Source organism: Pasteurella sp. WM03 (assembly GCF_004570945.1).
Lineage (GTDB): Bacteria > Pseudomonadota > Gammaproteobacteria > Enterobacterales > Pasteurellaceae > Rodentibacter.
On record NZ_SPPO01000008.1, the window covers coordinates 1 to 57671 of the forward strand.

53 protein-coding genes, 1 rRNA gene, 1 pseudogene, 1 riboswitch and 1 other annotated feature (1 of these 57 running past the window's edge) are annotated in these 57671 nt (G+C 40.2%); of the genes and pseudogenes, 39 read left to right on the forward strand and 16 right to left on the reverse strand.

What is annotated here, in order from left to right; genetic code table 11:
• The first annotated feature begins 12 nt into the window (after positions 1-12).
• The 5 genes from rrf (at position 13) to mfd (ending at position 7894) form a co-directional block, all read left to right on the forward strand.
• Positions 13-128 (forward strand): 5S ribosomal RNA (rrf, locus tag E4T92_RS08405).
• Positions 129-398: 270 nt separating this feature from the next.
• Entirely contained in the window at positions 399-2231 is a 1833-nt protein-coding gene (locus E4T92_RS08410; protein WP_135094249.1) for an ATP-binding protein, read from the forward strand.
• Positions 2232-2333: 102 nt separating this feature from the next.
• Positions 2334-4187 (forward strand): GNAT family N-acetyltransferase, encoded by a 1854-nt coding sequence (locus E4T92_RS08415; RefSeq protein WP_135094250.1) that lies wholly within the window; start codon positions 2334-2336, stop codon positions 4185-4187.
• Positions 4184-4363, forward strand: coding sequence for a DUF5363 family protein (locus E4T92_RS08420; RefSeq protein WP_077541780.1), 180 nt, complete (start codon positions 4184-4186; stop codon positions 4361-4363). The genes E4T92_RS08415 and E4T92_RS08420 overlap by 4 nt, the downstream gene beginning before the upstream one ends.
• A 90-nt stretch (positions 4364-4453) precedes the next feature.
• On the forward strand, positions 4454-7894 hold the full coding sequence (gene mfd, locus E4T92_RS08425) for a transcription-repair coupling factor (RefSeq protein WP_135094251.1): 3441 nt from the start codon (positions 4454-4456) through the stop codon (positions 7892-7894).
• A gap of 200 nt (positions 7895-8094) precedes the next feature.
• Here the strand turns inward: mfd and mnmC are convergent, their stop codons facing one another.
• A complete protein-coding gene (mnmC, locus tag E4T92_RS08430; RefSeq protein WP_135094252.1) occupies positions 8095-10104 on the reverse strand; it encodes a bifunctional tRNA (5-methylaminomethyl-2-thiouridine)(34)-methyltransferase MnmD/FAD-dependent 5-carboxymethylaminomethyl-2-thiouridine(34) oxidoreductase MnmC in 2010 nt (669 codons plus the stop codon).
• A 189-nt stretch (positions 10105-10293) separates the two neighbouring features.
• Between mnmC and fabB the strand changes: the two genes are divergently transcribed.
• A complete protein-coding gene (fabB, locus tag E4T92_RS08435; RefSeq protein WP_135094253.1) occupies positions 10294-11514 on the forward strand; it encodes a beta-ketoacyl-ACP synthase I in 1221 nt (406 codons plus the stop codon).
• Between the two features lie 128 nt (positions 11515-11642).
• On the opposite strand, the gene prlC is transcribed toward fabB, so the two are convergent.
• The gene (gene prlC / locus E4T92_RS08440; protein WP_135094254.1) at positions 11643-13682 is read right to left on the reverse strand and encodes an oligopeptidase A; all 2040 of its coding nucleotides are present in this window, start codon (positions 13680-13682) and stop codon (positions 11643-11645) included.
• 115 nt (positions 13683-13797) lie between these two features.
• Here prlC and E4T92_RS08445 point away from each other — a divergent pair, with 115 nt between their 5' ends.
• Together E4T92_RS08445 and E4T92_RS08450 are read left to right on the forward strand one after the other, a co-directional pair.
• Positions 13798-14202: a DUF454 family protein gene (locus E4T92_RS08445; RefSeq protein ID WP_077541878.1), complete on the forward strand. Its 405-nt coding sequence runs from the start codon at positions 13798-13800 to the stop codon at positions 14200-14202.
• Positions 14195-15760: a peptide ABC transporter substrate-binding protein gene (locus E4T92_RS08450; protein ID WP_135094255.1), complete on the forward strand. Its 1566-nt coding sequence runs from the start codon at positions 14195-14197 to the stop codon at positions 15758-15760. The genes E4T92_RS08445 and E4T92_RS08450 overlap by 8 nt, the downstream gene beginning before the upstream one ends.
• A gap of 41 nt (positions 15761-15801) precedes the next feature.
• Here the strand turns inward: E4T92_RS08450 and fur are convergent, their stop codons facing one another.
• The 3 genes from fur to E4T92_RS08465 form a co-directional block, all read right to left on the reverse strand.
• Positions 15802-16254 carry a ferric iron uptake transcriptional regulator gene (fur, locus tag E4T92_RS08455; protein ID WP_077541881.1) on the reverse strand — a complete coding sequence of 151 codons (453 nt, stop codon included), beginning with the start codon at positions 16252-16254 and terminating at the stop codon, positions 15802-15804.
• Positions 16255-16274: 20 nt separating this feature from the next.
• A complete protein-coding gene (gene fldA, locus E4T92_RS08460; RefSeq protein WP_135094256.1) occupies positions 16275-16799 on the reverse strand; it encodes a flavodoxin FldA in 525 nt (174 codons plus the stop codon).
• Positions 16800-16900: 101 nt separating this feature from the next.
• On the reverse strand, positions 16901-17686 hold the full coding sequence (locus E4T92_RS08465) for an alpha/beta fold hydrolase (RefSeq protein WP_135094257.1): 786 nt from the start codon (positions 17684-17686) through the stop codon (positions 16901-16903).
• A gap of 69 nt (positions 17687-17755) precedes the next feature.
• On the opposite strand from E4T92_RS08465, the gene seqA reads away from it, so the two are divergent.
• From seqA to lpxM, 7 genes are read left to right on the forward strand one after another with little or no spacing between them, the layout of a single operon-like run.
• Positions 17756-18406, forward strand: a complete 651-nt coding sequence (seqA, locus tag E4T92_RS08470) for a replication initiation negative regulator SeqA (RefSeq protein ID WP_135094258.1) — start codon at positions 17756-17758, stop codon at positions 18404-18406.
• Positions 18375-19769, forward strand: coding sequence for an o-succinylbenzoate--CoA ligase (menE, locus tag E4T92_RS08475; protein ID WP_135094259.1), 1395 nt, complete (start codon positions 18375-18377; stop codon positions 19767-19769). Before seqA ends, menE begins: the two co-directional genes overlap by 32 nt.
• A 14-nt stretch (positions 19770-19783) precedes the next feature.
• Positions 19784-23128, forward strand: coding sequence for a mechanosensitive channel MscK (mscK, locus tag E4T92_RS08480; protein WP_135094260.1), 3345 nt, complete (start codon positions 19784-19786; stop codon positions 23126-23128).
• A gap of 17 nt (positions 23129-23145) precedes the next feature.
• Positions 23146-24219, forward strand: a complete 1074-nt coding sequence (aroC, locus tag E4T92_RS08485; protein ID WP_135094261.1) for a chorismate synthase — start codon at positions 23146-23148, stop codon at positions 24217-24219.
• Positions 24220-24232: 13 nt separating this feature from the next.
• Positions 24233-25093 carry a penicillin-insensitive murein endopeptidase gene (gene mepA, locus E4T92_RS08490; RefSeq protein WP_135094262.1) on the forward strand — a complete coding sequence of 287 codons (861 nt, stop codon included), beginning with the start codon at positions 24233-24235 and terminating at the stop codon, positions 25091-25093.
• A 29-nt stretch (positions 25094-25122) separates the two neighbouring features.
• The gene (locus E4T92_RS08495) at positions 25123-25890 is read left to right on the forward strand and encodes a TSUP family transporter (RefSeq protein ID WP_135094263.1); all 768 of its coding nucleotides are present in this window, start codon (positions 25123-25125) and stop codon (positions 25888-25890) included.
• 30 nt (positions 25891-25920) lie between these two features.
• Complete coding sequence (gene lpxM / locus E4T92_RS08500; protein WP_077541900.1) at positions 25921-26877, forward strand: lauroyl-Kdo(2)-lipid IV(A) myristoyltransferase; 957 nt, start codon at positions 25921-25923, stop codon at positions 26875-26877.
• A 100-nt stretch (positions 26878-26977) separates the two neighbouring features.
• On the opposite strand, the gene E4T92_RS08505 is transcribed toward lpxM, so the two are convergent.
• Positions 26978-27424, reverse strand: a complete 447-nt coding sequence (locus E4T92_RS08505) for a S24 family peptidase (protein WP_135094264.1) — start codon at positions 27422-27424, stop codon at positions 26978-26980.
• 262 nt (positions 27425-27686) lie between these two features.
• Here E4T92_RS08505 and sstT point away from each other — a divergent pair, with 262 nt between their 5' ends.
• The 8 genes from sstT to E4T92_RS08545 all read left to right on the forward strand — a co-directional run bounded on the left by sstT (position 27687) and on the right by E4T92_RS08545 (position 33816).
• Complete coding sequence (gene sstT / locus E4T92_RS08510; RefSeq protein ID WP_135094265.1) at positions 27687-28931, forward strand: serine/threonine transporter SstT; 1245 nt, start codon at positions 27687-27689, stop codon at positions 28929-28931.
• Between the two features lie 119 nt (positions 28932-29050).
• Entirely contained in the window at positions 29051-29965 is a 915-nt protein-coding gene (locus E4T92_RS08515) for an SPFH domain-containing protein (protein ID WP_135094266.1), read from the forward strand.
• A 228-nt stretch (positions 29966-30193) separates the two neighbouring features.
• Positions 30194-30649 (forward strand): NfeD family protein, encoded by a 456-nt coding sequence (locus E4T92_RS08520; protein ID WP_135094267.1) that lies wholly within the window; start codon positions 30194-30196, stop codon positions 30647-30649.
• Positions 30646-31257 carry an NAD(P)H-dependent oxidoreductase gene (locus E4T92_RS08525; protein WP_135094268.1) on the forward strand — a complete coding sequence of 204 codons (612 nt, stop codon included), beginning with the start codon at positions 30646-30648 and terminating at the stop codon, positions 31255-31257. The genes E4T92_RS08520 and E4T92_RS08525 overlap by 4 nt, the downstream gene beginning before the upstream one ends.
• Positions 31254-31808 (forward strand): molecular chaperone, encoded by a 555-nt coding sequence (locus E4T92_RS08530; protein ID WP_135094269.1) that lies wholly within the window; start codon positions 31254-31256, stop codon positions 31806-31808. Before E4T92_RS08525 ends, E4T92_RS08530 begins: the two co-directional genes overlap by 4 nt.
• Positions 31809-31818: 10 nt before the next feature.
• Positions 31819-32250, forward strand: coding sequence for a hypothetical protein (locus E4T92_RS08535; RefSeq protein WP_135094270.1), 432 nt, complete (start codon positions 31819-31821; stop codon positions 32248-32250).
• Positions 32251-32336: 86 nt separating this feature from the next.
• On the forward strand, positions 32337-32663 hold the full coding sequence (locus E4T92_RS08540; protein WP_135094271.1) for a hypothetical protein: 327 nt from the start codon (positions 32337-32339) through the stop codon (positions 32661-32663).
• Between the two features lie 214 nt (positions 32664-32877).
• Entirely contained in the window at positions 32878-33816 is a 939-nt protein-coding gene (locus E4T92_RS08545; protein ID WP_167754035.1) for a DUF1266 domain-containing protein, read from the forward strand.
• Between the two features lie 43 nt (positions 33817-33859).
• Here the strand turns inward: E4T92_RS08545 and E4T92_RS08550 are convergent, their stop codons facing one another.
• Positions 33860-34627 carry a TOBE domain-containing protein gene (locus tag E4T92_RS08550; RefSeq protein WP_135094273.1) on the reverse strand — a complete coding sequence of 256 codons (768 nt, stop codon included), beginning with the start codon at positions 34625-34627 and terminating at the stop codon, positions 33860-33862.
• 124 nt (positions 34628-34751) lie between these two features.
• Between E4T92_RS08550 and modA the strand changes: the two genes are divergently transcribed.
• From modA to E4T92_RS08570, 4 genes are all read left to right on the forward strand, one after another.
• Positions 34752-35516, forward strand: coding sequence for a molybdate ABC transporter substrate-binding protein (gene modA, locus E4T92_RS08555; protein WP_135094334.1), 765 nt, complete (start codon positions 34752-34754; stop codon positions 35514-35516).
• 91 nt (positions 35517-35607) lie between these two features.
• Entirely contained in the window at positions 35608-36336 is a 729-nt protein-coding gene (gene modB, locus E4T92_RS08560) for a molybdate ABC transporter permease subunit (RefSeq protein WP_135094274.1), read from the forward strand.
• Positions 36323-37378: a molybdenum ABC transporter ATP-binding protein ModC gene (gene modC, locus E4T92_RS08565; RefSeq protein ID WP_135094275.1), complete on the forward strand. Its 1056-nt coding sequence runs from the start codon at positions 36323-36325 to the stop codon at positions 37376-37378. Before modB ends, modC begins: the two co-directional genes overlap by 14 nt.
• Before the next feature lie 101 nt (positions 37379-37479).
• Positions 37480-38808, forward strand: a complete 1329-nt coding sequence (locus E4T92_RS08570; RefSeq protein ID WP_135094335.1) for an L-cystine transporter — start codon at positions 37480-37482, stop codon at positions 38806-38808.
• Between the two features lie 169 nt (positions 38809-38977).
• Here E4T92_RS08570 and rnb read toward each other — a convergent pair whose 3' ends face one another.
• From rnb to queC, 6 genes are all read right to left on the reverse strand, one after another.
• Positions 38978-40957, reverse strand: a complete 1980-nt coding sequence (gene rnb, locus E4T92_RS08575; protein ID WP_135094276.1) for an exoribonuclease II — start codon at positions 40955-40957, stop codon at positions 38978-38980.
• A 63-nt stretch (positions 40958-41020) separates the two neighbouring features.
• Positions 41021-41809, reverse strand: a complete 789-nt coding sequence (locus tag E4T92_RS08580) for an SDR family oxidoreductase (protein ID WP_077541924.1) — start codon at positions 41807-41809, stop codon at positions 41021-41023.
• 92 nt (positions 41810-41901) lie between these two features.
• Complete coding sequence (locus tag E4T92_RS08585) at positions 41902-42657, reverse strand: Nif3-like dinuclear metal center hexameric protein (RefSeq protein WP_135094277.1); 756 nt, start codon at positions 42655-42657, stop codon at positions 41902-41904.
• 113 nt (positions 42658-42770) lie between these two features.
• Positions 42771-43400, reverse strand: a complete 630-nt coding sequence (locus E4T92_RS08590; RefSeq protein ID WP_135094278.1) for a 7-carboxy-7-deazaguanine synthase QueE — start codon at positions 43398-43400, stop codon at positions 42771-42773.
• A gap of 5 nt (positions 43401-43405) precedes the next feature.
• Positions 43406-43831, reverse strand: a complete 426-nt coding sequence (queD, locus tag E4T92_RS08595) for a 6-carboxytetrahydropterin synthase QueD (protein ID WP_077550215.1) — start codon at positions 43829-43831, stop codon at positions 43406-43408.
• On the reverse strand, positions 43824-44510 hold the full coding sequence (gene queC, locus E4T92_RS08600) for a 7-cyano-7-deazaguanine synthase QueC (RefSeq protein WP_135094279.1): 687 nt from the start codon (positions 44508-44510) through the stop codon (positions 43824-43826). The genes queD and queC overlap by 8 nt, the downstream gene beginning before the upstream one ends.
• Before the next feature lie 4 nt (positions 44511-44514).
• Positions 44515-44559: riboswitch (PreQ1 riboswitch) on the reverse strand.
• Between the two features lie 168 nt (positions 44560-44727).
• Positions 44728-44856, forward strand: a sequence feature (His leader region).
• Between the two features lie 32 nt (positions 44857-44888).
• Between queC and hisG the strand changes: the two genes are divergently transcribed.
• From hisG to E4T92_RS08660, 12 genes and pseudogenes are all read left to right on the forward strand, one after another.
• On the forward strand, positions 44889-45800 hold the full coding sequence (hisG, locus tag E4T92_RS08605) for an ATP phosphoribosyltransferase (protein WP_135094280.1): 912 nt from the start codon (positions 44889-44891) through the stop codon (positions 45798-45800).
• A 95-nt stretch (positions 45801-45895) separates the two neighbouring features.
• Positions 45896-47182, forward strand: a complete 1287-nt coding sequence (hisD, locus tag E4T92_RS08610; protein WP_135094281.1) for a histidinol dehydrogenase — start codon at positions 45896-45898, stop codon at positions 47180-47182.
• A 111-nt stretch (positions 47183-47293) separates the two neighbouring features.
• A complete protein-coding gene (gene hisC, locus E4T92_RS08615; protein WP_135094282.1) occupies positions 47294-48349 on the forward strand; it encodes a histidinol-phosphate transaminase in 1056 nt (351 codons plus the stop codon).
• Between the two features lie 204 nt (positions 48350-48553).
• Positions 48554-49642: a bifunctional histidinol-phosphatase/imidazoleglycerol-phosphate dehydratase HisB gene (gene hisB, locus E4T92_RS08620; protein ID WP_077541940.1), complete on the forward strand. Its 1089-nt coding sequence runs from the start codon at positions 48554-48556 to the stop codon at positions 49640-49642.
• A gap of 24 nt (positions 49643-49666) precedes the next feature.
• Positions 49667-50512 (forward strand): DUF817 domain-containing protein, encoded by an 846-nt coding sequence (locus E4T92_RS08625; protein ID WP_135094283.1) that lies wholly within the window; start codon positions 49667-49669, stop codon positions 50510-50512.
• 34 nt (positions 50513-50546) lie between these two features.
• Positions 50547-51140, forward strand: a complete 594-nt coding sequence (gene hisH, locus E4T92_RS08630; RefSeq protein ID WP_135094284.1) for an imidazole glycerol phosphate synthase subunit HisH — start codon at positions 50547-50549, stop codon at positions 51138-51140.
• 121 nt (positions 51141-51261) lie between these two features.
• A pseudogene (locus E4T92_RS08635) lies at positions 51262-51704 on the forward strand (transposase).
• Positions 51705-51775: 71 nt separating this feature from the next.
• Complete coding sequence (gene hisA, locus E4T92_RS08640) at positions 51776-52525, forward strand: 1-(5-phosphoribosyl)-5-[(5-phosphoribosylamino)methylideneamino]imidazole-4-carboxamide isomerase (RefSeq protein WP_135094285.1); 750 nt, start codon at positions 51776-51778, stop codon at positions 52523-52525.
• Positions 52507-53280 (forward strand): imidazole glycerol phosphate synthase subunit HisF, encoded by a 774-nt coding sequence (hisF, locus tag E4T92_RS08645; protein WP_135094286.1) that lies wholly within the window; start codon positions 52507-52509, stop codon positions 53278-53280. The genes hisA and hisF overlap by 19 nt, the downstream gene beginning before the upstream one ends.
• A gap of 28 nt (positions 53281-53308) precedes the next feature.
• Positions 53309-53944 (forward strand): EcsC family protein, encoded by a 636-nt coding sequence (locus E4T92_RS08650; RefSeq protein ID WP_135094287.1) that lies wholly within the window; start codon positions 53309-53311, stop codon positions 53942-53944.
• Between the two features lie 5 nt (positions 53945-53949).
• Positions 53950-54594 carry a bifunctional phosphoribosyl-AMP cyclohydrolase/phosphoribosyl-ATP diphosphatase HisIE gene (gene hisIE, locus E4T92_RS08655; RefSeq protein WP_135094288.1) on the forward strand — a complete coding sequence of 215 codons (645 nt, stop codon included), beginning with the start codon at positions 53950-53952 and terminating at the stop codon, positions 54592-54594.
• Between the two features lie 67 nt (positions 54595-54661).
• Complete coding sequence (locus tag E4T92_RS08660; protein ID WP_135094289.1) at positions 54662-54805, forward strand: hypothetical protein; 144 nt, start codon at positions 54662-54664, stop codon at positions 54803-54805.
• A 118-nt stretch (positions 54806-54923) separates the two neighbouring features.
• Here E4T92_RS08660 and E4T92_RS08665 read toward each other — a convergent pair whose 3' ends face one another.
• The 3 genes from E4T92_RS08665 to E4T92_RS08675 form a co-directional block, all read right to left on the reverse strand.
• Positions 54924-56378: a glycoside hydrolase family 32 protein gene (locus tag E4T92_RS08665; protein ID WP_135094290.1), complete on the reverse strand. Its 1455-nt coding sequence runs from the start codon at positions 56376-56378 to the stop codon at positions 54924-54926.
• A gap of 7 nt (positions 56379-56385) precedes the next feature.
• Positions 56386-56997: a glutathione S-transferase N-terminal domain-containing protein gene (locus E4T92_RS08670; protein ID WP_077543986.1), complete on the reverse strand. Its 612-nt coding sequence runs from the start codon at positions 56995-56997 to the stop codon at positions 56386-56388.
• Between the two features lie 65 nt (positions 56998-57062).
• Positions 57063-57671: the 3' portion of an aminoimidazole riboside kinase gene (locus E4T92_RS08675; RefSeq protein WP_077541956.1), read on the reverse strand. Its footprint extends 318 nt past the window's final position; only the last 609 of its 927 coding nucleotides appear in the window; its start codon lies off the right edge, out of view; its stop codon occupies positions 57063-57065.

Genomic DNA, 57671 nt, shown 5'->3' on the forward strand with positions numbered 1-57671 from the left:
TCAAAGAATTATCCTGGCGGCGAGAGTGCGGTGGTCCCACCTGAATCCATACCGAACTCAGAAGTGAAACGCTGTAATGCCGATGGTAGTGTGGGGTATCCCCATGTGAGAGTAGGGCACCGCCAGGTATTTATTCTCCATAAATCCCCGAGTTGATGAGCTTGGGGATTTTTATTTATATGATATTCCCAAAAATGTCCTGTTTGTCGACAAGATTCTCAGAAGAGAAGGCTAACCTAGATTTTAACTCAGTCTTATAAACAGCGATTTTAATCAATCTTAAAAACCTCATTGAAATCGACCGCACTTTAATCTCCAATAGACATTGAATATTCGGTGATTTCTTATCCCCTCACCTATGTTAGAATACGACCACTTTTACCTTGTGAATAAATTTTATGAGACATTTAAAATCCCTTGCTCAACGCTATATTGACTGGCTTATCCGTCTTGGACGGGTTAAATTTTCCTTACTTGGTGTTTTTTTATTAGCTGTTTTTGCTCTTTCTTTGCAAGTATTATTGAGTCTATTTATTATTGGAGATATCTACTGGATTGATATTGCTCGTTCAATTATTTTTGGATTAATGTCAGCTCCTTTTGTCATTTATTTTTTTGCAGTATTGGTTGAACGCCTTGAAACTTCCCGTAGTCAGCTTTCTCGTAGTGTTACTGAGCTTAAAAAAGAAGTTTCGGAACGTAAACAAACAGAGAATAAACTTTCTATTGCACTTGATAATTTGGAAGAAATTCATCGGGATAAAAGTAACTTAATGGCGACAATAAGCCATGAATTACGAACACCTTTAAATGGTATTATTGGGTTAAGTCGGATTCTGTTGGACGGAGATTTAACGCCAGAACAACAAAGTTATCTCAAAACAATTAATGTGAGTGCCGTCAATTTAGGGCATATTTTTAGTGATATTATTGATCTAAATAAACTGGATACTAAACGATTAGAATTAAACCTGCAACCTACCAATCTCAATGCTCTTTTGAATGATATTCAAAATTTCGCTGTGTTAATGGCAGAACCTAAAAATCTCAAATTTTCTTTAGAAATCTCATCAAATTTACCTGATTTACTTTATTTAGATAGTGCAAGATTAAGCCAAATTCTTTGGAATTTGATTGCTAACGCGGTGAAATTTACAGAAAAAGGAGAAATTAGACTGCACGTTTCTGCTTCAGAAAATGATACATATCATTTTAGTGTTTCTGATACAGGGAGCGGTATTGCTCAATCTGAATGGGATAACATTTTTAAAATGTATTATCAGGTGAAAGAAAATAAGAACCGTTCTTCAGGGAGTGGAATTGGACTTGCCATATCAAAAAACCTTGCATTATTAATGAAAGGGGATTTATGGGTTGAAAGCCAAATCGGAAAAGGGTCAACGTTTTACCTGAATATACAGGCTAAGGAAGCACATTCGGTAGATAATCATACCTTTTCTCAACCATTGAATTTATCCGTTTTATTGGTTGAAGATATTGAGTTGAATGTTATCGTAGCGAAAAATGTGCTAGAAAAATTAGGACATTATGTTGATGTTGCCATGAATGGGAAAGAGGCGATTCAATTATTTGAACGAAATTTCTATGACATTGTTTTGCTTGATATTAAGTTACCGGATATGTCCGGTTTTGATATTGCGACACACTTACGCCAAAAATATGAAGAAGGTATTTATGATTTTCTCCCACCGCTTGTCGCATTTACAGCAAATGTAATGCAAAACGAAAAAGAGTATCAAGCGAGAGGAATGGATGGAGTACTGCGTAAACCGCTTGCACTGAATGAATTACAACAATGTTTTTATCATTTTTTTGGTGAGGACAATACAATTCATGCTTCTAGTGAGGATAAAAAAACAGAATTTCATCAATCATTAAATATGGAGTTAATTGGGTTATTAGGTAAAACACAAGTAGAGCAGAATTTAAGATTATTTAAACAGATGATGCCTATTTATCTACAAGAATTGAATAGGGCATTCACGACTTGTTTATCTGATTCTTCTATACAAAAAGACTTTGTAGATATTGCACACAAAATTAAAGGCGCCGCAGGCTCTGTTGGCTTAGTCACATTACAGCAACTTGCGGAGAAAATGCAATGTAGTCAGGAAGCAAACTGGAAAGATAAAATTGAAACTTGGCTCAATGAACTCAATACCCACTGGCGGACGAATGTAAAAGAGTTAGAAGATTATTTAAAGCTATAGAAAACGACCGCACTTTGAATTGAAAGTGCGGTCAAAATTTATCATATTTTGTCAGCCTTAAAATTTCGCTAAAATGCCCCGAAATAATGATAAGGATTGCTTATGCTAAATCGCCAATGCCAAGTGCTTATTTCTGATATGTTACCTGATTCTTTACCGCCACAAGTGCTAATTGTAGGGGAGCAGGGCGTTCACTTTTCTAAAGTAACAAATTTACTTGGGCAAGAATTTGAACATATTTTATTTGATGCCAGACATGGTATTCACTTAGAAGCTCTGGCTATTGCAGTCGGCACGCTAAAAATGGGGGGGACGTTCTGTTTAGTGCTTTCGGCGTGGGAAGATTTAGAAAAACGCCCTGATTTTGATAGCCTTCGTTGGAATAGTGGCACTTCTGTCATTAGCACGGCAAATTTTATTCATCATTTTAAACAATGTGTGGAACACCACCATTTTCCTATTTTGAGACAAGAAAGTGCGGTTAGTTTTCCGTCCGTTTTTCATTGTGAAGAAAAGGGCAAATCAGCCACGGTCGAACAGCAACAGATCCTTGAGCAAATCTTGCAACGGAAATGTGATCTGTATTTTCTTACGGCAAAACGCGGACGTGGAAAATCCGCCTTATTAGGGCTGCTTGTTAATCACATTGATACCCCGATTTATCTCACCGCGCCTAACAAAAATGCGGTCAATTCCTTGTATGATTTTGCAAAAGAAAGCGTTGAATTTATTGCACCGGATGAATTAAGCCAACGACTGCGACAAAATGCCGCATTTGCTGAAAATGCTTGGCTTTTGGTTGATGAGGCGGCGATGATTCCGTTGTCTTTGCTACAACAGTTTTCCCAATATTTTCGCCACATTGTTTTTAGTACAACTATTCATAGTTATGAGGGAACAGGGCGCGGTTTTGAATTAAAATTCAAACAAAAAATGCACCGTACTTTTCAACAATTTGAACTTTATCAACCTCTACGTTGGCAAAAAAATGATGTTCTTGAAGATTTCATTGAAGATCTTCTATTGCTGGAGGTTGAAGATAAATTTGAGCAAATTGCGTATAACCCGCAGGAAGAGGTTCAGATTGATGAAATCGCACAATCTCAACTTATCCGAGCACCTGAATTTTTTTATGGCTTGATGACCTTGGCACATTATCGCACTTCACCTATTGATTTACGCCGTTTGTTTGATGGTACAGGCCAACGTTTTTATTTGGCAAAATATCAACGACAGCTTATTGGTGCTATTTGGGCATTGGAAGAGGGTGGAATGGAAGATGAAACTCTGATTGAACAAATCCGACAAGGAACACGCCGTCCCAAAGGAAATCTTGTGCCACAATCTTTGTGTTTTCACGGCAATTTTCCCCAGGCTTGTAGTTTGAAATCTTTACGAATTTCCCGTATTGCCGTACAACCTCATTGGCAACAAAAAGGGATCGGGCAAAGACTGATTAGCTCAATAGATAATGCCAAGGTTGATTTTCTTTCCGTGAGTTTTGGTTATACGGAAGAATTAGCACATTTCTGGCAAAAGTGCGGTTTTATTTTGGTTCATTTAGGGGAGCATCAAGAAGCCAGTAGTGGTTGTTATTCAGCTATTGCTGTGAAAGGAATATCGGAAGAAGGTATAGCCTTTGTAAAAATTGCGCAGCGACAATTTCAACGTAATGTAGCGTTATCAACTCATCCTTTAGTTGAAACAATGTTACAGGGGGAAATTGATTGGATGCTTAATGAAGAAGATTGGCAAAGTTTAAAAAACTTTGCCTATTTTAACCGCACTCTATTTTCTTCAATGCCCGCCATTCAGCGTTTGTTAAGGGCGCAAAATAAAATCAATTTTCCACAACTTTCAAGCTATTTAACGAAAAAACAATTACCCTTTGACAAGAAAAAAAGCGTAGAATGTTTTCGTTTAGAAATTAAACAATACTTAGAGGAACTTTTATGACAACAGAAAAAACAGAGAAACCAAAAGGCTGGTTTAAACGGACATTGGAAAAGTACGATCATTTTCTAAAAACCTACGATCTTGATTCCCCTAGCTGCTGTGGTGTCCCCAAAATGCGCGAAGATGAAAACGGAAATTTATGTAAAGAAGACTCGCTCTTTAAAAATAAAAAATAACCTGTTTTTTTATACAGATTCCAGCTTGAATCCCCTTTTTTAATTCAGTAAACTATGCGTCAATTTTTATCATAAATTGACGCATTATTCATGAAAACCTCTTTTTTCCAACTCGATATTCCTTCCACTCCGAATGACCATAAAATTTTAGGTAATGTCTTGCAAGGCGCTGATGCCCTTGCGATTAGCGAGATTGCCGAACAACACCAACATTTAACTGTCGTAGTCACACCCGATACCAGAAGTGCGGTTCGTTTATCCGGTATTTTATCGGAATTAAGCGAACAGGAAGTGAAACTATTTCCTGATTGGGAAACGCTACCTTATGATACTTTTTCACCTCATCAAGATATTATTTCTTCCCGTCTAAGCGCGCTTTTTCATCTCCAAAATGCAAAAAAAGGCATTTTTTTGTTGCCGGTTTCTACCTTAATGCAGCGCCTTTGCCCGCCGCAGTATTTACAACATAATGTTTTATTGATTAAAAAAGGTGATCGCATTGTTATTGATAAAATGCGCTTACAACTGGAATCAGCCGGTTATCGTGCCGTAGAGCAAGTGCTGGAGCATGGGGAATATGCCGTGCGGGGCTCATTACTTGATCTTTTTCCGATGGGAAGTGCTGTGCCTTTTCGATTAGATTTTTTTGATGATGAAATTGATTCTATCCGCACTTTTGATGTGGATACGCAACGCACGCTGGATGAAATTCAATCCATTAATCTTCTGCCGGCACAGGAATTTCCAACGGATGACAAAGGGATTGAATTTTTTCGCACACAATTTAGAGAAACCTTTGGCGAAATTCGTCGTGATCCTGAACATATTTATCAACAAATCAGTAAAGGTACGTTAATTTCCGGTATTGAATATTGGCAGCCGTTGTTTTTTGCAGAAATGGCAACCTTATTTGACTATCTTCCCCCCCAAACCTTGTTTGTGGATATGGAGGCAAATCAAGCACAAGGGGAGCGTTTTTATCAAGATGCAAAACAGCGTTATGAACAACGCAAAGTGGATCCAATGCGTCCTTTATTGTCACCGGAACGTTTGTGGTTAAATATTGATGAAGTAAATCGCCAATTGAAAGACTACCCGCGTATTACATTGAAAAATGAAAAAGTGCGGTCATCAGTGCGTCAGAAAAATTTACCGCTTACTTCATTGCCGACTATCACGATTCAATCACAACAAAAAGAACCTCTCGGGCAACTTCGTCAATTTATTGAACATTTTAACGGCAATATATTGTTTTCCGTGGAAACGGAAGGACGTCGGGAAACCTTGCTAGATCTGCTTCAACCGTTAAAAATTAAACCTAAACAAATTCAGTCCCTCACTCACGCTGAGCAAGAAAAATTTAGTTTATTGGTCAGTTCCTTTGAGCAAGGCTTTATTATCGAGGAATCTTCCCCCTTAGCTATTATTGGTGAAGCGAATTTACTGGGCGAAAGGGTACAACAGCGTCAGCGTGATAAGCGTAAAACCATCAATCCGGATACGCTTGTGCGGAATTTGGCAGAACTTAAAATCGGGCAACCGGTGGTACATTTGGATCATGGGGTCGGGCGTTATGGTGGTTTGGTAACACTTGATGCCGGGGGAATTCAAGCAGAATATTTACTCCTGAATTATGCTAATGAATCCAAACTTTACGTGCCGGTAACTTCATTACATTTGATTAGCCGTTATGTAGGTGGATCTGATGAAAGTGCGCCATTACATAAACTGGGTAACGAGGCTTGGGCGAAATCTCGTCATAAAGCCGCAGAAAAAATTCGCGATGTGGCGGCAGATCTATTGGATGTTTATGCACAACGTGAGGCGAAAAAAGGCTTTGCCTTTAAATATGATCGTGAAGAATTTCAACAATTTGCGGCAACCTTTCCTTTTGAAGAAACTCATGATCAAGAAATGGCGATTAATGCCGTGATTTCCGATATGTGTCAGCCAAAAGCGATGGATCGTTTAGTTTGTGGCGATGTAGGCTTTGGTAAAACAGAAGTAGCGATGCGAGCAGCATTTTTGGCGGTGATGAATCATAAACAAGTGGCGGTTTTAGTGCCTACGACGTTGCTTGCCCAACAACATTATGAAAACTTTAAAGATCGTTTTGCCAATTTACCGGTGAATGTAGAAGTACTATCGCGTTTTAAAACAGCGAAAGAACAAAAACAAATTCTGCAAAATCTGGCAGAAGGTAAAGTGGATATTTTGATCGGCACCCATAAACTGATTCAATCAGATGTGAAATTTCACGATCTTGGTTTGCTGATTATTGATGAAGAACACCGTTTTGGCGTGGGGCAAAAAGAAAAAATTAAGCAACTACGTGCCAATATCGATATTCTCACACTGACGGCAACCCCGATCCCACGCACCCTTAATATGGCAATGAACGGTATTCGTGATCTCTCCATTATTTCCACACCGCCGGCTCGCCGTTTAAGCATTAAAACCTTCGTGCGTCAAAAAGATGATTTGGTCGTACGCGAAGCCATCTTGCGTGAAATTCTGCGTGGCGGACAGGTCTATTATTTACATAATGATGTGGCGAGTATTGAAAATACGGCAGAAAAATTGACCGCACTTGTGCCGGAAGCTCGAGTGATTGTGGGACATGGACAAATGCGGGAGCGTGAACTAGAACGGGTGATGAGCGATTTTTATCACCAACGTTACAATGTTTTGGTTTGCTCTACCATTATTGAAACGGGCATTGATGTTCCAACTGCCAATACTATTATCATCGAACGGGCGGATCATTTTGGTCTGGCACAATTACACCAACTGCGTGGTCGGGTAGGGCGTTCTCATCATCAAGCCTATGCCTATTTGCTGACGCCACCACCGAAAATGATGACAAAAGATGCGCAACGTCGCCTTGAAGCTTTGGAAAGTTTAGATAATCTTGGCGCGGGCTTTATTCTTGCCACTCATGATTTAGAAATTCGTGGTGCAGGGGAATTGTTGGGGAATGAACAAAGCGGACAAATTGAAACCATCGGTTTTTCCCTTTATATGGAATTGCTTGATGCGGCGGTGAAAGCCTTAAAAGAAGGACGTGAGCCGTCTTTAGAAGAATTAACCCGACAGCACGCTGAAATTGAACTGAGAGTTGCGGCATTATTACCGGATGAATATTTAGGCGATGTGAATATGCGTTTATCCTTCTACAAACGTATTGCCGCCGCCGAGACAAAACAAGAATTAGATGAATTAAAAGTCGAATTGATCGACCGTTTTGGCTTGTTACCGGAAGCAACAAAAAATTTACTGCAAATTGCCGAACTGCGTTTATTGATCGAGCCTTTAAAAGTACTTCGTATTGATGCCGGCACACAAGGGGGCTTTATTGAATTTTCACCGACAACACAAGTCGCACCAGAAAAATTTATTCAGCTTATTCAAAAAGAACCGATTGTTTATCGTTTTGACGGACCATTAAAATTTAAGTTTATGAAGGATCTTTCTGATAATAAAGTGCGGTTGGAATTTGTGGTAAATTTAATCAAGTTTTTGCTTGAGTAAGATTTTTTAACGGTTGTATTACATTGAAGAACTTAGCATTACAAAAATGACGCACTATTTTTATCGTGCGTCATTTTTTTACTTCAGTTTTTCTTTTTGAATAATAAGCCGTGATATTAAATTGAATGCTACGTTAGTATGTTTTTGTTGCATTAAGTTTTTCGTATTTTTTATAAGATAGGGTTTTTTTAAGAAAAAAGTTATTTCACCTCCGAGCCCTTTAACCACTTTCTCACCCAAGAACGGTTGGCGGACAGGTTTTGTATAATCTCTTCCCCTAAAGGTAAGGGTTCGCCATAAATTAATGATGCTAAAGTTTCGCCTAATAAAGGGGCGGAGGTTAATCCGCGTGATCCTAATGCGGCAACCAGAAAAAGGTTGGGGAAATTGACCGCACTTGGAATCACTTGCTTACGGCGGCGGAGATTAAAGAGATTGTGATAGTCTTCACGTTGTTGGGTGAAATTGGGGACATTTCCCACCATTGGGGCGAGATCACGTACGGAGCAACGAATGCCCATGCGTGCCAAATTGCCCGAGGTATCCACATCTTGCGTCCAACGTTGAGCAATATTTTGTTGCAGTTTCTGTTGGTTTTCTCGTTGTTCTTGTTCGCTAAAGCGACGATCCGTATTATCCCGTATATGACTTGCACCAAGACAATGGCTGGTTTTGGTGTGATCTGCCGGTGTGAGATAGCCATCGTAGCAAAGTACGGACTTAAGTTTTAGTAAATTTTCGGAAGTGGGAATTTGGCTCACTTGCCCTCGAATCGGGTAAAGCGGAAGTTTTTCCGTTTGAACAAAATCCGTGATTTTATAGCCGTTGGCGAGGATCACTACCTCGTGTTCCATATGTTGATTCTGTGAATTCATCAGTTTCCAACCGCATTGGGTTTGTGAAAGTGCGGTAATTTTTTGTGAGGTTTTGATTTTTACGCCGCATTTTTCAAGTAGCGAAAAGGTATTTTGCACAAATTGTTGAGGTGCAAGCCAAGCTCCTTGAGGAATAAACCCTCCGCCACAAGAAAGAGGCAAGCCGGTTTTTTCGCTCAATCCCTCCGCATCCAACATTTCAAAGATTTCATTCGGTAAACCTAATTGGGAAATTTTTTCCAATTTGACCGCACTTTTTTCGTTATAGGCACATAATGCGACACCACAAAATTCATATTCAAATTCAATACCTTGTTTTATCGCCCAATCCAGTAATTGCTTGCCGTAGGAAAAGGCATGAAGGTAAAAACGGACAGTGAGAGGATTATCATCACTCAGTTGGGGATAAAACGCGCCTTGTTTATTGCCGGAAGCATTGAGTGCGGGTTGTTCATCTTCACAATAAAGGGTGATATCGGCACCGCGTTGAAGTAATGATATAGCGGTACAGAGCGAGGCAATGCCCCCACCAATAATCGCAATGTCTTGTTTTTTCAGGCTGGCAGGTTGAGGTAAATACCAAGGCGCTGAAAGTGCGGTCGGTTTGGCTTGTGTTTTTTGTCCGCTTAGGCACTCCCGTTTTTTGCCAAAACCTTTACGTTTTTGGACTGCAAAACCTGCCGATACTAGCCCTTTTCTGACCGCACTTGCTGCGGTGAAGGTAGCAAAAGTGCCGCTCGCTTTGGTGAACCGATACATTTGGCTATATAAGTTTTCGTTCCACATATCCGGATTTTTACTGGGGGCGAATCCGTCTAAAAACCAAGCATCAATGTGATCATTCATATAATCGCCAAGTTGCGGTAAATTTTCTGTTACATCACCAAACCATAAATCAAGGGTGGTTTCATCAAAATGAATACGTTGACAGCCTTTGATCGGTGATTGCCAGTAGCATTGTAAATGTTGGCTTAATTCGGAAAATTGCGGATATGCCGAATGGGCTTGCTGAAGTGCGGTCGGTTTTAGCGGATATTTTTCAAAAGAAATAAAGTAGAGGCGTTTGAGAGGTGCATTGAGATATTTTTTGCGAAATTCTCGAAATAATTGGATAGTGGCAAAAAAATTTAACCCTGTACCAAAACCGGTTTCTGCAATGGTGAAGTGAGTATGTTGATAATCTTGCCAACGTTGCCATAATTGATTGCCCTGCAAAAATACATAATCCGTTTCTGCTAATCCATCGTGATTGGAAAAGTAAACATCATCAAATTGATTGGAGACGGGGGTATGTTGTTCATTAAAATAAATGTCTGCATACTGAACGGCGAGCATTTTTATTCCTTTCTTGCATTATTGAATTGACTTATAATAGCGAAATTTTCCGGCTTATTGAAATTTGTTGACTCTAATAGGGTGGAAAGTCCCTAACTGGTCAAACAAATGAATTATTGCTTGAAATATTTTTATTTCGTAGTAGTTTTGAGCCGTTATTTTGACATATAAAACAAAAAGGAAGAAGCAATGAAAAGAGCTGTTATTACAGGCTTTGGTATTATTTCCAGTATCGGTAACAATAAACAAGAAGTGCTTGCCTCATTAAAAGCAGGAAAATCGGGCATTGAAATTGTGCCTGAATTTGTTGAGATGAAAATGCGTAGTCATGTTGCAGGCACGATTAAATTAGATCCAAGTGAACATATTGATCGTAAAGTATATCGTTTTATGGGTGATGCGGCAGCTTATGCTTATCTTTCCATGCGTGAGGCCATTGAAGATGCGGGGTTAACGGAAGAACAGGTTTCCAATGATCGTACAGGTTTAGTCATTGGGGCAGGAACAGGATCGGCACATAATCAATTAATTGCTTGCGATGCGGCACGTGGTCCTCGTGGTGTGAAGGCAATAGGGCCTTATGCCGTAACGAAAACCATGGCATCAAGTGTTTCTGCCTGTCTTGCAACGCCTTATAAAATTCGTGGCGTAAACTATTCTATCAGCTCTGCTTGTGCGACGTCGGCACATTGTATTGGACATGCTGTTGAGTTAATTCAGTTAGGAAAACAAGATATTGTCTTTGCTGGTGGTGCGGAAGAGTTATCTTGGGAATGTGCGACCGAGTTTGATGCAATGGGAGCGGTTTCCACCAAATACAATGATACGCCGGAAAAAGCCTCCCGTGCTTACGATGCGAACCGTGATGGCTTCGTGATTGCCGGTGGTGGTGCTGTTGTGGTAGTGGAAGAATTAGAACACGCCCTTGCTCGTGGTGCAAAAATTTATGCGGAAATCGTGGGTTATGGCGCGACTTCGGATGGCTATGATATGGTTGCACCAAGCGGTGAAGGGGCAGAACGTTGTATGAAACAAGCGATGGCGACAGTGGATACCCCAATTGATTACATTAATGTTCACGGCACTTCAACACCGGTTGGGGACGTGAAAGAATTGGGGGCAATCAAAAATGTGTTTGGTGCTAATGTGCCGGCAATTTCATCGACAAAATCTATGACCGGCCACTCTTTAGGTGCAGCAGGCGCCCACGAAGCCATTTATACCTTATTAATGTTGGATAATGATTTTATTGCGCCAAGCATTAATATTGAAACCTTAGATGAAGCGGCGGAAGGTTGCAATATTGTGACCGAAACGAGAGAAAATGCCGGTTTGCAAACGGTGATGTCAAATAGCTTCGGTTTTGGTGGTACGAATGCGACGCTAATCTTTAAACGTTACAATGGTTAATTAGATGGGCTAATAAAAAGGAAAATCGCACGGTAACAATATCGTGCGATTTTTTATGGGTAAAATGCACTGAAAAATAACCGCACTTTATCCATAAAAAAGCCCTGAATATTCAGGGCTTTGTTGGATTAGTTTGCGATACCTTTATGTCTTAACAGGGCATCTAGTTGTGGTTCACGGCCTCGGAAACGTTTGAAAAGTTCCATCGGTTCTTCTGAACCGCCACGGGTTAAGATTTCGTCCAAGAAAGATTTTCCGGTAATTGGGTTAAAGATACCTTCTTCTTCAAAGCGTGAGTAGGCGTCGGCGGAGAGCACTTCTGCCCATAAGTAGCTGTAATAGCCTGCAGCATAGCCGCCTGCGAAAATATGGCTGAAGCTATGCGGTGTTCTTGCCCAATCAACCCCTTTAATGACCGCAACTTGTGATTTCACTGCTTTGAGGGTATCAAGAATTTGATTTATTTTTTCCGGATCAAACGTGTGATGTAAACGGAAATCGAAAATGCCAAATTCCAGTTGGCGTAAAACAAACATGGCAGCTTGGAAGTTTTTTGCTTTCAATAGTTGTACTAATTTTTCTTTTGGCAAAGGTTCGCCCGTTTCGTAGTGACCGGAAATAAATGCCAGTGCCTCTTCTTCCCAGCACCAATTTTCCATAAATTGGCTTGGTAATTCCACTGCATCCCAAGGCACACCGTTAATGCCTGCCACATCAGAGACATCAATTTGTGTGAGCATATGGTGAATACCATGTCCAAATTCGTGGAAAAGGGTGGTGACTTCATCGTGGGTAAATAATGCCGGTTTATCACCGATTGGGGCATTAAAGTTACAGGTTAAATAGGCCACCGGCGTTTGGATAGAACCATCAAGTTTACGTTTTCTACCGATGCAATCATCCATCCACGCACCACCACGTTTGTTTTCACGGGCATAGAGGTCGAGATAAAAACTGCCACGTAACTGATCTTTTTCATCAATCAGATCAAAGAAACGCACATCTTTGTGCCAAGTATCCACATCAAACCGTTCTACCGCACGGATGTTGAAAATACGTTTAATCAGTTCAAATAAACCGGATAGCACACGATCTTCAGGGAAATAAGGACGTAGTTCTTCATCATTGATGGTGTAGAGATGTTGTTTTTTCTTTTCGCTGTAGAAAGCGATATCCCAAGGTTCAAGTTCTGTGACATCAAATTCTTTTTCACAGTAGGCTTTGAGTTCAGCTAATTCTTTTTCACCCTGTGGTTTGGCGCGTTTCGCCAAATTATCTAAGAAATCCAGCACTTGTTGTGGATTTTCCGCCATTTTAGTTGCAAGGGAAAGTTCGGTGTAAGTATTAAAACCGAGTAATTTCGCCAATTCTACACGCAAGGTGAGAATTTCTTCCATGATTTTACTGTTATCCCATTTGCCGGCATTAGGGCCTTGCTCTGATGCACGAGTGGTGTAAGCACGGTACATTTCTTCACGTAGTGCTTGGTTTTCACAGTAAGTCATGAGCGGTAAATAGCTTGGAATTTCAAGGGTGAAGCGGTAGCCTTTCAAGCCTTTACTTTCGGCAGATTGTTTTGCCGCTTGCAATGAAGATTCAGGCAGTCCTTTTAGTTCTGTTTCATCTTCAATCACCTTTTCCCAGCCCATTGTTGCATCAAGCACATTATTACTGAATTGAGAACTGAGTTCGGATAATCTTGCTGAAATTTCACCATAGCGTTTTTGTTTTTCTTCCGATAAAGCAATACCGGAAAGATCAAAATCCCGTAAGGCATTTTCAATCGCCTTTTTTTGATCCACGGAATAAGAGGCAAATTCAGGACTGTTTTTGAGTGCTAAATACGCATTATAAAGTCCTTTGTGCTGACCCACCCAGGTGCTGTATTCAGAAAGCAGAGGCAAGCAAGCCTGATAGGCTTCGCGTAACTCAGGACTGTTTTTTACTGAATTTAAATGGGAAACCGGCGACCAAGCACGACTGAGACGATCGCTTACTTCCGTTAAAGGTAAAATGAAATTTTCCCAAGTAAAGTGCGGTTGATTTAAGACTTGTTCTATGGTGTCACGACAATCTTGGATAAGTGTTTTAACAGCAGGTTGAATGTGTTCTGGTTTGATTTGTGAGAAAGGCGGCAAGCCTTGAATGTTAAGTAATGGATTTGACATAATGATTTCCTTTTTGAAAACTGTTTCTTATGTGACGGCAGATTCTATAATATCAAGGTTGAAAAATCTAAAAAATCGGTAATAATGGCTCGCCTTTAAACAATTTAGGAACATTATGAAGTACATTTATATTTTATTAGGGCTTCTTTCCCTTGTGCTCGGTATTGTGGGGATTTTTCTTCCGATTTTACCTACTACGCCATTTCTTTTATTGACATTATTTTTCTTTGCGAAAGGTTCTAAGCGTTTGGAAACTTGGTTTCTTGGTACGTCTATCTATCAAAAACATTTGAAGTCTTTTAATGAACGCCGAGCGATGACGAAAAAAACAAAGCGTTCAATTTTAACATTTGCAACGTTAATATTACTAATCGGCTTCTATTTTACGCCTAGTCTGATAGGACGCAGTGTTATTGTTGTCTTGATTATTGTGAAATATTGGTTCTTCTTCTTTTGGGTTAAAACTGAAGAGGAAACTAAAATGAAAGATACACAGAAAGATGATATAAAAAATGAATAGTGCTTTATTAACAGGCTTAAAAAGTGCGGTTGTTTTCTCTGTTATTTTAGCTTTGAATGGCTGTGATAAGCTAAATAGTCAAAAATCTAATCAAGATCAAGCGGTCTCTTCTGTTTTAAAAGAAGAGCAATCTCTACAAAAAAATACAGAATATGATCGTGAGAAACTGACACGTGGAATGAAATATCAACCCATTTTAGATCCGTGGCAAGTGAAAGAGATGGAACAAATTTCTTTAATTCGTGATCTTTTTGAAGGATTAACGGCTTATGATGCACAAGGTCATATTGTATCGGGTGCGGCAGAAAGTTGGGAAACGAAAGATAATAAAAATTGGAAGTTTGTTTTACGTGAAGGGTTGGTATGGTCGAATGGGATGCCTCTAACTGCGCAAGATTTTGTGCTTTCTTGGCAAGCGCTTTCTCAATCTGAAAGCCCGCTGAGATTTTATTTATTGTATTTAAATTTGAAAGAGGCGAAAGCCGTATTAGAGAAAAAATTGCCATCTGAAAGTCTTGGCATTGTAGCTAAAAACGACCGCACTTTGTTGATCTCATTGGATAAACCTACGCCTTATTTACCTGAAATGTTGGCGCATATTGCCTTATTGCCACGATATCATGACTCAAATCTATGGGTATCAAACGGTGCTTATCGTCTTTCATCACATGATGAAAACGGGGTATATTTAATTAAAAATTCACAGTATTGGCAAAAAGAGCTAGTCTCATTTAAAACCGTGGATTATGTGCTTTATAACACAACCCCAATGTCGAAATTAGATGTGCTTTGGTCACCTGTTCAAACAACAGAGAATATTCAATACTTTCCTCAATTATGTGGCTATTTCTACGAATTTAACTTGCGAGAGGAAAAGTTAAAGAATCCTTTGATAAGAAAGGCGATTGTTTCATTGGTGTCTGTCACAGGTATCACGGATAATGAAATGCCTAATGCGATTCCGAGTTCTTACTTTTTACCAAAAGCAATGTTACATGGGATAGATTCTCGTTGGGAACCCGTGGTGGCGGAGCCGTTGTTAGCACAAGCTCGTATTACAGAGAAACAGCCATTGGTTTTGCAGATAAGTTATGATGATACATTCGTTCATCGAAACATTGCGAACCGTCTAGCTCGTCAGCTATCGGAATCAGATTTGTTACGTATTGAAAACCATGAGATGAGCTGGCAGGCTTTACAAGAAAAGCGTACGAAAGGTGAGTTCCAACTAATTCGTTCGGGCTGGTGTGGTGATTTTAACCATCCGGCAGCATTTTTAGGACTGTTTTATTCAAAAAGCCCCGATAATAAGAGCGGATATTCCAATCAACAATATGATCAGCTGTTTGAACAGGCATTAAAAAGTACATCAGAAAAAGAGCGGTCGGAAATTTACTTAAAATTAAGTGAAATTATTCAGCAAGAAAATTTGGTTCTTCCAATATTCCAATACACTACACCGGTTTATATTTCCTCTTCTTTAATGGGCTGGCAAAAGAATCCGGTTGGGACGATTTATAGTAAAGATTTATGGCGAAAAGTGAATATCGCTCAATAGTAAAATACCCGCTTCATATGAAAGCGGGCACTTTTTACAGACTATTTTTTATCATCTTTCTTTGTAATTTCTTCGCATTTTTCTATATCGCTACATTTTCCATAAAGATATAGGCTGTGAGCTTTTAATTTTATGCCATATTGTTCGCTAATTTCTTTTTGACGTTGCTCAATGAGATTATCGGAAAACTCAAAGACTTTACCACAGTCTTCACAAATAATGTGATCATGGTGTTCCGTCGGAGCAAGTTCAAAAACTGATTTATTTCCTTCAAAATTGTGGCGAATTAAAATATGTGCTTCATCAAATTGATTCAGTACACGATAAACGGTAGCAAGACCAATATCGCTACCTTGTTCTAATAAAATTTTATATACATCTTCTGCAGAAAAATGTTCGTTTTTGTGACTTTGCATTAAAGCTAAAATAGTCAAACGAGGCTCGGTAATTTTTAACCCGGCTTTTTTGAGCAATTTAATATTTTCTTCAGACATAAAGTTTCCTTTCATGATAGTTAAGCGAGCTCGGCTAAACACATTTCTTCATAAATTTGTTTACACCATTTTTCCACGCGTTCAGCGGTGAGTTCGGGCTGGCGATCTTCATCAATACACAAACCGATAAAGGTTCCATCTTCTAAGAGTGCCTTAGAGGCTTCAAATGTATAGTTTTCAGTCGGCCAGTTGCCCACAACGATAGCCCCTCGTGGTTCGACAATATCACGTACTGTACCAATTGCATCGCAGAAATAATCAGCGTAGTCTTCTTGGTCACCACAGCCGAAAATTGCGACTAATTTATCAGTAAAATCGATTTCTTCTAAGGTTGGGAAAAAATCATCCCAATCCGCTTGGGCTTCACCGTAGTACCAAGTTGGAATCCCGAAAAGTAAAAAATCGTAGGCTTCAATATCTTCTTTTGAGGTTTTGGCGATATCACGAATATCTACTAATTCACTGCCTAACTGTTTTTGAATCATTTTTGCGATATTTTCGGTATTGCCCGTATCGCTACCATAAAATAGACCCACTACTGCCATTTTTCTTTCCTTTAAATAAATATTTAATCACTATAAAACTTAGGGGCAAAGCCCTGCGAGTTGGGCGAACTATAGCATAAATCAATTCTCATTTGAATCAATTAATTCTTATTTAAAAATCGATTGATTGCTCGGATAACAAAGTCTGGTTTTTCAGCATGAACCCAGTGTCCACAGCCGTTTATCGTGAATGATGTCGCATGAGGAAATTGTGCCAAAATAGTGTCGGTGTTTTCCGGTTTTATATAGGCTGAGTTGCCTCCTCGAATAAATAGAGTAGGGATAGACACGTCCACATTTTGCCAATCCATTAAATGATGATATTGGTTAAAAAGCGCACTTAAGTTAAAGCGAAAAAATTCAGGTGAAGTGGGATCAAAAGATTTCAGCATAAACTGTACAACGGCAGGATCTTGAATATTTTTCTCCAAAATGGGTTTGGCTTCTTGGCGATTTTGTGGTGCAGCACTTTTTACAGCGAATAAACCTTGAAATACATCTTGATGCCCGTTATGTCCATAGATGATAGGCGCAATATCAATGACGATCAATTTTTCTACAATCTCGGCATGAAGTGCGGTCAATTTCATGGCCGTTTTTCCACCCATAGAATGGCCGATCAGAATCACTTTATCCAACTTAAGATGTTGAATAAGTGCGAATACGTCTCTTGCCATCAGTTCGTAATTCATTGAGTCTGAATGAAAACTTTGTCCGTGATTGCGGAGATCAATCCGTAAAATATTGTAATCATCACTAAAGGCTCGGGCGATAACACCAAGGTTATTCATATCACCAAATAAACCGTGGATGAACACTAAGGTAGGATGTTTACTTGCTTGTTTTGGTTGATGAAATTGATAGTTTAATAATTGAGAGCTTGGCATAATTTTCGCGTGAGAATTCGTTGAGAAATCGTTATAATGGCAAGAATTTTAGCAAAGGGAGAAATAAAAATGAAGATTATTGAAGTTGATGAAGAGTTATACCAATACATTGCAAAACAAACCCAGTCTATTGGTGAAAGTGCTTCCGATATTCTTCGCCGTTTGCTGAATTTACCTGCAAATCCAAGTCGTACCTTGGATTTTGTTTCCTTTGATGAAACAAACAAAAGTGCGGTTAAATCTGATGTTGTTTTACCCAAAGAGATGAAACAGGCTAATGTATCTCAAATCCAGGCTGAGCCGACATCGAAAGATCTAACACAGTTGAAAACAGCGAGAAAACAGTCGGAGACAGCGATTAGCCGGATCTCGGATAATGTTCGTGCTTTATTAAGTTCTTCAGAATTTAAGGAAGAAACAAAAGCTGTTGTGCGTTTTTTAGCGATTTTACGCGTGCTTTACCGTACCAATCCGGAAAGTTTTGCACAGGCGACGGAATCCTTACAAGGTCGTACCCGTGTTTACTTTGCACGTGATGAAGCAACATTGTTAATGGCGGGGAATCATACCAAGCCGAAACAAATTCCGGATACGCCCTATTGGGTTATAACTAATACGAATAGTGGTCGGAAAATGTTGATGTTAGAGGGGGCGATGCAATCCATGGATTTGCCGGAAAGCTTGATTGATGAAGTGCGAACCTATTTTGTCAGTAACTAAATTTTTTCCTTGGCAACGACTTGCCAATACACTTCAATACCGAGATAAAATCGCCTTGCGTTCATCGCAGGGTGATGTTTTTACTTGGGGAGAGATTGGGGAAAAGATCAATCAAACAGCGGTATTTTTACAATCTCGGGGGCTGACATCAGAAAGTGCAGTTGCTTTTTGTAGCAAAAATACTGAATCGATCCTTTTTCTTTATCTTGCAACAATTCAGATTGGTGCCAAAATTCTGGGGGTAAATCCTGCATTTCCAAAAGATAAAATTAATGAATTGTGCCGTGAATACGACATTGATTTATGTTTATTTGATGAGGATTTATTGGATATTCCTGATGGACATTCATCGGTAGAATTTCCTCAGGCTGATTTTTTTCGCCCGGCAACTATGACCTTGACATCAGGATCGAGTGGATTGCCTAAGGCGGTCGTGCATCATATTCAATCGCATTTGGATAATGCTCGTGGCGTGTGTCAATTAATGCACTTTGATTCATCGCAATCTTGGTTATTGTCATTACCTTTATATCACGTTTCAGGGCAGGGGATTGTTTGGCGTTGGTTACTTTGTGGTGGGGAATTACATTTTCCACAAAGCGATTTTTATCAATCATTATTACAAACAACCCATGTGTCATTAGTGCCAACACAGCTTCAACGTTTGCTTGATTATCTCGTTCAGCACCCCCAAGCCCATTTTAAAACCCGCCATATCTTATTAGGTGGGACGCATATTCCACTAATGTTGACTCAATCAATTCGTGCATATGGTATCCAAGCTTACAACGGATATGGTATGACGGAAATGGCATCAACAATTTGTGCTAAATTGTCGGATCATTTACCCGGTGTTGGGCAACCACTTTTAGGACGTGAATTTCAACTGGTGAATGAGGAAATTTGGTTGAAAGGCGCGGGGCTGGCATTAGGTTATTGGAAGAAGGGGGAAATTATTCCTCTCACGAATCAACAAGGTTGGCTACAAACAAAAGATAAGGGGATTTGGCAAAATAATGAATTAGTCGTTGTGGGGCGTTTAGATAATATGTTTATTTCCGGTGGTGAAAATATTCAGCCGGAAGAAATTGAAGGCGTGATATTGCAATCAAATTGGGTGAAACAAGTATTTGTTTTGCCAAAAAAGGATTCAGAGTTTGGCGCAAGACCGATTGCTGTCCTTGAATTTTATGAACACTTCACGGAAAGTGCGGTCGAAAAACTACGCATTTTTTTACAAGAACATTTAGCACGATTTAAGCAACCGATCGCTTATTATCCATTGCCTCAAAATTTACAATCGGGGGCAATTAAAATTTCCCGTAAGGTGCTGACCCAATGGTTTAGCACAGAAAAACTATGATGAATAGGAAGAATATGAAATTACCACGTTTTTTAACCGCACTTTCTGTAAGCCTTGTAATGGGATTGGCTTTGCCTCATTCTGTTATGGCGGAACAGACAAAATCTTCACCAACTGAGCAAAGTTTAAAATTGGATTTGGAGGCCGCACAAAAAATTGATGATGCGGAGCTTAAAAAAGCACGTATTGATCAATTGCAAACCTCTCTTGATTTGCTAGAGCAAATTCAAACACAGCAAAAAACGAATGACACACTCGATGATACGCTGAATCGAGCCGATGCGGAAATTCAAAAAAATAATACGGATTTACAGAACCTTAAGAAAAATTTAGGGCAGGAGAAACCTGATAATTATAAGGAAACCGCATTAGATAATTTACAGGAAACACTGAGTAAACTGAATGCCCAACAGCAAGATACTCAAAGCGAGTTAAATGTTGCGAATGCCTTGGTGGCGGGACAGAGTGCTGTGTCAGAACGAGCACAAACTGCATTGGCGGATAATTTAAAACGTAGCCAAACGTTAAATCAGAAACTTTCCGATAGTTCGTTAGATAGTGTATTACAACAGCAATACCAGCTGGAATTACAGCTGATTGAACTTAAAAATAATTATAGCCAAACGTTGTTAAAAAACAGTGATCAGCTTTCCTTACTTTATCAAAGCCGTTATGACTTATTGAGTGTGAAACAGCAACTTCAGCAACAGCAAATTGCGGCAGTACAAGAGGCGATTAATCAAAAAAATCTTGAACAAACGCAAGATAAAGTGGAACAGGCTCAGCAACAGCAGCAAAGTGCGGTTAAAAATGATTACATTCAGAAAGTATTGGAGCTTAATGCTCAGTTAAGTCAATTTTTATTAGAACAGACGGAAAAAACAAATACCTTAACGCAAGATGAGCTTAGAATGCGTAATGTGTTAGATAATTTGACACAAACGCAACGCACCATTAATGAGCAAATTAGTGCGTTACAAGGGACATTAGTGCTTTCTCGTATTATTCAACAACAGAAACAAAAATTACCCACTAATCTAAATATTCAAGGTTTATCAAAGCAAATAGCAGATTTACGTGTACAGATTTTTGATATTACGCAACGTCGTAATGAGCTGTATGATCTTGATACTTATATTAAAAAAGTTGAGTCGGATGAAAACCAAACTTTTACGGCAGCGGAAAAAACACAGTTAATAACTTTATTAACCGAACGCCGTAAAATGGGTTCAGATCTCATTAAGTCATTAAATAACCAACTCAATTTAGCGATTTCTTTAGAATTAACCCAGCAACAAATTACACAAATTAGTGATCAAATTGGATCAAAATTGGAGCAGCAAAGTTTTTGGGTGAAAAGTAACAATCCGATTAATTTGAGTTGGTTGGAGATGTTGCCAAAATCGTTAAGTGCACAGTTTAACGGAATGGTAAAGCATTTAGGATTTCCCACTAATTATGACAATTTACCTTCTCTATTGACTTATGCATTTATCCTTTTAGTCATTGGCGGTGCAATTTTTAAATTCAAACCAAGAATTAAACAACGCTTGGCGATGATTAACGGTGAAATCAATACGCTTCGATCCGATACACAATGGCATACGCCGATGGCGTTGATATTAACTGTTTTGTTAAATTTGTCCGGCACACTTTGGTTTTTAGCAATCTGCCAATTAATTGGATTTTTCTTCTTTCGTAATCCGCAAGAATTCTGGGATTGGTCATTCCGAATGGCCGGTTATTGGTGGTTCTTTAATGTATGGTTCGCGATTTTTCGTCCAAATGGTATTTTTGTACGTCATTTTGGTTTTGCCCAAGAGGATGCGGAAAAGTTTCGCGGTGTGGTAAAACGGATTATCATTGCCGTTGTTCTGCTATTAAATACCTCGGTATTTAGCAATGTGATGGATAACGGGTTAGCCAACGATGTTTTAGGTGAATTAAATACAATTGCAGCGCTTATTTTTTGTGTTGTGATTATTGCGCCTCGTTTTAATCGAGCGCTGCGTGCTTATGAAGAACACCAGTCACAACATAATAATGTCATTGTAAAAGTAATCCAAATCTTGTTACAGATCACGCCAATTGGATTTATTATCTTAGTGGCATTAGGCTACTACTATACGGTGTTGAATTTAATTCAACATCTTATTAGTTCCTATATTGCTTGGTGTGTTTGGTTTATTTTACGTCATGTAATTTATCGGGGAATTACAGTATCTTCGCGCCGTTTGGCTCATCGTCGCTTAATTGAAAAACAGAAACAAAAAGCAGAAGAATTTAACGATGGTTCACCTTCCGATGATGTGGTTGTGATGACTGATCAAGAGGAAGGATTAGCGTTAAATGAAGTTAGAAGCCAGTTATTACGTTTTGCCGATCTCTTTATTTGGACGGCGCTATTTGCAATTTTCTACTTTGTATGGTCGGATCTCATTACCGTAGCAAGCTACCTACGTGATATTACATTATGGAAACAGGTTTCTGTTGTTGATGGCGCAAATGTGACAGAAAGTATCACGCTCTTCAATCTACTGGTCGCGATGATCATTGTCGTGATTACTTATGTTTTGGTACGAAATATTTCCGGTATTCTGGAAGTGATGCTTTTCTCTCGTCTGAAATTATCGCAAGGTACGCCCTACACTATTACGACATTATTAACTTATACCATCATTGCGATTGGTGGGGCGTGGGCATTTGCTACGCTAGGGATGTCTTGGTCAAAATTACAATGGTTATTTGCCGCACTTTCCGTGGGACTTGGTTTTGGTATGCAGGAAATTTTTGCAAACTTTGTTTCCGGTATTATCTTATTATTTGAACGCCCGATTCGAGTCGGGGATACTGTGACAATCAACGGGGTGAGTGGAACGGTTGCAAAAATTCGTATTCGTGCGATTACTTTGATTGATTTTGATCGTAAAGAAGTGATCGTACCAAATAAATCTTTTGTGACCGGTCAGGTAATTAACTGGGCGCTTTCCAGTACGATGACCCGCTTGGTTGTGACGGTTGGAGTCGCTTACGGTTCAGATTTAGAGTTAGTGAAAAAATTACTCCTTCAAGCGGCAAATGAGCAACCGGCCGTATTAAAAGATCCTGAACCGAGAGCGCTATTTTTGTCCTTTGGTGCAAGCACATTGGATCACGAATTACGTGTTTATGTGGGGCAAATATCCGATCGAACCAATACAACGGATGGACTTAATCGCCGTATCAATGAACTCTTTGCTGAAAATAATATTGATATTGCGTTCAATCAGCTTGATGTCTTTATTAAAAATAATGATACCGGTGAAGAAATTCCGTTCGTTGATGTTAATGCAACAACATTATCTAAGAAAAAGTCGTAGAGTATGAGAGGTAAAATATGGCAGGTAATACAATAGGACAACTTTTCCGTGTAACAACTTTTGGCGAATCTCATGGTATTGCACTCGGTTGTATTGTAGATGGTGTCCCACCTAATATGACGCTGTCTGAAGCGGATATTCAGCCTGATTTAGATCGCCGTAAACCCGGTACATCTCGTTATACCACGGCACGTCGGGAAGCAGATGAAGTGCAAATTTTATCCGGTGTATTTGAAGGAAAAACCACCGGTACAAGCATTGGAATGATCATTAAAAATGCGGATCAGCGTTCTCAAGATTATGGTGAAATTAAAGATCGTTTCCGTCCCGGACACGCCGATTTTACTTATCAACAAAAATACGGCATTCGTGATTACCGTGGTGGCGGACGTTCTTCCGCACGTGAAACGGCTATGAGGGTCGCAGCCGGCGCGATTGCGAAAAAATACCTGAGGGAACAATTTGGAATTGAAGTACGGGGGTTTTTAAGTCAAATCGGCGAGGTGAAAATTGCACCACAAACGGTTGAGAAAATTAATTGGGAAACTGTGGAGAGTAATCCTTTCTTTTGCCCTGATGAAAGTGCGGTTGAAAAATTTGATGAATTAATCCGAGCGCTGAAAAAAGAAGGGGATTCCATCGGTGCGAAACTCACGGTGATTGCTGAAAATGTGCCGGTTGGTTTAGGTGAACCTGTATTTGATCGCTTGGATGCCGATTTGGCTCATGCCTTGATGGGAATTAATGCCGTGAAAGGCGTAGAAATTGGCGATGGTTTTGCGGTGGTGGGACAACGTGGTAGTCAGCATCGTGACGAAATAACACCAAATGGTTTTGAGAGTAATCACGCAGGCGGTATTTTAGGCGGGATTAGCTCCGGTCAGCCGATTATTGCCACCATTGCATTGAAACCGACTTCAAGCATTACGATCCCCGGACGTTCTGTGAACCTTGATGGCGAAGCAGTGGAGGTGGTGACAAAGGGTCGCCATGATCCTTGCGTGGGAATTCGTGCCGTACCTATTGCGGAAGCGATGGTTGCCATTGTGTTATTGGATCACTTATTACGTTTTAAGGCACAATGTAAGTAGCAAGGCGAGTGAAATGAATAAAATCGTATTAAAAACTTCGATTATTTTAACCGTACTTTTTTCTTTAAGCGTGCAGTCTTCTCCACAAGATTGGCAGCAAATTAAACGCCCTATTCCCAGTGAGAGCGGAAAGGCACAGCCAATTGGAAGTTATTCTAACGGTTGTATTATTGGGGCTGAAGCTTTACCGTCTAAGGGGGATGGCTATCAAGTTATCCGAATGAATCGTAACCGCTATTATGGCCATCCTGAGATGATTAAATATCTCAAACGTTTGGGGGAAAGAGCGAAAGTTGCAGGATTACCAACAATGCTTGTAGGGGATATTGCTATGCCGGGTGGAGGGCGTTTCCTGACCGGACACGCTAGCCATCAAATAGGATTAGATGCGGATATTTGGTTACGCATGGGCGAAATGTCCGATGCAGATGCATTAAATTCAGATGGGAAGGGCTTGTTAGTGGTTGATAGAAAAGCACAACGGGTTGATGAGCGGGTATGGAATCATCACCATGCAACATTGATTAAGCTTGCGGCTCAGGATCATGGCGTGACCCGTATTTTTGTAAATCCGGCAATTAAGCTTAAATTATGTCAAACAGCAGGTAATGATCGTAGTTGGTTACACAAAATTCGTCCTTGGTTTGGGCATGATTCACATTTTCATGTCCGTTTAAAATGTCCTGCAGAGGCTGTTCATTGTGAAGATCAAGCACCGGTTCCGTCTGGTGATGGGTGTGGTGATGAACTTTATTCTTGGTTTGAACCTGCAAAACCAAGTACGGGCTCAAATAAGCCAAAAGTTTTACCGCCTGAACCCTTTTTATGCCAACAAATATTGACTTCGCCAAATCGAAGTGAATGGTTAGAATAATTTTATAGGCAAATCATAGAGTGCATGGTATGGAATTGGGCGTTGATATTTTAGCAATATTATTTGTTGTGGCATTTGTTGCCGCATTTATTGATGCGATTGCAGGCGGAGGCGGCTTGATTACCATTCCAGCCCTGCTTATGACGGGGATGCCACCGGCTGTGGCATTGGGGACAAATAAATTACAAGCGATGGGAGGCGCATTTTCTGCCAGTCTCTATTTTTTACGTAAAAGAGCGGTCAATTTACGGGAAGTTTGGTTTATCCTACTCTGTGTTTTCATCGGATCGGCTTTAGGCACAATCTTGATTCAATTGCTTGATGTCTCAGTTTTTAAGAAAATTTTGCCATTTTTAATTTTAGCAATTGGATTGTATTTTCTCTTTACGCCTAAATTGGGAGATAAAGATCGTAAACAACGTTTAACTTATGTTGTTTTTGGTTTGGCGATTAGCCCATTTTTGGGGTTCTACGATGGCTTTTTTGGACCTGGAACCGGTTCGATTATGAGTTTGGCTTGCGTCACGTTATTAGGTTTCAATCTTGCGAAAGCGACGGCACATGCAAAGGTGATGAACTTTACCTCGAACCTTGCTTCTTTCTTGCTTTTCTTAGCCGGTGGACAAATTTTGTGGATTGTAGGAATCGTGATGATGGTGGGAGGCATGATTGGGGCAAATTTGGGCGCTAAAATGGTGATGACAAAAGGTAAAACGCTTATTCGCCCTATGGTAGTTGTTATGTCGTTTTTGATGACTGCAAAAATGGCATACGATCAAGGTTGGTTTAATATTTAAAGTGCGGTTAATTCCGCCATTGTTTTTAATATGACAGATTCTCAGCAAAATATTCGTTTAACTGCGCGAGTGGGCTATGAACCGCACTTTTCGTGGTCGTATTTAAAACCAAAATATTGGGGTATTTGGTTAGGTATTTTCCTTTTGCTTTTATTAGCATTTATACCATTTCGTTTGCGCGATAAATTTGCAGCAAAATTAGGTGTATGGATTGGGCATAAGGCAAAGAAACAGCGTAAGCGTGCTCAAATTAATTTGAGCTATTGTTTTCCGAAGTGGACAGAACAGCAGCGAGAGCACGTTATTGATGAAATGTTTGCCGTAGTCGCACAAGTGATGTTTGGCATTGGTGAAATTGCCGTTCGTTCTAAAAAACATTTGCAAAAACGCAGTGAATTTATTGGTATTGAGCATATCCGAAATGCAAAGGAAGCGGGTAATAACATTATTTTAATGGTACCGCACGGCTGGGCGATTGATGCTTCCGGTATTATTCTACATACACATGGAATGCCTATGACTTCTATGTATAACCCACATCGTAATCCTTTAGTGGATTGGTTGTGGACAATCGTCCGTCAGCGTTTTGGCGGGAAAATGCACGCCCGTCAAAATGGAATTAAGCCTTTTTTGACGAGTGTCCGTCAAGGAGAAATGGGCTATTATTTGCCCGATGAAGATTTTGGTGCAGAACAAAGTGTATTTGTTGATTTTTTTGCTACTTATAAAGCAACCCTACCGGGGCTAAATAAAATGGCAAAACTTGCTAAAGCCGTTGTGATTCCAATGTTTCCTCGCTATAACGCCAAAAGCGGTAGGTATGAAATAGAAATTCACTCTGCCATGGCGCTGAGTGATGAACCTGAAAAATCAGCTCGGGCAATGAATGAAGAAATTGAATCTTTTGTCACCCCAACCCCAGAACAATATGTTTGGATTTTACAATTATTAAGAACACGTAAAGATGGTGATGATCTTTATGATTAGTTGATGTAACAAGAGTGCGGTCAGTTTTAACCGCACTTTTTCTAGGGACTGTGTGGGGGGGTATCGGTATTAGTGACAAAAAATTGCTACATAGCTTAGATTAAGCTGAGAATTCTAGAGTATGACGTTTTGGCTGAATTTGGTGGATTGTATTTGTTACGGTTCCAATAATCGGTAGTGACGCCCAATCTTTCGTTTTGATATTTTGCATTTGAGAATCCAAAGCCATAAAAATAAATTCATCATGATGAGTAATAAACTCATAGAGATGAAATTCATTTTCACTTTCTAGTACAACAAGATCACCAACAGAAATACGATCATTTTTTTCAACAATCAGCATATCACCTTGTTCAATCCCCCAAGCAAGCATATTGGGATTCGTTACACGAATAAAGCAAGTTTGTTGTGGACGCTTGATACAATAGAGATTTAAATCAAGTTTTTTACTGAATTTTGATCTTTTTTCAATATCGTTAAAGAATGGCATTGGATGATAAGAAAACGTCATCTTATTTTGGGTAACGGTATTTGCGTAGTTCATCATCTTGTTTTTCCTTGGTTAAGTCATGTTTTTTTGTACAGGTAAAATATACTGTTGTTTTATACAGGTTGTCAACACTGGATAGAAAAAATTTTTTTATCAAGCAAAATTTTAGAAAAAATATAATGAATAGCTAGAAATGATGAACCCATGACAAAAAATGAAAGAAAAGGTTTTCTTTTAGATAGAATTTAAGCTATCTTTAGTTTGCTTAGGTGGATCAGCCATGATCTGAAGTTTAACCATACTTTTATTTAAATTTATTATGAATACATCACGTTTATTTCATTTTCTTTTTCAAGGTAGTTTAGTCAAACGAATTGCCATTGGTCTTATCCTCGGGATCCTCATTGCGTTAGTTAACCCAAGCATTGAACAAACATTTGGTTTCGATCTTGCATCAAATATTGGTGTGTTAGGGCAAATTTTTGTCAAAGCACTTCGAGCCGTTGCGCCAATTTTGATTTTCTTCCTCGTTATGGCTGCATTGGCGAATAAAAAGGTTGGCTCAAAGAGCAATATGAAAGAGATTATTGTGCTTTATCTTTTGGGGACATTCTTAGCTGCATTAGCCGCTGTGATTGCGAGTACGCTTTTCCCTTCAGAAGTGGCATTATCGGTAAAAGAAGATGTGACTTCTGCGCCACAATCTGTTGCTCAGGTATTATTAACCTTGGTGCTTAATGTGGTGGATAACCCATTAAATGCGATTTTTAAAGCCAACTTTATTGGTGTATTGGCTTGGTCAATCGGGTTGGGATTGGCACTTCGCCATGCCTCTGACACAACAAAACAAGTGGTGGCAGATTTTGCAGAGGGCATTTCTAAAATTGTCCACGTTATTATTTCGTTTGCGCCTTTTGGGGTCTTTGGTTTGGTTGCAGAAACCTTATCTGATAAGGGGTTAGCAGCTTTAGGCGGTTATATTCATTTACTAGCGGTCTTAATTGGTGCAATGCTCTTTACTGCATTTGTTCTTAATCCGATTTTAGTTTACTGGAAAATTCGCCAGAATCCGTATCCATTGGTTTGGACTTGTGTGCGTGAAAGTGGTGTAACGGCATTTTTCACCCGTAGCTCAGCAGCAAACATTCCGGTCAATATTGGTTTAGCTAAACGTTTAAATCTTGATGAAGAAACCTATTCAGTGGCAATTCCATTGGGTGCGAATATCAATATGGCGGGTGCCGCTATTACTATTACCGTATTAACGTTAGCAGCGGTGCATACGCTAGGTATAGAAGTTTCCTTTGTCAGCGCGGTGGTATTAAGTGTGGTTGCGGCACTCTGTGCTTGCGGTGCATCAGGTGTTGCTGGTGGCTCTTTACTACTTATCCCATTAGCCTGTAGCTTATTCGGTATTTCTGATGATGTAGCAGCGCAAATGATTGGTGTCGGTTTTGTAATCGGTATTTTGCAAGATTCGACTGAAACCGCATTGAATTCATCAACCGATGTTTTATTTACAGCAGCAGTATGTATGGAAGAAGAGCGTAAAAATAACGCATAATTCAATTTTTATAAGGCGGGCGAAAATCCGCCTTTATTTTTCTGGCTTAGATTTCGCTATACAAAGTGCGGTCTAGTTTGTTAGACTTTTTTCGTTTAAAACCAGATGGAGAACATCAAATGGATGGATTAACCCTAGCGACATTCGTCTTTCTTGCGCTCATTATTGTTATCTTATTTTCAACGATTAAAACTGTCCCACAGGGATATAATTGGACGATTGAACGTTTTGGGCGATATACACGTACATTAATGCCGGGTTTGAATATCGTTGTGCCTTTTGTGGATCGTGTCGGTCGAAAAATTAATATGATGGAACAAGTGTTGGATATTCCTTCACAAGAAGTCATTTCTAAAGATAATGCTAATGTTGCTATTGATGCGGTGTGCTTTGTCCAAGTCATTGATGCACGCAGTGCCGCTTATGAAGTGAATCATCTTGAACAAGCGATTATTAATTTAACCATGACAAATATTCGTACCGTACTAGGATCTATGGAATTGGACGAAATGTTATCACAACGTGATTCCATTAATGGTCGTTTGCTTGCGATTGTTGATGAAGCAACGAATCCGTGGGGGATTAAAGTGACCCGTATTGAAATTCGTGATGTTCGTCCGCCTCGTGAATTGATCGATTCCATGAATGCGCAAATGAAAGCCGAACGGAATAAACGTGCGGAAGTGTTAGAAGCCGAGGGGATTCGACAAGCGGAAATTTTACGTGCGGAAGGGGAAAAACAAGCACGTATTTTAAAAGCCGAAGGGGAACGACAAGAAGCTTTCTTGCAGGCGGAAGCCCGAGAACGTGCCGCAGAGGCGGAGGCAAAGGCTACACAAATGGTTTCTGAAGCCATCGCAAGTGGTGATACCAAAGCGATCAATTATTTCATTGCACAAAAATACACGGAAGCTTTAAAAGAAATTGGTGGTGCACAAAATAGCAAGGTGGTACTAATGCCGTTAGAAGCAGGCAACTTAATCGGTTCTGTGGCAGGTATTGCGGAATTATTAAAAGGCGATAAAAAAGTTTAAACGTTAATTTTCGATACTATGTAGAAAGTGCATTAAAATAAAAATTTCAAAGATAGGTAGGGAGACACCGAGAGTGTCAGTTATAAAATCAAATTATTCCATTCGGACACACTCAGTGTGTCCCTGCAAGCTAACCAAAAAACAGATTTGTGCAACTGCTACATAATATCGTTAACTTTTCAAAGTGCAGTTGAAATTGACCGCACTTTTTCCATCAGAGGAGGCAATATGGCAGAATGGTTGACCACATGGACATTATGGCATTGGTTGGTTTTAGGTTTTGTATTATTAATTGCTGAAGTGGTCGCTCCCGGCGTATTTTTACTTTGGTGGGGCTTGGCCGCTTTAGTCACAGCACTTGTGCAATTTCTTTTTCCTGCTTTTTCGCTAGTCGGATTAGCGATTTTTTATGGCGTTTTAGCTTGTATTTTATCGTTCGCTTGGTGGAAATATCAGCATAATAAAGATCGTCAGGATCAGGCTAAAACCTCCTTAAATCAGCGTGATCATGCGATGGTTGGTAAGCAGGGTATCGTGCAGGAAATCGCTATAAACGGTATTGGACGTGGTGCGTTTGGCGATACCACTTGGCGTATTCAAGGCGAACATCTCGTCATGAATGCTCTTGTAAAAGTTGTGCGTGTAGAAGGTATCACGCTGATTGTTGAAAAGGTAACAGAATGAATCATCTTATTATTTTTGCGCATCCGAATTCTAAAGGTAGCTTTGGGCGGGCAGTGGCGGATTGTGTGGAGAAAACCAGCCAAAGCCTTGGCGTGGAAACCCAATTTCGTGATCTCTATACCTTGGATTTTAATCCGATCATTTCTTTTGAAGAGCTAAAAGCCGTGAATACTGGCACTATTCCCGAAGAAGTGAAATATGAACATGACCTGATTCGCCAAGCGGATTTAATCACCCTTGTTTACCCCCTTTGGTGGATGGGGTTTCCAGCGATTTTAAAGGGCTATTTAGATAGGGTGTTAAGCCATGGATTTGCTTATAAAACCGAAAATGGAGAATCCGTTGGTTTGCTGAAAGGGAAGCAAATGCAACAATTCATCACGCTTGGTAGTAATGTGGAGAAGTATAAAGAATTTGGTATTGATAAATCTCTTGATCATTGCCTCGTGAACGGTTTGTTTAATTACTGTGGCATTGAAAATGTGACCTATGAGTTATTTGGCGATCTTCATTTAATTGATGATGCAGCGCGCCGTGCAATGCTTGATGTCGTTGAGCAAAAAACAAAGGAAAAATTGACCGCACTTTTAAATGGAAAAGTAGTATGAGCACAGAAAAAACACTGAATAATTTTTCTTTAGTTAGCCGTTTATTTGGCAATTTATTTTATCGTGCTCCGACCGATCCGGTACTTGCCGGTGTTTTTGATTGGTTGCAACAAAAAGGCTTAAACCAAGTGTGGGCGTTAGACGCGGATAAGGAAAGTCAAGCCGCGTTAGGTAATCTCCAGTTAAAAATTGACCTTACCTTGTTAAATGAAGCATACCAAAAATTGTTTGGATCGGAAGGTCATGTCACCACAGCAATTTCAGCTTATGATATTGATTTAGCGGATTTTATCGCTTTTCGTGACGAGCGTGCTATGCCGGAAGTAGAAAGTGCGGATCATTTTGCGTTACTTTTGCTAACAGCTTCTTGGTTAGAAGATAACGTTGATTCCATTTCTGCCCAGCGAGCGTTTTTTGAAGCTTTTTTATTGCCTTGTGCTGCGAAATTTCTCACTCAAGTAGAAACCTATGCTACCTTGCCGTTTTATCGTTCTTTAGCCTATTTAACCCGTGAAATTTTAGCGGCAATGGCGGATGAGTTGGAAGAATAATGATGACTAAGTGGAAAAAAGTCTTTGCTTTTATACCGCTCTTTCTTTGGACGGTAGTGGTTCTTTATATTTCTATATGATTATTGAAAATGGGGATAAGCATGATGGGGAAGCCTATATCGCTTATTTCCTTTTGCTTTTTTACCTGACTTTTCCCTTTGGTTCTTTTGTCTTTGTTGTTTTTTCCCTCTTCGGTTTTGGTGGCAACAGTTCCTTTAATCCGGTTGTGGCTGGGCTAATGGGCATTGTTGCTATCGGTGCTTTTTATTTCCAATGGTATGTGCTTTACCCTAAATTACGAAATGTCATTTTAAGAAAATGCTTTAAAGAAAATCATTTTATTTTTGATTTTCTTTTCTTTATTGCTATGTTTTACCTCATTTTATCTATTTTTTGGGGGAATTATATAAAAAGTCTCACATGCGAAAAAATTAATCTGTGAATAATAAATTATTCATATTACCTAAGCTTATTTTGGAATATTTAACCCGATCTCACGGCAATGATAAATGAGTTGGAAAAGTAATAATGGCTAAATGGAAAAAACTTCTTATTTTTATACCGCTCTTTCTTATGGCTTTGACGGTTTTATATTTTCATTTTATTCTTGCGGAAGAAATAGTGAATCCTGCAGAAGCCCATATTGGTTATTTTCTCGGACTTCTTTGGCTGACTTTTCCATTGGGTTATCTCGCCCTTGTTATTTTTTCTTTTCTTCTTCCAAACTTCCTTGAGCCGATTGCAATAGAATTAATGGGGATTATTGCCATTATTATTTTTTATTTTCAATGGTATGTGCTTTGCCCGAAGTTATGGCGTTATTTTTGTAAGAAATTAAAACGAAATAAAAAATGATTGTTTAATAAATATTCAATTACACTGAAAATGCTTTGCTTTGCTTTGCTTTGCTTTGCTTTGCTTTGCTTTGCTTTGCTTTGCTTTGCTTTGCTTTGTAGAATAAATATAATGTTTATTTAATGTTTAATCAAAATAAGGAAAATATGATGAGTATTGCATCAGAATTAAAATCTCAGGATTTAAAAAAGGAAGAGTTTCGCAAGCAAAAGGTGTGGTCTTAGTGTTACTTAGCGTGGCACTCATTGCTAACACGTTTTTAAATATTGTTCCGCTTTCCGGAGAAGCATGGATCTTATGGAGTGGCATTGTTTTATTAGCCCTTTTTGGCTTAGGCAAATTATTTATGGGCTGGGTGCATATTTCTGCGGTGAAGCAAAAAATCGGCGAGCCATTTTTTGGCTTATTAACCATGCTGGAACCTAAAGTACCATTACAGAATGACGAAGAAAAATATGCATTTTTAGTGTATGGTTTTTATGAAAGCTCACAGGTTTTGCAAGATGATGGCGAGGGTGTATTGAAAAAAGATCCTCTTATTCGTCCTGAAAAGGAAGTGAAGTATAGCGATGCACTTGCCCTAAATGATTTCTATGGTATTTATAATGAGGCGGAGTCAACGGTAAAATCTTCCCTTTCCACCGCTTGGGATATTAACAGCGCAGAAGAGGCTCGAGAAACCATTAGCGGATTATGGAACGGTGCGCTTGAAGGAGCGGATACGGCAATCATGGCTTATCCACACGCTGAGGATTTAATTCAATCATTGAAAGAAGTGGGCTTTGATATAAAAGGAATTGATGCGGCGAAAATTAATGTTTCCGGTTTCGATTTGGTTCGCACAATTTGGATAGCGCGTAATAGTTATGTTGCTGGTTATATTGAGGCGGATGAAGTGCGTGCCATTTCCCGTAATGTGGCAGCGTTTACCGCAGCAAATTATGCCAACTGGAATGAATTGGGCTATTCCTACCTAGTGAGCTACCTCGCATGGTTATATGATGCCAAACCGAGCTTGGCATACAACATGTTGCAAGAGCGTGTTTATGCTGTTTCTCAATATATTTCCTCGCCGCATAGTCCGCTTGCCGGCACATCGTTGGATGAATTAAGAACCTATTTTGATTCACTTCCTGATAATGAAGAAAACTAAAAAACAAACGGCTGATATTCAGCCGTTTTTTCTTGTCAAAAATTTATTCTAATGTCGCCAAAATAATTTGTTCCGGATCGATATGCAACCAAATTTGTTGATCAATTTGCCATTGATTTGGTTGAGTGATTGTTGCACAAAATTCCATTCCGCTATCATCGAAAACTAAAATGGATTCTTCCTCATTGAGTGATTTTATGCTCACGGGAAATTGATTTGTTTGATTTTCCAAAGGCTGTATCGTCATTTTCACCCAAGGTGCTTTACACATCAGCATCACTTCTTTTTCTGTCATTAATTTTAAACGTGAGGCACTTTTTGTAGTAATAGAGACTTGTAAGGGGGCGGGTAATCCCTCAACCTTTACATCTACAATACAACGAGAATCCATCATTCGTTGACGTTCCACTTTGCCGAAGAATTGATTGCGTGCGCTACTTTGTAAAGAAAAGCGTGCAGTGGCGGTAAGTAGGCTATCGAGAGGTATGGATTCATCTTGTAAAATTTTGAAGGCATGCTCTTGGGTTTTCTCTAATAAATCATAAAGTTGGAGTAAGCGCTTGGCATAATTTGTTAAAACCGTACCACCTCCATTTTTTCCCCCTGTATTGCGTTCGAGTAACGGGCTAGGGCTGAGTTTATTCATTGCCTCAAGATGATCCCATGCACTTTTGTAACTGACTTTGGCATTTTTTGCCGCTTGATTTATTGAACCGCATTGCTGAATTTCTTTGAGTAAGCTAACCCGTTTGGGATCAATAAAAAGCATTTGTTGTAGTTTTATCGTGAGTAAAATTTCAGTATTTTTCATAGGGATTCCTTTTATAACAACGGAGCGTTATATATTTTATGATAAAACCAAATTTTCACGTATCGCTATTTTTTATTTCGATATATAATTTAGTAGATAACGATGTTTAACATAGGAGAAAATGATGAAAAAATTAATCAAAATTTCAACCGCACTTTTTGTTGTTGGCTTAAGTGTTTCTTCGATGAGTTCAGCGAAAGTCACCGTATTTGCTGCTGCCTCAATGACTGATGCATTGCAGCAGGTCGCAGCAGATTATGCGAAACAAAACCCTAAAAATGAGGTTGTGTTTTCTTTTGCTTCCTCTTCAACCTTGGCAAAACAAGTAGAAGAGGGCGCTCCTGCGGATATTTTTGTTTCAGCCAGTAATAAATGGATGAAATATCTTTCTGAGAAAAATTTAACGGTGAAAGAAACGGAAAAAAACTTGGCGGGGAATGAATTAGTATTAATTGCTCCGCTGAAAAGTGCGGTCGATGCTGTGGAGATTTCCAAAGGTGAGTGGCTGGATGCCTTAAAAGATGGTTATTTATCCGTTGGCGATCCTGCACATGTGCCAGCAGGACAATATGCGGAAGAAGCTTTAACTAAACTGAATTTGTGGGATAAGGTTAAAGAGCGTTTAGCTCGAGCAAAAGATGTTCGTGGCGCGTTAGCTTTGGTGGAACGGGCTGAAACCCCCTATGGAATTGTGTATAGTACCGATGCGAAAGTGAGCCAAAAAGTGAAAACCGTGGGCGTATTTCCTGAGGAGAGTTATAAACCGGTGGTGTACCCGATGGCGATTTTAAAAGAGCATGACAATGTAGATTCACGTGATTTCTTAAAATATCTTAGCTCTGATGACGCGAAAAAAGTGTTAGAAAGTTATGGTTTCTCCGTGAAATAAATCGAATGGAAAGAAAGGGCAAGGTTTTGCCCTTTTTGTTAAAATCCTATGACTCTTTAAGAAAAATATTAGTGTGATAAGGAAACACAGTTTGCCTACTCAATTTCTTTCTCTATTTAATCTCAGTCCCTTAGAAATCGATGCCATTTGCCTGAGTTTAAGTGTGGCGTTTAATGCGATGCTTTGGAGTTTGCCCTTGGCGATCTTTGTGGCATGGCTTTTGGCTCGTAAAAATTTTTATGGTAAATCTTTGGTGAGTGGCATTATTCATTTGCCTTTAGTATTGCCGCCTGTTGTGATCGGCTATTTATTACTGGTAGCAATGGGGAGAAATGGGGTTATCGGACGGTATCTTTATCAATGGTTTGGTGTGTCTTTTGGGTTTAGTTGGAAAGGGGCGGTACTTGCCTCTGCGGTGGTGGCTTTTCCTTTAGTCGTTCGGGCGATTCGTCTTTCCCTTGAAAATATTGATGTGTGGCTTGAACAGGCAGCACAAACCTTGGGTGCCTCTCCATGGCGTGTTTTTTTTACAATTACTTTCCCTCTTTCACTCCCGGGCGTATTAGCCGGATTGATATTAGGCTTTGCCCGCTCATTAGGGGAGTTTGGTGCAACCATTACTTTTGTTTCCAATATTGCCGGTGAAACTCAAACTATTCCTCTTGCGATGTACTCTTTCATTCAAACACCGGGAGCCGAAGCGCAAACAGCACGTTTGTGTATATTTGCAATTATACTTTCATTCATTTCATTACTTGCCTCAGAATGGCTGGGTAAACGTATGCAGAAACAATTAGGGCAGGGCAATGTTGCAAATTAATATTAAGAAACAACTAGGAAAATTAGCGTTAGAGGCAAATCTGCAACTTCCTATTCAAGGGGTGACGGCTATTTTCGGTTTATCCGGTGCGGGGAAAACTGCTTTAATTAATTTAGTAAGCGGGCTAACAAAGCCTGATGAAGGGTTTATTCGATTAAATGACCGCACTTTGGTTGACACTGAAACGCAACAAAACGTGCCTATTCATTTGCGTAAAATCGGTTATGTATTTCAAGATGCCCGCTTATTTCCTCATTACACAGTGAAAGGCAATTTATGTTATGGCGTGAAAAATGTTTCAAAAGAGGAATTTGATTATATTGTCGAATTACTTGGCATTAATCATTTACTGAAACGTTACCCGCTCACCCTTTCTGGGGGGGAAAAACAGCGTGTTGCCATTGGACGTGCATTACTCACCGATCCGGAAATATTATTGATGGATGAACCTCTTTCAGCCTTGGATTTACCCCGTAAACGGGAATTAATGCACTATTTAGAACGGCTTTCTCAAGAAATTCATATTCCCATTTTATATGTCACACACAGTTTAGAGGAATTATTACGACTCGCAGATCGGGTAGTATTAATGGAAAATGGGAAAGTCAGAGCCTGTGATTCAGTGGAACGAATTTGGAACAGTACGATTTTCGCCCCTTGGAAAGGGGAAAATGAACAGAGTAGCGTTTTATCCTTACCCGTGCATTTGCATCATCCGCCTTATAAAATGACCGCACTTTCACTTGGCGAACAATCACTTTGGATTCATCAAATGAATGCGGGAGTGGGAGAGTTTGTTCGCATTTGTATTTATAGCTCCGATGTGTCAATCGCCTTGCAGAAACCGCAACAAACCAGTATTCGCAATATTTTATGTGGTCAAATTGAACAAATTGATATACAGGATTCTCGTGTGGATATTGCGGTATTAATTGAAGGGCATAAGATTTGGGCAAGTATCAGCAAATGGGCACAAAATGAATTACGCTTTAGGGTGGGTATGAATGCCTATCTACAAATTAAAGCGGTTTCCGTCGTTTAAAACGATATTCCATAAAATTATAAGCTATAACAAAAAACGATTAGATCTTTTATTCGGAAGTCTATCTAATATTGCCACCGAATTTATTGGAGAATATGAATATGTTATTTCTTACTTTAGCCATTTTTGCACTGATTCTTGTGCTGTTAGGCTATCTTTACAAAAAAACACAAAAATTGGGACAAACGGTTTTTATTGGGTTAGTTCTTGGTTTAGGTTTTGGCGCATTGCTACAAAACATTGGTGATGAAGGCACGATTAAAACCGCATTAGATTGGATTAATCTTGTAGGTGGCGGATATGTTCGTTTATTACAAATGATCGTGATGCCATTAGTCTTTGTTTCAATTTTATCGGCAATTACCCGATTAAATGAAGCTCGTTCTTTAGGGAAAATCAGTTTTAGTGTGCTTTCCGTATTACTTGTCACTACTGCAATTGCTGCGTTTATCGGCATTATTATGGTACAACTATTCGGTTTAACGGCAGAAGGCTTAGTCGCCGGTGAACGTGAGCTTGCTGCCCAAACCCGAGTATTGGGTCGTGCAGATCAAATTAATGCATTAAGTGTGCCGGCAATGCTGCTTTCCTTTATTCCCAAAAATCCTTTTGCTGAATTAACAGGAGCAAATCCAACTTCAATTATTAGTGTGGTGATCTTTTCTGCATTTCTAGGCGTAGCGGCGTTAAGTTTGCGTAAAGAAAATCAAGAATTGGGTGATCGTATTGCACAAGGTGTGGAAACACTTAATAAATTAGTGGCTCGTTTAGTGCGTTTTGTGATTCGTTTAACGCCTTATGGGGTATTTGCCTTGATGATTAAAGTGGGGGCAACTTCAAAATGGGCGGATATTTTGAATCTAGGAAGTTTTATTATCGCTTCCTATATTGCTATCTTCTTGATGTTTGTTGTTCACGGCTTATTACTTTTCTTATCCGGTATTAGCCCGATTCAGTATTATAAAAAAGTGATGCCGACATTGAGTTTTGCCTTTAGCTCTCGTTCAAGTGCTGCAACTATTCCGCTTAATATTGAAACGCAAACGGATAAACTTGGCAATAATCCAGCTATTGCAAATTTCTCGGCTACCTTTGGGGCGACAATCGGGCAAAATGGTTGTGCAGGGATTTATCCTGCGATGTTAGCTGTTATGATTGCGCCGACGGTAGGTATCGATCCTTTTAGTGTGAGTTATATTGCCACACTTGTTTTAGTGGTGGCGATTTCTTCTTTTGGTATTGCCGGTGTAGGTGGTGGGGCAACTTTTGCTGCGATCGTGGTGCTTTCAACCTTAGGCTTACCGCTTGAATTAGTCGGTTTATTGATTTCAATTGAACCGCTTATTGATATGGGACGTACCGCATTAAATGTAAACGGTGCAATGACGGCGGGAACATTAAGCAGTAAATGGTTGAAATTAAAAGAATAAATAATTTACCCGATAGGGTAACCACGACACAAAGATGGTTTACTAGTGGGGGCACACTGAGGGTCGCTATATGCTACATATTGGGACAAGCATGGTCTCCCTGAATTCCCCTTTTTGTAGTGATAAATAATGTTGTAAAAAATGGCGTTGAAAAACGCCATTTTTTATGCTAGATCACCACGGAACCAACAATACTCCGTGTAGCTTCTTTCACTTCCGTGAGTTTCACCCGAACAATATCCCCGATTTTATAGATACGTTCACCTTTAATGTAGAGGGCGAGTTCATCGGTATTTACTTGGATTTCCTCTTTATTATTATGAAGGCTAGAGGCTGGAATAAACATTGAGGCACCATTTTCTAACAATTGAACCCGTAGTCCTCCCCGCATAACATCTTGCACTTCAGCATCAAATTCTGCATTTTCAGCTACTTTATCGACAAGATAGCGACAATATAACCAATCGGCAATATCACGTTCTACTAAGCGATTTTGGCGGCGGGCTTCTTGTAAGCGTGCTAACACTTCTTCCTGTGGTTTTTCATAGGGCTGTTGTGTGAGTACGGCTTTGATTAAGCGGTGATTCACCATATCGGAATATTTGCGAATTGGAGATGTCCAGGTGGCATATCCTGCCAAACCCAGACCAAAGTGCGGTGCTAATTCAGCCTTAAATTCAGCAAAGGTTAAATAGCGACGCAGGCGTAATTCGAGATAATCGCTTTCAATCGGTTCGATATCGTGGCGCATTTGGCAATAGCCATTCAGCGTTGATAAATTTTCCGTAGAATAACGCTCATTAAGTTCTGCTTGATTTTCTTCGTTAGCCAGATTTGCTATTAAGAAATGATGGGCGTTTTCTAAGAATTTTTTATCAAAACCGCTATGAGTGTTGAAAATACCGGTTTTTGTCTGTTCATTTAAGAATTGTGCCGCACAAATATTCGCAATAATCATCGATTCTTCTACAATTTGATTTGCAATGCGGCGGTGTTCCGCTTTGATCTCTTGTACTTTACCATTTTCAGCCAGTACAAAAGAATAATCCGGTTTTTCTTTGAACAATAGAGAATGGGTTTTACGCCAGTTGATCCGTGCTAATGTAAATTGGTGTAAGCGATGAATTTGCTCGGTAATTTCAGTGGTTTCCGGTTGCCACGCATTGGGTATTTGTTCTAAATAATCAGAAACTTTGTTATAGGCAAGTTTGGCTTTTGATTGTATATAAGCGGAAACAAAATACGGTTTTGCCGTGATATTGCCCTGTAAATCCGTTTCAAGATAGCAAACAAGGGCTGGACGGGTTTCATTTGCCATTAAAGAGCAGAGCTCATCGGAAAGCTCACGTGGCAACATGGGAATATTAAAACCGGGGAGATAATTAGTGAAACAACGTTGCTTCGCATCTTTTTCGATTTGTGAATCGAGAGCGATATAGGCTGTCGGGTCGGCAATCGCAACGACTAATTTCCAACCCATTTGCTCACCATTTTGTTCAACAGGCTCGATATAGAGCGCATCATCCATATCTTGTGTGCTTTCACTGTCAATGGTAATAAAATGAAGTGCGGTCAAATCTTCACGCGTTTGTTGATCAAGCATTTCATAATGCTCGGCACCTTGTACCGGATAACGCGATTGTTCGTGACGGGCTAGTGTAACCCACCAAGGGGCAAATTCGTCATCTGCACGGCAGATAAATTGGTTAATCGTGGCATAGAAAAAGCGATCATCACGCAAGGGGTGGGTTTTCAGACTAGCAACAACCCAATCGCCTTCTTGCAATTCTTCTTTTACAGACTTGGCTTGTTGTGCGCCAATAGGCTGATTAATGCTTGGGTGATCGACCAACACTTGTAATTTCTTGTCTTTATTGAACCGCACTTTGGCAATAAAACGGGTCAGCATAGGTTCGATCAAAGATTCCGGTTCGGCTTGTTCTTTATCTCCTTGTTTTTCAATCGTGGCGGTAATTTTGTCGCCGTGCATCACTTTTTTCATTGCAGGCGGCGCAATAAAATAAGTTTTTTTATCACATTCTAAAAAGCCATAGGCTTTGTCGGTGCTTTTCACTACACCTTCTACACGCTCTTTGCTTTCGTGAATTTGTTGTTTGAGTTGTGCGAGTAATGGATTGTCTTGGAACATAGTTATATTTCAAAAAAGAGAAAAGGCAGACAATAAGTCTGCCCAAAATAAATGAGACGAAAATTATTCTTCGCCTAATTCGCCCATTGCGGTGATGCTAAAACCGGCATCAACGTGAACGATTTCACCGGTAATACCTGAGGCGAGATCAGAACATAAAAACGCAGCGGAATTACCCACATCCTGAATGGTTACTGTACGGCGTAATGCGGCAGTTTTCTCAAAAGCAGAAAGCATTTTCTTGAAGTTTTTAATGCCTGAGGCAGCTAATGTCCGAATTGGGCCGGCAGAAATCGCATTAACACGGATTCCGTCTTTGCCTAAATCCGCAGCCATTACGCGAGTTGCTGCTTCTAATGACGCTTTTGCTAAACACATGACATTGTAGTTAGGAATAGCACGTTCTGCCCCTAAATAAGAAAGGGTTAATAATGCTGCGTTTGGATTTAAATAAGGGCGCGCGGCTTGTGCCATTGCCACAAAGCTATATGCGCTGATATCGTGAGCAATACGGTAGCCTTCACGGGTTGCGGCATTGACATAATCACCGTCTAATTGATCACCCGGCGCAAAGGCAATGGCGTGCACGAAACCGTCAAATTTATCCCAGTGTTTACTTAATTCGGCAAAGCAGTTTTGGATACTTTCATCGGTTGCCACATCTAAAGGAAGCACAATATCAGAACCAAATTCTTTGGCAAATTCTTCTACACGTGGTTGTAATTTTTCGTTGAGATAAGTGAAAGCAAGCTCCGCACCTTGTTCTTTCATTGATTTTGCAATCCCGTAAGCAATAGAACGGTTGCTTGCGAGACCGGTGACTAAAATTCGTTTACCTGTTAAGAAACCCATATTTTTTCCTATTGGTTGAATAAAAAATTTTGTGAATTATACCTGTTTTGCCTATTTTGAGCAATGAAGCGGCTTTTGGTTGAACCAGTATATTACGCCGGATTATCAATATCCTTAAACTCCACATCAAAGCCATATTCTTTTGCCAGCCATTCGCCGAGAGCCTTGATACCGTAGCGTTCGGTGGCGTGGTGACCGGCGGCAAAAAAGTGAATGCCTTGCTCTCTGGCGGAATGAATGGTTTGTTCGGAAACTTCTCCTGTGATAAACGCATCACAACCTTGTGCTGCCGAGAGGTCGATATAACCCTGTCCCCCTCCTGTGCAGATACCGATTTTTCGAATAAAGTGTGGTCCGTTTTCGGTACAAATTAACGGTTTACGTTGAAGAACTTGTTCAATACGGGTGGCAAATTCTTCTGCGGTTATTGGTTTGTTTAATTCTCCCCAAACGGGAATGTTTGTCGGGGTATTTTCTAAGGGTTGTAAATTTTCGATACCAAGTAGTTTGGCAAGTTGTGCATTATTGCCAAGTTCAGGATGTACGTCTAATGGCAAATGATAGCCATATAAATTGATGTCATTGACTAACAAGGTTTTGATTCGTTTACCTTTCATCCCTCGAATGAAAGGATTTTCGCTTTTCCAAAAATAGCCATGATGGACGAGTAGGGCGTCTGCTTGTTGGCTGACGGCATAATCAATTAACGCTTGGCTTGCCGTTACTCCGGTAATGATTTTTTTGATGTTGGCTTTACCCTCGACTTGTAAGCCGTTTGGCGCATAATCGGAAATTTGGTTTGAATTGAGCGTTTGGTTGAGAAGTTGTTCAAGTTCAAGATTATTCATAAATAAAAGAGAAATGGGAAAACGATGGCGTATAGTACGAAATTTAAAAAAAAATGGCTAGTGCAAAAAATTTATTAGAAATATTGCACTAGCCCTGTTTTACTACTTATTTTTTATTCAATGCCCATTAGTTTATGAGTCTGTAAACTTAATTGCCATTTGGGTTTATTCGTGCGTTGATTGAGTTTGCCCAACTGGGTGATAGTTTCCAGTAAATTCATTTTGCCATCAATGTCACAAGGGGAGAGATAATAGTGCTTCGCACGGATTTTTTGTTCTATCAGTTCACAAAAAGGTAAGACATTTTCATCTGCTACAACGCGTACTTCATCGGCAGATTCAATGCAACGTTGCTCGTATTTGTACATATAAAGACGCTTTGGACTGGTGGCAATATAGTCGATTTGTGGCGGAATTGCTTTTAAGCCGTTGGTTTCAATGGCGAGAAAATAGCCGTCTGCTTTGAATTGATCGAGTAGCAATTCAATTTTAGGCACAATGGTGGGTTCGCCACCGGTGATGATAATATTCTTCGCTGAAAACGACCGCACTTTTGCCAGAATCTGTGAGGCAGACCAGCGTTCAAATTGGTTATAGGGCGTATCGCACCAAGGGCAGGCGAGATTACATTTACCAAAACGAACAAAAATGCTGGGCATACCCGTATTGAAGCCTTCCCCTTGCAGGCTTTCAAAAATTTCCACAATATTAAAGTGCGGGTCAAAATTTGTGAGTTTTTCCACCACACTTACTCCGAATATTCACAAAATGAGGTTGGGGTTTCCCATAAACGAATTGCTGAAACCGCGAGTTTTTCATCATATTTTAAACGGTTGAAAATGAATCGTGCCATTTCTTCAGCAGTCGTGCGAAAAGGTACGGCAAAAGTTTTTGAATTTAATTCTTGCAATAATGCGGCGATTTTACTTTCCCGTTCACTGGTTTGATCGTAAATAAAAGCGTGATCCATAGGATCTAAAATGGCTTTTTTCACGGTATTTTTTAAATCGGAAAAATCCATTACCATGGCTTTTTTCGCCCCATTTTCGTGCAAGTCGCCGGTGATTTCCACTTGTAATTTGTAAGTGTGTCCATGTAGGTTTTGGCATTTACCATCGTGATTATCTAATAAATGCGCCATATCAAAACTGAACTCTTTGGAAATTTTAAACATTTTTTTCACCGCACTTTTGTCGCAAATATTGTTGTAACCCTTTGTTGCGCAATTCACAACTCGGGCAGCCGCCACAACCGCCTTCCACACCCTCATAACAAGTATGGGAATGCTGTTGAACGTAATCTAACACACCTAATTCATCAGCAAGTTGCCAAGTTTGGGCTTTAGTAAGATACATTAAAGGCGTTTTAATATTGAATTGATAATCCATGGCAAGATTGAGCGTCACATTCATAGATTTGACGAAAACATCACGGCAATCGGGATAGCTGCTAAAGTCTGTTTCACATACCCCAGTGATGATGTCTTGAATCCCTTGTCCCTTTGCGTAAATTGCCGCATAAAGTAAAAATAAGGCATTTCGACCATCGACAAAGGTGTTTGGCAGTTCGTTGTTTTTTTGTTCGATTTTAGTTTGTTGATCGATTAAAGCGTTATGGGTAATGGCTTTTATAACGGAGGTATCCACTAAGGTTTGTTTTATGCCAAGATCTTGGGCAATCCATTGGGCTTTTTCTAGTTCAATAGCATGTCGCTGGCCATATTGAAAGGTGATGGTTTCAACATTTTCTTTGCCGTAATCGGATATGGCTTGAAATAAACAGGTGGTGGAATCTTGCCCGCCGGAAAAGATCACAACTGCTTTTCGGTTGTGATTGGGATTTGAAATATTCATGATTATATACCTAGTTTTTTTGTGTAGGAGGTTTGCGAACTACAAATTTGAGTGGCGCATTTTAGAGAGTGTATTGAATTTTATCAAGTGATCTTAATTTTTTGATGCAAATTGAAAAATATTCAAAATAATGCTTGCATAAAGTGTTATTTTAAGCATAAACTCAAAGGCAACTGATTTAAGAGGAATTTAATATGAAAATGAACCGCACTTACCGTCATCACCACCATACCTGAATATCTTTCAGGCATGTTTGTGTGGCTGGAAGATAGAAAAATATCTTCCGAGTGCGATATCATAACAGAACCAAAACCCCTCGGAAGGAAACCCCCGAGGGGTTTTAGTTTATTTAAACTTCACAAAAAACAGGAAAACAACATGACAAACACAACTCACTCATCAAATCGTTTACGCATTGCTTTACAAAAGAAAGGGCGCTTAAGCCAAGATTGCGCCGCACTTCTTAAACAGTGTGGCGTGAAAATTAACTGGAATGAACAGCGTTTGATTGCCTATGCGGAAAATATGCCGATTGAAATTCTGCGTGTGCGTGATGACGATATTCCGGGACTGATTTTCGACGGTGTGGTCGATCTCGGTATTCTCGGTGAAAATGTGCTTGAAGAGGAAGAACTTGGACGTCTTGCCATGGGAGAGGTTGTGCAATATAAAAAACTCCGTCAACTTGATTTTGGTGGTTGCCGACTTTCACTCGCTATTGATCGTGACAGTGATTATCAAGACGTGAAAGATCTCGCTAATACTCGTATTGCTACCTCTTATCCGAATCTGCTTAAACGCTATATGACAGAACAAAATGTGCCATTTAAAAGTTGCTTACTGAATGGTTCTGTGGAGGTTGCACCTAGTGCGGGGATTGCCAATGCGATTTGCGATTTAGTCTCATCGGGGGCGACCCTTGAAGCGAACGGATTAAAAGAGGTAGAAGTGATTTACCGCTCTAAAGCCTGCTTAATTCAGCGCTCAGAATCCCTACCAACGGACAAACAAATTCTTGTTGATAAACTACTCACCCGTATTCAAGGCGTGCAACAAGCAGCTGAATCAAAATATATTATGCTTCACGCTCCCAAAAATAAACTCAAAGAAATAACCGAACTTTTGCCGGGCGTTGAAAACCCGACCATTCTGCCTCTTGCTCACGATACCAACCAAGTGGCGATGCATGTGGTTAGCCAAGAAAACCTGTTTTGGGAAACCATGGAACAACTTAAGGCGATTGGTGCAAGTTCAATTTTAGTTTTACCGATTGAAAAGATGATGGCCTAGTACCTTACTTTTCTTTGCGTTGCTAAAAAAGTAATGAAATAAAGGCGGCAAAGAAGGGAATAAAAAAACATAGAAAATATTTTAGGAATAATACAATGCAAACATTAATTTGGAACAATTTAAAAACTTCGGAAAAAATAACCGCACTTTCTCGCCCCGCTCAAAAAGTGGGGGAGAGTATTAAACAAGCGGTGGACGCTATCCGTGAAAATGTGGCTCAAAATGGAGATAGCGCCTTGTTTGAGTTGACGGAAAAATTTGACAAAGTCGCCTTGCAAAAACTCACCCTGTCAAAAGACGAGATTATGGCGGCAAGTAGTCGAATTTCGCCAGAACTTTGCCAAGCCATTCAACAGGCAAAAGCGAATATTGAAACCTTCCATCAGGCACAACAAAATCAAGAAATTGACATAGAAACCCAGCCCGGTGTGCGTTGCCAAGTGCTGACCCGCCCGATTGAACGGGTTGGGTTGTATATTCCTGGTGGTTCAGCCCCACTGTTTTCCACCGTGTTAATGCTTGCCGAGCCGGCAAAAATTGCAGGTTGCAAAAAAATAGTGCTTTGTTCTCCACCGCCGATCGCCGATGAAATTCTTTACACTGCTCACCTTTGTGGCGTGGAAACCATTTATACCGTAGGTGGTGCACAGGCTATTTTTGCCATGGCACAAGGCACAGAAACGGTGGCGAAAGTGGATAAAATATTCGGGCCGGGCAATGCCTTTGTTACCGAAGCCAAACGCCAAGTAATGCAACGTGGCACGGCGATTGATATGCCCGCAGGGCCTTCGGAGGTATTGGTGATCGCCGATGAATGTGCCGATCCCGATTTTGTCGCCAGCGATCTGCTTTCCCAAGCGGAACACGGGGCGGATAGCCAGGTGATGTTGGTCACTAACAGTGAAACGCTGGCAAAAGCGACTGCACTTTCTATTGAAAAACAGCTTGCAAACTTACCACGAAAACAAACTGCTAGCCAAGCTCTCGCTCATAGTCGAATATTGATTGCGGAAAGCATAGAACAAGCGGTTGAAATCAGTAATGATTATGCTCCCGAGCATTTGGTCGTACAAACGCAAAATGCTCGCGAATTATTGCCATTTCTAGACAACGCAGGCTCAATTTTCTTAGGCGCATACTCGCCAGAAAGTATGGGCGATTACGCGAGTGGGACGAACCACGTTCTACCCACCTACGGCTATACCCGCACTTATTCCAGCTTAGGTTTGGCGGATTTTTGCAAACGAATGACGGTACAAGAACTCACCCCACAAGGTTTCCAGGCTCTTGCCCCAACAGTGATGGCAATGGCAAGCGCTGAACAGCTTGAGGCGCACAGACAAGCGGTGGAAGTGCGGTTGGAGAAGTTGAAAGATCAATAAGAGAAGCGAAAAGACAATATGCAAAAATGCAAAGTTTCTGCAGATCGCCCTGTTACATTCTATGATTTCTGTTAGAAATTAAATTAATATTTTTCCTATAAGGTAAACACAATGAACATCAATAACTTATCCCGAAAAAACATTCAAGCGCTCACCCCGTATCAATCTGCTCGGCGATTAGGGGGAAAGGGCGATATTTGGCTAAATGCGAATGAATGCCCGATTTCGCCAAACTTTGATTTAATCGACCGCACCTTTAACCGCTATCCCGAACCGCAACCGCAGGCGGTGGTGGAAAGGTATGCTGCCTACGCAGACGTATCGTCTGACAATGTGTTGGTGAGTCGGGGCGGCGATGAAAGCATTGAACTGATTATCCGTGCATTCTGTGAAGCAGATGATGCCATTTTATACTGCCCACCCACCTATGGAATGTATGCGGTGAGTGCCGAAACCTGTGGCATAGCCTGTAAAACCGTGCCGTTGACGGCGGATTTTCAACTGAATTTGGCGGAAATTGAACGACAATTAGATGGTGTGAAAGTGGTGTTTGTGTGCAGCCCAAATAACCCAACGGGCAATTTGCTCAATCGGGTGGATTTGCTCGAACTTTTGCAGATGACTGCAGGGCGTGCGATTGTGGTGGTGGACGAAGCCTATATCGAATTTTGCCCTGAGGCAACAATGATGACAGCGCTGGCAAATTATCCGCATTTGGCGATTATCCGCACCCTTTCCAAAGCCTTTGCCTTGGCAGGGCTACGCTGCGGTTTCACCCTTGCTAATGCGGAATTGATCCAAGTCTTACAAAAAGTGATCGCGCCCTATCCCTTGCCTGTGCCGGTGTCGGATATTGCCGCCCAAGCCCTGCAACCACAAGGGCTAACCCAAATGCAACGCAGCGTTGCCGAACTTCTCACTAATCGTGCCGATTTGCAAAAAAACCTTGAAAACCTACCGCTTGTGGAGCTGGTTTACCCTAGCGAAGCCAACTATCTTTTGGTGAAATTTAAAGACGGGCAAAAAGTATTTCGCTCTCTTTGGGAACAGGGGATTATTCTAAGAGATCAGCATAAAGCATTGAATTTAAAAGATTGTGTGAGGATTACGGTGGGGACGAAAGAAGAGAATGATAAGGTATTGGAGGCGATTGAAACAATAAAATGATACCGATCCCCTGGCTTGCTTGCGGAAGAGGGAGGAGAAATCCGTAGGATTTCGGAGGGAGAGGGGAATGACAAAATCTCTGTAAAAAATGACCGCACTTCCCCTCTCTCTGACGAAAATTGCCGAACGCAATTTCCGTCTGTCTCTCCCCCGCAAGCGGGTGAGAGGATTGATAACCACAGCAAAACATATAAGGAAAAAATGATGCAACCTACCCTTTTTATCGACCGTGATGGCACATTGATTGATGAACCGAAAACCGATTTCCAAATCGACAGCTTGGAAAAACTCAAATTTGAACCGAACGTGATACCTGCATTGCTAAAACTGCAAAAACGCTACCGCTTGGTGATGGTGAGTAATCAAGATGGCTTGGGGACGGCATCTTTCCCACAAGCAGATTTTGACAAGCCGCACAATGCAATGATGGCGTTGTTTAGCTCGCAAGGGATTGAATTTGATGAAGTGCTGATTTGCCCGCACAAGCCCGAAGATCAGTGTGCGTGCCGCAAGCCGAAAACCAAACTGTTGCAAAAATATATCGACAGAAATTTATTCGATCCTGACCGCTCTTTTGTGATTGGCGACCGTGCCACCGATGTACAATTAGCCGAAAATCTGGGGATTCGAGCGTTGCAATATCACCCAGAAAAACTGAACTGGGATCTGATTACGGAAAAATTGTTAGGCGAAGCGGTAACGAATATTGGCGACCGCCTGCCACGCTATGCGATGGTTGAACGCAAAACTAAAGAAACGGACATCAAAGTGCAAGTGTGGCTGGACGAAACAGGTGTGAACGAAATCCGCACTGGCGTGGGCTTTTTCGACCATATGCTTGACCAAATCGCCACCCACGGCGGTTTCCGTATGAACATTTCTTGCAAAGGCGATTTGTGGATTGACGAACATCACACTGTAGAAGATACGGCACTGGCACTCGGCACAGCGTTAAAACAAGCCATTGGTGACAAACGAGGTATTGCCCGCTTTGGTTTTGTACTGCCAATGGACGAATGTAAAGCCCAATGTGCGTTGGATTTATCGGGTCGCCCGTTTATTAAATTTAAAGCAGAATTTAAACGGGATAAGGTTGGTGATTTCAGCACCGAACTGACCGAGCATTTTTTCCAATCCATCGCTTTCACGATGCTTGCCACTTTGCACATCAAAGCCAAAGGTGATAATGACCACCACAAAATCGAAAGTTTGTTTAAAGTGTTTGGGAGAACCTTAAGACAGGCGATTAGGATTGAGGGGGAGGAACTGCCGAGTAGTAAGGGTATTCTTTAATAGTAGTTCTGGAAATATCATAAAATGCTAAATAAACTAGATTATTGGCTTGTACATCATCCACTTAATCCTGAACTTCTAGGGATAAAACGCTTTATGGTGGAATTTTGGTTTTTCGGGTTAAAAGAAGCGAGAGCTTGTCTTTTTGCTGGGCTATTTTTTATCGTGATGTTTGCAATACCGAAAACAGGGTTATGGGGTATTCCCCGCTACGATGTTTTACTAATTTTTGCCATCGTAGTACAAGCGGTAATGTTTTGGACAAAATTGGAAACTTTAGATGAAATAAAATCAATCACACTATTTCACCTAGTTGGATTTGCCCTAGAATACTTTAAAACATCAAGCAGTATTCAGTCTTGGACTTATCCTGATTTTGCCTATACCAAAATTGGTGGTGTACCTTTATTCACGGGGTTTATGTATGCCGCTGTTGGTAGCTACATTATCCAAGCGTGGCGATTGTTTGATTTGAAAGTCAAAAGTCATCCGCCTTATTGGCTTTCAGCTTTAGTGGCTGTGTTGATTTATCTCAACTTTTTTACGCACCATTATATTGGTGATTATCGATGGTATTTAGCTGCTTTTGCAATGGGGTTATATGTACGTACTTATGTTTATTTTACCCCTTACGACCGCAAACGTCGTATGTCACTATTGCTTGCTTTTGCGTTAATCGGCTTTTTTATTTGGTTGGCAGAGAATATCGGAACATTTATCGGTATTTGGCAATATCCTAACCAAATGGGCGCGTGGACGACCGTACATTTAGGTAAATGGGGGGCTTGGTCATTACTGATTGTAATGACGTTTACCATTGTGGCAAATTTAAAACATATTAAACAAACTATTCAGGTTTCTAGGGATTGATACCCATAAAATAGTAAGAATAGCAAGGAATAATATAATGAAATTAGTCATCATCGACACAGCCTGTGCCAATCTTTCTTCCGTCAAATTCGCCTTTGACCGATTGGGCTATGCGGCTGAGATCACAAGTGATCTCAATAAAATTAAAGCTGCCGATAAGCTGATTCTGCCCGGGGTGGGAACGGCTGTTGCGGCAATGAAAAATTTACAAGAGAGAGGGTTGATTGAGGTGATACAAAACCTCACCCAACCCGTGTTGGGTATTTGCTTGGGTATGCAGCTAATGACCGCTTTTTCCGAAGAAGGTAAGGTGAATACCCTGAACCTAATGCCAAGCCAAACGGTGTTAATCCCTGATACAGGTTTGCCGTTGCCCCATATGGGCTGGAATAATGTGCGTTATGTAGAAGGTTGCCCACTGTTTGACGGCATTGAGCAAAATAGCCATTTCTATTTTGTGCATAGCTATGCGGTTAGCCCGAATGATAACACCATCGCCACCTGTCATTATGGTGTAGATTTTTCTGCAGCCATTGCCAAAGGCAATTTTTACGGTGTGCAATTCCACCCTGAACGCTCGGGTAAGAATGGGGCGTTGTTGTTACGGAATTTTGTGGAAAAAATCTAGTTTTGTGATCTGGCTCGAAAAGTTGGAATGGTGTAGTTGCACGTTTTTTCCTCCTAGGGTAACTAGTTACCCTAGGTTAAGCATAATTCTATCCTGTTAGGGTGGTAATTAGAGAGAAAAAATGAGTTATACATGTTTGTTTTACCATATTATTTTTCGGACAAAATATGGGATTTATGAGATTAATGAAGAAAATGAGCAAATTCTGTATCGTTATATTTTGGGATTTATAAAAAATCATCGGTCTATTTTATATAGAATTAACGTAATGCCTGATCATCTTCATTTATTTGTGCAATTACTCAAACGGTTTCTGTTGCTGAATTTGTGCGTAAATTAAAGAAAGCAACGCATTTATTTAAAGATTTATTTCCTCATTTTACAGAATGATCTGTGGGATATTATGCGTTAAGTTATGGTGAATTAGAGAAAGAAAAGATCATCAATTATATAAAAAATCAAAAAGTGCATCACCAAACCACTGATTTTAGAAATGAGATGATTAGTTTATTTCAGAATGAAGTAATCAAATTTGATTCTACATTTTTTGAAGACAACGTATAACTGTCCTAAAAGAGCAGAATAATGTTTAACCTAGGGGAATTTATTACCCTAGGTATATAGTAGGAGAACATATGCAAACCTCATACATTATCCCCGCCCTTGACTTAATTGATGGTCAAGTGGTGCGGTTATATCAAGGCGATTATGCCCAAAAAACCTTGTATAGCGATAATCCCGTGGCACAATTTCAGGATTACGTTCGCCAGGGGGCAAAACAGCTTCATTTGGTGGATTTAACAGGGGCGAAAGACCAGGCTCAACGCCAGACAACACTGATTGGTGAAATTATCGCGCAAGTCCAATGCCCAATCCAAGTTGGTGGCGGTATTCGCTCAGAGCAAGATGTGGCAGATTTATTGGCAGTCGGCGCAAATCGTGTCGTGATTGGCTCAACAGCAGTGAAAGATCGTGCAATGGTAAAAGGTTGGTTTGAGCGATATGGGGCGGATAAATTCGTCCTTGCTTTAGATATTAATATTGATGCAAGCGGTCAGAAAATCATTGCGATTAGCGGTTGGCAAGAGACCAGCGGAGTATCCCTTGAAGAATTGATCGAAGAATACCAAGCGGTTGGTTTACAACACGTGTTATGCACCGATATTTCACGAGACGGTACGCTTACTGGTTCAAACGTTTCCCTTTACCGTGAAATTTGTGCAGCTTTCCCCGAGATTCAATTTCAATCTTCAGGTGGGATCGGTTCACTTGCCGATATTGCAGCACTCAAAGGCTCGGGCGTAGCCGGCGTGATTGTCGGGCGAGCCTTATTGGAAGGAAAATTTAATCTAGAGGAGGCTATTCAATGTTGGCAAAACGGATAATTCCTTGTTTAGATGTGAAAGACGGGCAGGTAGTAAAAGGCGTGCAATTCCGCAACCACGAAATTATCGGCGACATTGTTCCGCTTGCAAAACGTTATGCGGAGGAAGGGGCAGACGAGCTGGTGTTTTATGATATTACGGCTTCATCAGATGGTCGTACAGTGGATAAAAGCTGGGTGGAGCGTGTCGCCCAAGTGATTGATATTCCGTTTTGTGTGGCAGGTGGTATCAAGACAGTAGAAGATGCTGAAAAACTGTTTGCCTTTGGGGCAGATAAAATCTCAATCAATTCCCCCGCACTTGCCGATCCTGCTCTGATTTCCAGATTGTCGGATCGCTTTGGGGTGCAGGCGATCGTAGTGGGGATCGATAGTTGGTTTGAAGCAAAGAGCGGCAAATACTGGGTCAATCAATACACAGGCGATGAAAAACGCACCCGTCAAACGAAATGGCAGTTGCTCGACTGGGTAAAAGAAGTGCAACAACGAGGGGCAGGGGAAATCGTACTAAATATGATGAACCAAGACGGTGTGCGAAAAGGTTATGATCTGGAGCAGCTTAAAAAAGTGCGGTCAATTTGTAATGTGCCTTTAATTGCCTCTGGCGGTGCAGGGGAAATGTCGCATTTCCGTGATGCATTTATTGAAGCGAACGTGGATGGTGCATTGGCAGCGAGTGTGTTTCATAAGCAGATTATTCAGATCGGGGAGTTGAAAGAGTATCTAATCACATATAATCTAAAAATGAGAGTATAATCAAACAAATAATAAAAGAGGTTTTAAAATGAAAAATGAAATTACAGAATCAAAAATGTTACAAGTTCTAGATTGGGCATATGAAAAATCTACTCATGGAATTATGGGATTAGATTCAGCACAGGAATTAGCTGAATCTTATATTCAGGATAATGGTTCTTTAGAAGACAAAATTAATAGTCTTATTCGTTGGCAGAATACTAAATGTGCAACTTCTGGTTTTTTATCTGGGCTTGGGGGTATTATGACTCTACCGGTCGCTATACCTGCGAATGTAAGTAGCGTTTTATTTGTTCAAATTAGAATGATTGCAGCAATTGCACATATGTGTGGAAGGGATTTACGAGATGATAAAGTAAAAACTCTTGTATATACTTGCTTATGTGGATCAGCAATTAAAGATATTCTAAAAAATGCAGGTATTCAAGTAACAAATAAATTAACAACGTCAATGATACAGAAGTATCTCACTCGTGAAGTTATAAAAAAGATTAATCAAGCCGTTGGATTTAGGTTAATCACAAAGGCTGGAGAAAAAGGGGTAATTAATGCAATGAAAATAGTTCCTGTTGTTGGCGGTATAGTTGGTGCCACTTTTGATGCGACAACAACCAATTTAATTGGTAATGCAGCAAGAAATTTATTCTTATATCAAGAGTTATAAAAATAATGAAATTAAAAGATATCAACTGGCAAAAAGTCAATAATTTACTGCCTGTTATAGTCCAAAACGCCACAACCTGCGAAGTATTAATGCTCGGTTATATGAACCCTGAAGCCTTAGAAAAAACCTTAAATGAAAAACGGGTAACGTTTTATTCCCGCACCAAGCAACGATTATGGACGAAAGGGGAGACCTCCGGCAATTTTCTCAATGTGGTGGATATGAGCCTTGATTGCGATAATGATACTTTGCTTATTTTGGCAAATCCGGTTGGAGCAACTTGCCATACGGGCGAGGAGAGTTGTTTTCATCGGTTTGAAAAGCAAGCTGTTAAAAATTGGACATGGTTTGCAAAATTAGAACGTGATCTTTTAGCACGAAAAACTGCAGATCCTGAGCATTCTTATACGGCAAAACTTCATGCTAAAGGCACGAAAAAAATAGCCCAAAAGGTTGGAGAGGAAGGGGTTGAAACAGCCTTAGCCGCAATGGAGAAAGATTCTGAAGAACTTGTTAGTGAAGTGGCAGATTTGGTTTATCACTTAACGGTGTTGTTGCACCACCAAGAGCTGGAATGGCGTGATGTGATCGCAAAATTGCAAGAACGCCATCAAGGAATTGGTCTGCATCCGGAAGGTTCAAATAAATAAGCTGTCGAAGCATCTACGTTATGTTACAATCTACGCTGGTGTTAATTGAAGTAAAAAGGCAAATATTATGAAAAGATTACTACTCGTTGTTATTGGTGCATTGATCATTTCAGCTTGTGCGAATAAAGATGTGTATTTCAATGGATCGGAAGGTTCTCACTCAGGTATGAAATTTGACAAAGACACCCGTCATTGGGGAGTAAATCGTTAATTCTATCTTTCAAAGTGCGGTCAGAATTGACCGCACTTTTTCTTTAACGAGGCATGATGTGCTATGTCTTGCAAAAGTTAATTTTCCCTTCGGGTATTTTCAACATTGCAGCGTTTTGTTAAATATATTGAATTGGTTTTGGATAACCAATTTCAGTGGTTAATGCTCGATCTGCGATCACCATATCTTCACGCTTTTCAATAAAGAATCTTGAGGTCATGGCTTTTTCACCATCATTTAAGAAAATTTCTACAATTGAACGATCAAAGAAAATTTCTACGGTGCGAAGTTCATGGATTTCACAATAGCGTTGCTCACCAAATGTCCTCATTAATTCTGTTTGTGCCGACTGACTGCGATCCAAACAAACTAAGCCATTTTCATAGGATAAGGTCAGTGTTTCACCTTTTTCATTGGTGAAGAAAGACAAGTTGAACGGCTGATTTTCTGCATCAAATTTTAAATAGGCACGATCTAAATGTTCAATCCTGGTTTTTTCTTGCAGGGATTGTGTGGAAAGTGTGGTCATATTTTCATAAATTTTAGCAATAGGACGTTGATATAAGCGATTATTTTCAATGTGTACTTCTCGTGGCAGGGTGAGAGCAGAATGCCATTTGAATTTATCTGTTGGGTAAGTTAAATCCGGTAAGCCAATCCAGCCAAACATGATGGTATTTGCTTTATTTTCTAAACCGGAAAAGGTTTGAGGGGCATAGAAATCAAAACCTTGATCGAGTTCAGCGATATGTTCAGCTTCTAGTACATTGCCTGTTAATTGCCCCATTGCATAAGTCGCATGATAGTTATTTTGGAATTGATAGTCTTCATGATCTTTACCTTGTGGCGACCAAATAAACATATCTTTATCCGCCAATTTTAGTAAGTCCGGACATTCCCACATAAATACATTGTGATTATTAAAGGCTGGAATAGATAGTTCACCAATTAAGCGTGGTGTATCATCTAAGTGAGCCATTTCAAAAATAATTGCTGTACCGGTAAGATTTTCCCGTTGTGCGCCACAGACAAAACGAATTTTCCCTTCTTTTGTTAAATAAGGTTTGGGATCGCGTACATGTTCTGTATAACCTTTTGGGGCATTTTCGATTAATGGGCGTTTGCTAAGTAATCTGCCATCTAAATCAAAAATTGCTAGATTTTGATAAGGCACACGTTGGTCATCCGTTGTGCGGCGAGTATTGCCGGTGTAGAACATGGCTAATTTATCGCCGACTTTTAATGCACCGCCGGAATAACAACCATGGGATTCAAATAATTCACAAGGAATTAAATTATCGGCGGTTTGGTAAGTTTGGAAATCATGGGTGATGAAATGTTTCCAATGTTTCATACCATGTATGGCATCGAAAGGAAACCATTGATAAAAAAGGTGATATTTTTCGCCATCAAAAATAAGTCCATTCGGATCGTTTAGTAGTCCGGTGGGGGGCGCAAGATGATAAGTCGGGTAGAAATATTTATCACTCTCGACTGTTTTACGTATCGTATCAAGTTCACCTTGTTCTGCTGCAAGAATACTTTTGTATTTGCCGTTATTGAAAATAATCATTGTTGTCCTATTTTGGGTAAGTTTCATTTAAACAAGTATAGCGAGCGTTCATTTTCTCCGCCCATGATTTTAATGATCCCATAAGGGAATGTTTTGTGGCGTAGGTCCAATCATTACGGAAGAGTAGAAAATCAATCGCACAGACTGCGTTGAGCGTACCGATATTGAGCGCTTCACCGAATAAATCAATGGATTTTTGAATCGCGATGAGACTTTGTTCCGTTCGTTGGAAAATTTGTTGATGGCGTTCTAGCCACCATTCAGACTGAGGGCGTAGGCGTTTTTCCGGTATAACGGATATTTCATTTTCTAAAATCCCATCGGCTAAATAATGTAAACGAAGAATTTGCCAACGTTGCTCTCCGTTGTCATAAAGTGAAGGCTGTGAACCTAAATGATCGAGATATTCTGCAATTAGCGAACTGTTATATAACCATTCACCATTTGCCATTTGAAGTGCAGGTAAACGCCCAAGAGGGTTGGCTTGGTTATGTGGGGAATGTTTATCCATTCCACTTGTTGCTTGTAATAATTCAATTTGATTTTGTAATTGGTGATAAGAAATGACACTGCGTACTTTTCGAGCATAGGGGCTGGAATCGGAATACCATAGTTTCATAAAATACCTTCATTTATGACCGCACTTAATGGAAAGGTGTGTGAAATAAATTCACACACTTTGGATTAATTTGCCAAAAATTCAGCCAATTGTGATTTATTTGGCAAAGCAGACATTGCACCTTTTGCTGTTGTTGCCAATGCGCCGCAAGCATTCGCTTGTCGTATAATTTTCACCAACACATCATTGTCTTTCCAATTTGGGTGTTGAGAAAGACCGGCTAATAATCCGCCCACAAAGGCATCGCCCGCTCCGGTGGTATCAACAGGTTTTAACGCTTTGCCCACAACGACATCTTTTTTTCCGGCAAGATGGTATAAAGCCCCGTCTTTTCCTAGGGTGACGATAATGAGTTTTTCCGGATAAAGTGCGGTAATTTTTTCAAAGGCTTTATCAAGGCTGTCGCTATCGGTTAAAAGTGTAAGCTCTTCTTCGGAGAATTTTAATACATCTGCTAACGCCACGGCATCCATCACAACTCTTTTCATTTCCTCTAGGCTAGACCATAAAGATTCTCGTAAATTGGGATCGAAAGAGAAGAACCCGCCCGCCACTTTAATGCGGCGGATTGCTTCAAAGGTCGCCTCACGAGAGGGATTATTAATCAAGGCGATAGAACAACAGTGTAGCCATTCACCACTTTGAAAAGGAGGCAAATCGGTTGTTTGTAAGAA

Bases quoted from the DNA above. Each gene is read 5' to 3' on its own strand.
- E4T92_RS08410 (WP_135094249.1), top strand. From the start codon at position 399: ATGAGACATTTAAAATCCCTTGCTCAACGCTATATTGACTGGCTTATC.
- E4T92_RS08415 (WP_135094250.1), top strand. From the start codon at position 2,334: ATGCTAAATCGCCAATGCCAAGTGCTTATTTCTGATATGTTACCTGAT.
- E4T92_RS08420 (WP_077541780.1), top strand. From the start codon at position 4,184: ATGACAACAGAAAAAACAGAGAAACCAAAAGGCTGGTTTAAACGGACA.
- mfd (WP_135094251.1), top strand. From the start codon at position 4,454: ATGAAAACCTCTTTTTTCCAACTCGATATTCCTTCCACTCCGAATGAC.
- mnmC (WP_135094252.1), bottom strand. From the start codon at position 10,104: ATGCTCGCCGTTCAGTATGCAGACATTTATTTTAATGAACAACATACC.
- fabB (WP_135094253.1), top strand. From the start codon at position 10,294: ATGAAAAGAGCTGTTATTACAGGCTTTGGTATTATTTCCAGTATCGGT.
- prlC (WP_135094254.1), bottom strand. From the start codon at position 13,682: ATGTCAAATCCATTACTTAACATTCAAGGCTTGCCGCCTTTCTCACAA.
- E4T92_RS08445 (WP_077541878.1), top strand. From the start codon at position 13,798: ATGAAGTACATTTATATTTTATTAGGGCTTCTTTCCCTTGTGCTCGGT.
- E4T92_RS08450 (WP_135094255.1), top strand. From the start codon at position 14,195: ATGAATAGTGCTTTATTAACAGGCTTAAAAAGTGCGGTTGTTTTCTCT.
- fur (WP_077541881.1), bottom strand. From the start codon at position 16,254: ATGTCTGAAGAAAATATTAAATTGCTCAAAAAAGCCGGGTTAAAAATT.
- fldA (WP_135094256.1), bottom strand. From the start codon at position 16,799: ATGGCAGTAGTGGGTCTATTTTATGGTAGCGATACGGGCAATACCGAA.
- E4T92_RS08465 (WP_135094257.1), bottom strand. From the start codon at position 17,686: ATGCCAAGCTCTCAATTATTAAACTATCAATTTCATCAACCAAAACAA.
- seqA (WP_135094258.1), top strand. From the start codon at position 17,756: ATGAAGATTATTGAAGTTGATGAAGAGTTATACCAATACATTGCAAAA.
- menE (WP_135094259.1), top strand. From the start codon at position 18,375: ATGAAGTGCGAACCTATTTTGTCAGTAACTAAATTTTTTCCTTGGCAA.
- mscK (WP_135094260.1), top strand. From the start codon at position 19,784: ATGAAATTACCACGTTTTTTAACCGCACTTTCTGTAAGCCTTGTAATG.
- aroC (WP_135094261.1), top strand. From the start codon at position 23,146: ATGGCAGGTAATACAATAGGACAACTTTTCCGTGTAACAACTTTTGGC.
- mepA (WP_135094262.1), top strand. From the start codon at position 24,233: ATGAATAAAATCGTATTAAAAACTTCGATTATTTTAACCGTACTTTTT.
- E4T92_RS08495 (WP_135094263.1), top strand. From the start codon at position 25,123: ATGGAATTGGGCGTTGATATTTTAGCAATATTATTTGTTGTGGCATTT.
- lpxM (WP_077541900.1), top strand. From the start codon at position 25,921: ATGACAGATTCTCAGCAAAATATTCGTTTAACTGCGCGAGTGGGCTAT.
- E4T92_RS08505 (WP_135094264.1), bottom strand. From the start codon at position 27,424: ATGATGAACTACGCAAATACCGTTACCCAAAATAAGATGACGTTTTCT.
- sstT (WP_135094265.1), top strand. From the start codon at position 27,687: ATGAATACATCACGTTTATTTCATTTTCTTTTTCAAGGTAGTTTAGTC.
- E4T92_RS08515 (WP_135094266.1), top strand. From the start codon at position 29,051: ATGGATGGATTAACCCTAGCGACATTCGTCTTTCTTGCGCTCATTATT.
- E4T92_RS08520 (WP_135094267.1), top strand. From the start codon at position 30,194: ATGGCAGAATGGTTGACCACATGGACATTATGGCATTGGTTGGTTTTA.
- E4T92_RS08525 (WP_135094268.1), top strand. From the start codon at position 30,646: ATGAATCATCTTATTATTTTTGCGCATCCGAATTCTAAAGGTAGCTTT.
- E4T92_RS08530 (WP_135094269.1), top strand. From the start codon at position 31,254: ATGAGCACAGAAAAAACACTGAATAATTTTTCTTTAGTTAGCCGTTTA.
- E4T92_RS08540 (WP_135094271.1), top strand. From the start codon at position 32,337: ATGGCTAAATGGAAAAAACTTCTTATTTTTATACCGCTCTTTCTTATG.
- E4T92_RS08550 (WP_135094273.1), bottom strand. From the start codon at position 34,627: ATGAAAAATACTGAAATTTTACTCACGATAAAACTACAACAAATGCTT.
- modA (WP_135094334.1), top strand. From the start codon at position 34,752: ATGAAAAAATTAATCAAAATTTCAACCGCACTTTTTGTTGTTGGCTTA.
- modC (WP_135094275.1), top strand. From the start codon at position 36,323: ATGTTGCAAATTAATATTAAGAAACAACTAGGAAAATTAGCGTTAGAG.
- E4T92_RS08570 (WP_135094335.1), top strand. From the start codon at position 37,480: ATGTTATTTCTTACTTTAGCCATTTTTGCACTGATTCTTGTGCTGTTA.
- rnb (WP_135094276.1), bottom strand. From the start codon at position 40,957: ATGTTCCAAGACAATCCATTACTCGCACAACTCAAACAACAAATTCAC.
- E4T92_RS08580 (WP_077541924.1), bottom strand. From the start codon at position 41,809: ATGGGTTTCTTAACAGGTAAACGAATTTTAGTCACCGGTCTCGCAAGC.
- E4T92_RS08585 (WP_135094277.1), bottom strand. From the start codon at position 42,657: ATGAATAATCTTGAACTTGAACAACTTCTCAACCAAACGCTCAATTCA.
- queD (WP_077550215.1), bottom strand. From the start codon at position 43,831: ATGTTTAAAATTTCCAAAGAGTTCAGTTTTGATATGGCGCATTTATTA.
- queC (WP_135094279.1), bottom strand. From the start codon at position 44,510: ATGAATATTTCAAATCCCAATCACAACCGAAAAGCAGTTGTGATCTTT.
- hisG (WP_135094280.1), top strand. From the start codon at position 44,889: ATGACAAACACAACTCACTCATCAAATCGTTTACGCATTGCTTTACAA.
- hisD (WP_135094281.1), top strand. From the start codon at position 45,896: ATGCAAACATTAATTTGGAACAATTTAAAAACTTCGGAAAAAATAACC.
- hisC (WP_135094282.1), top strand. From the start codon at position 47,294: ATGAACATCAATAACTTATCCCGAAAAAACATTCAAGCGCTCACCCCG.
- hisB (WP_077541940.1), top strand. From the start codon at position 48,554: ATGCAACCTACCCTTTTTATCGACCGTGATGGCACATTGATTGATGAA.
- E4T92_RS08625 (WP_135094283.1), top strand. From the start codon at position 49,667: ATGCTAAATAAACTAGATTATTGGCTTGTACATCATCCACTTAATCCT.
- hisA (WP_135094285.1), top strand. From the start codon at position 51,776: ATGCAAACCTCATACATTATCCCCGCCCTTGACTTAATTGATGGTCAA.
- hisF (WP_135094286.1), top strand. From the start codon at position 52,507: ATGTTGGCAAAACGGATAATTCCTTGTTTAGATGTGAAAGACGGGCAG.
- E4T92_RS08650 (WP_135094287.1), top strand. From the start codon at position 53,309: ATGAAAAATGAAATTACAGAATCAAAAATGTTACAAGTTCTAGATTGG.
- hisIE (WP_135094288.1), top strand. From the start codon at position 53,950: ATGAAATTAAAAGATATCAACTGGCAAAAAGTCAATAATTTACTGCCT.
- E4T92_RS08660 (WP_135094289.1), top strand. From the start codon at position 54,662: ATGAAAAGATTACTACTCGTTGTTATTGGTGCATTGATCATTTCAGCT.
- E4T92_RS08665 (WP_135094290.1), bottom strand. From the start codon at position 56,378: ATGATTATTTTCAATAACGGCAAATACAAAAGTATTCTTGCAGCAGAA.
- E4T92_RS08670 (WP_077543986.1), bottom strand. From the start codon at position 56,997: ATGAAACTATGGTATTCCGATTCCAGCCCCTATGCTCGAAAAGTACGC.